At 71.3% G+C, this 55,055-nt stretch carries 55 protein-coding genes (2 of these 55 only partly in view); 26 read left to right on the forward strand and 29 right to left on the reverse strand.

Annotated features, from left to right (window positions below; genetic code table 11):
* The 3 genes in view from DEJ25_RS01630 to DEJ25_RS01640 are tightly spaced (each overlapping or abutting the next) and all read right to left on the reverse strand, a layout consistent with a single transcriptional unit that may run on beyond the window.
* Positions 1–231, reverse strand: partial view of a PP2C family protein-serine/threonine phosphatase gene (locus DEJ25_RS01630; RefSeq protein WP_111043560.1) — the 5' portion only. 930 nt of this gene lie to the left of the window's left edge; only the first 231 of its 1,161 coding nucleotides appear in the window; its start codon is at positions 229–231; its stop codon lies beyond the left edge, outside the window.
* The gene (locus tag DEJ25_RS01635) at positions 228–980 is read right to left on the reverse strand and encodes a ThuA domain-containing protein (RefSeq protein WP_111043561.1); all 753 of its coding nucleotides are present in this window, start codon (positions 978–980) and stop codon (positions 228–230) included. The genes DEJ25_RS01630 and DEJ25_RS01635 overlap by 4 nt, the downstream gene beginning before the upstream one ends.
* Positions 977–2,095 (reverse strand): Gfo/Idh/MocA family protein, encoded by a 1,119-nt coding sequence (locus DEJ25_RS01640; protein WP_111043713.1) that lies wholly within the window; start codon positions 2,093–2,095, stop codon positions 977–979. Before DEJ25_RS01640 ends, DEJ25_RS01635 begins: the two co-directional genes overlap by 4 nt.
* 153 nt (positions 2,096–2,248) lie before the next feature.
* On the opposite strand from DEJ25_RS01640, the gene DEJ25_RS01645 reads away from it, so the two are divergent.
* Positions 2,249–3,688, forward strand: coding sequence for a DUF4832 domain-containing protein (locus DEJ25_RS01645; RefSeq protein ID WP_111043562.1), 1,440 nt, complete (start codon positions 2,249–2,251; stop codon positions 3,686–3,688).
* Positions 3,689–3,828: 140 nt separating this feature from the next.
* Positions 3,829–4,287, forward strand: a complete 459-nt coding sequence (locus tag DEJ25_RS01650) for a DUF3817 domain-containing protein (protein WP_111043714.1) — start codon at positions 3,829–3,831, stop codon at positions 4,285–4,287.
* A gap of 191 nt (positions 4,288–4,478) precedes the next feature.
* Here the strand turns inward: DEJ25_RS01650 and DEJ25_RS01655 are convergent, their stop codons facing one another.
* Together DEJ25_RS01655 and DEJ25_RS01660 are read right to left on the reverse strand one after the other, a co-directional pair.
* Positions 4,479–6,689 (reverse strand): NADP-dependent isocitrate dehydrogenase, encoded by a 2,211-nt coding sequence (locus DEJ25_RS01655; protein ID WP_110902782.1) that lies wholly within the window; start codon positions 6,687–6,689, stop codon positions 4,479–4,481.
* A gap of 151 nt (positions 6,690–6,840) precedes the next feature.
* Positions 6,841–7,329, reverse strand: coding sequence for a hypothetical protein (locus DEJ25_RS01660; protein ID WP_110902783.1), 489 nt, complete (start codon positions 7,327–7,329; stop codon positions 6,841–6,843).
* Between the two features lie 147 nt (positions 7,330–7,476).
* On the opposite strand from DEJ25_RS01660, the gene DEJ25_RS01665 reads away from it, so the two are divergent.
* From DEJ25_RS01665 to DEJ25_RS01680, 4 genes are all read left to right on the forward strand, one after another.
* Positions 7,477–8,499, forward strand: coding sequence for a M23 family metallopeptidase (locus DEJ25_RS01665; RefSeq protein WP_111043563.1), 1,023 nt, complete (start codon positions 7,477–7,479; stop codon positions 8,497–8,499).
* Positions 8,500–8,569: 70 nt separating this feature from the next.
* A complete protein-coding gene (locus tag DEJ25_RS01670; protein ID WP_181421486.1) occupies positions 8,570–9,478 on the forward strand; it encodes a helix-turn-helix transcriptional regulator in 909 nt (302 codons plus the stop codon).
* Between the two features lie 59 nt (positions 9,479–9,537).
* Positions 9,538–10,284, forward strand: a complete 747-nt coding sequence (locus DEJ25_RS01675) for a class I SAM-dependent methyltransferase (RefSeq protein ID WP_111043564.1) — start codon at positions 9,538–9,540, stop codon at positions 10,282–10,284.
* 165 nt (positions 10,285–10,449) lie between these two features.
* On the forward strand, positions 10,450–10,929 hold the full coding sequence (locus tag DEJ25_RS01680) for an FBP domain-containing protein (RefSeq protein ID WP_111043565.1): 480 nt from the start codon (positions 10,450–10,452) through the stop codon (positions 10,927–10,929).
* Between the two features lie 69 nt (positions 10,930–10,998).
* Here DEJ25_RS01680 and DEJ25_RS01685 read toward each other — a convergent pair whose 3' ends face one another.
* Together DEJ25_RS01685 and DEJ25_RS01690 are read right to left on the reverse strand one after the other, a co-directional pair.
* Positions 10,999–11,418: a nuclear transport factor 2 family protein gene (locus tag DEJ25_RS01685; protein ID WP_110902787.1), complete on the reverse strand. Its 420-nt coding sequence runs from the start codon at positions 11,416–11,418 to the stop codon at positions 10,999–11,001.
* On the reverse strand, positions 11,415–12,425 hold the full coding sequence (locus DEJ25_RS01690; protein WP_181421487.1) for an NADP-dependent oxidoreductase: 1,011 nt from the start codon (positions 12,423–12,425) through the stop codon (positions 11,415–11,417). Before DEJ25_RS01690 ends, DEJ25_RS01685 begins: the two co-directional genes overlap by 4 nt.
* Before the next feature lie 93 nt (positions 12,426–12,518).
* Here DEJ25_RS01690 and DEJ25_RS01695 point away from each other — a divergent pair, with 93 nt between their 5' ends.
* Positions 12,519–13,061, forward strand: coding sequence for a TetR/AcrR family transcriptional regulator (locus DEJ25_RS01695; protein ID WP_110902788.1), 543 nt, complete (start codon positions 12,519–12,521; stop codon positions 13,059–13,061).
* A gap of 113 nt (positions 13,062–13,174) precedes the next feature.
* Here DEJ25_RS01695 and DEJ25_RS01700 read toward each other — a convergent pair whose 3' ends face one another.
* Positions 13,175–14,161: an aldo/keto reductase gene (locus DEJ25_RS01700; RefSeq protein WP_110902789.1), complete on the reverse strand. Its 987-nt coding sequence runs from the start codon at positions 14,159–14,161 to the stop codon at positions 13,175–13,177.
* 184 nt (positions 14,162–14,345) lie between these two features.
* Complete coding sequence (locus tag DEJ25_RS01705; RefSeq protein ID WP_111043566.1) at positions 14,346–14,732, reverse strand: hypothetical protein; 387 nt, start codon at positions 14,730–14,732, stop codon at positions 14,346–14,348.
* Between the two features lie 94 nt (positions 14,733–14,826).
* On the opposite strand from DEJ25_RS01705, the gene DEJ25_RS01710 reads away from it, so the two are divergent.
* From DEJ25_RS01710 to DEJ25_RS01735, 6 genes are all read left to right on the forward strand, one after another.
* The gene (locus tag DEJ25_RS01710; RefSeq protein WP_110902791.1) at positions 14,827–15,363 is read left to right on the forward strand and encodes a thioesterase family protein; all 537 of its coding nucleotides are present in this window, start codon (positions 14,827–14,829) and stop codon (positions 15,361–15,363) included.
* A gap of 16 nt (positions 15,364–15,379) precedes the next feature.
* Positions 15,380–15,994 carry a YdeI family protein gene (locus DEJ25_RS01715; protein ID WP_110902792.1) on the forward strand — a complete coding sequence of 205 codons (615 nt, stop codon included), beginning with the start codon at positions 15,380–15,382 and terminating at the stop codon, positions 15,992–15,994.
* Positions 15,995–16,003: 9 nt separating this feature from the next.
* Complete coding sequence (locus tag DEJ25_RS01720; RefSeq protein ID WP_110902793.1) at positions 16,004–16,885, forward strand: aldo/keto reductase; 882 nt, start codon at positions 16,004–16,006, stop codon at positions 16,883–16,885.
* 159 nt (positions 16,886–17,044) lie between these two features.
* Entirely contained in the window at positions 17,045–17,647 is a 603-nt protein-coding gene (locus DEJ25_RS01725; protein ID WP_110902794.1) for a PadR family transcriptional regulator, read from the forward strand.
* Positions 17,644–18,375: an ABC transporter ATP-binding protein gene (locus DEJ25_RS01730; protein ID WP_111043567.1), complete on the forward strand. Its 732-nt coding sequence runs from the start codon at positions 17,644–17,646 to the stop codon at positions 18,373–18,375. Before DEJ25_RS01725 ends, DEJ25_RS01730 begins: the two co-directional genes overlap by 4 nt.
* Positions 18,372–21,185, forward strand: a complete 2,814-nt coding sequence (locus DEJ25_RS01735; RefSeq protein ID WP_111043568.1) for an FtsX-like permease family protein — start codon at positions 18,372–18,374, stop codon at positions 21,183–21,185. The genes DEJ25_RS01730 and DEJ25_RS01735 overlap by 4 nt, the downstream gene beginning before the upstream one ends.
* A gap of 80 nt (positions 21,186–21,265) precedes the next feature.
* Here the strand turns inward: DEJ25_RS01735 and DEJ25_RS01740 are convergent, their stop codons facing one another.
* The 3 genes from DEJ25_RS01740 to DEJ25_RS01750 form a co-directional block, all read right to left on the reverse strand.
* Complete coding sequence (locus DEJ25_RS01740; RefSeq protein WP_110902797.1) at positions 21,266–21,550, reverse strand: hypothetical protein; 285 nt, start codon at positions 21,548–21,550, stop codon at positions 21,266–21,268.
* A 257-nt stretch (positions 21,551–21,807) separates the two neighbouring features.
* Positions 21,808–22,473: an SDR family oxidoreductase gene (locus DEJ25_RS01745; RefSeq protein WP_110902798.1), complete on the reverse strand. Its 666-nt coding sequence runs from the start codon at positions 22,471–22,473 to the stop codon at positions 21,808–21,810.
* A 105-nt stretch (positions 22,474–22,578) separates the two neighbouring features.
* Positions 22,579–22,959 (reverse strand): hypothetical protein, encoded by a 381-nt coding sequence (locus DEJ25_RS01750; protein WP_110902799.1) that lies wholly within the window; start codon positions 22,957–22,959, stop codon positions 22,579–22,581.
* Between the two features lie 80 nt (positions 22,960–23,039).
* Here DEJ25_RS01750 and DEJ25_RS01755 point away from each other — a divergent pair, with 80 nt between their 5' ends.
* Together DEJ25_RS01755 and DEJ25_RS01760 are read left to right on the forward strand one after the other, a co-directional pair.
* The gene (locus DEJ25_RS01755; RefSeq protein WP_181427317.1) at positions 23,040–24,398 is read left to right on the forward strand and encodes a DUF2254 domain-containing protein; all 1,359 of its coding nucleotides are present in this window, start codon (positions 23,040–23,042) and stop codon (positions 24,396–24,398) included.
* A gap of 86 nt (positions 24,399–24,484) precedes the next feature.
* Positions 24,485–25,603 carry a sorbosone dehydrogenase family protein gene (locus tag DEJ25_RS01760; protein ID WP_111043570.1) on the forward strand — a complete coding sequence of 373 codons (1,119 nt, stop codon included), beginning with the start codon at positions 24,485–24,487 and terminating at the stop codon, positions 25,601–25,603.
* Positions 25,604–25,627: 24 nt separating this feature from the next.
* Here DEJ25_RS01760 and DEJ25_RS01765 read toward each other — a convergent pair whose 3' ends face one another.
* From DEJ25_RS01765 to DEJ25_RS01785, 5 genes are all read right to left on the reverse strand, one after another.
* Positions 25,628–26,695: an SDR family oxidoreductase gene (locus DEJ25_RS01765; RefSeq protein ID WP_111043571.1), complete on the reverse strand. Its 1,068-nt coding sequence runs from the start codon at positions 26,693–26,695 to the stop codon at positions 25,628–25,630.
* A gap of 146 nt (positions 26,696–26,841) precedes the next feature.
* Entirely contained in the window at positions 26,842–27,480 is a 639-nt protein-coding gene (locus tag DEJ25_RS01770) for an ABC transporter ATP-binding protein (protein WP_111043572.1), read from the reverse strand.
* Entirely contained in the window at positions 27,480–29,507 is a 2,028-nt protein-coding gene (locus DEJ25_RS01775) for a hypothetical protein (RefSeq protein WP_111043573.1), read from the reverse strand. The genes DEJ25_RS01770 and DEJ25_RS01775 overlap by 1 nt, the downstream gene beginning before the upstream one ends.
* A gap of 74 nt (positions 29,508–29,581) precedes the next feature.
* Positions 29,582–29,977 (reverse strand): lactococcin 972 family bacteriocin, encoded by a 396-nt coding sequence (locus DEJ25_RS01780; protein ID WP_111043574.1) that lies wholly within the window; start codon positions 29,975–29,977, stop codon positions 29,582–29,584.
* Between the two features lie 97 nt (positions 29,978–30,074).
* Positions 30,075–31,055 carry an NAD(P)-dependent oxidoreductase gene (locus tag DEJ25_RS01785; protein WP_111043715.1) on the reverse strand — a complete coding sequence of 327 codons (981 nt, stop codon included), beginning with the start codon at positions 31,053–31,055 and terminating at the stop codon, positions 30,075–30,077.
* 88 nt (positions 31,056–31,143) lie between these two features.
* On the opposite strand from DEJ25_RS01785, the gene DEJ25_RS01790 reads away from it, so the two are divergent.
* A complete protein-coding gene (locus tag DEJ25_RS01790) occupies positions 31,144–32,124 on the forward strand; it encodes an aldo/keto reductase (protein WP_111043575.1) in 981 nt (326 codons plus the stop codon).
* Between the two features lie 71 nt (positions 32,125–32,195).
* On the opposite strand, the gene DEJ25_RS01795 is transcribed toward DEJ25_RS01790, so the two are convergent.
* From DEJ25_RS01795 to DEJ25_RS01815, 5 genes are all read right to left on the reverse strand, one after another.
* Entirely contained in the window at positions 32,196–32,690 is a 495-nt protein-coding gene (locus DEJ25_RS01795) for a DUF4126 family protein (protein WP_111043576.1), read from the reverse strand.
* A 57-nt stretch (positions 32,691–32,747) separates the two neighbouring features.
* Entirely contained in the window at positions 32,748–33,674 is a 927-nt protein-coding gene (locus tag DEJ25_RS01800; protein ID WP_220033148.1) for a carbohydrate ABC transporter permease, read from the reverse strand.
* Positions 33,671–34,654 carry a carbohydrate ABC transporter permease gene (locus DEJ25_RS01805; protein WP_111043577.1) on the reverse strand — a complete coding sequence of 328 codons (984 nt, stop codon included), beginning with the start codon at positions 34,652–34,654 and terminating at the stop codon, positions 33,671–33,673. Before DEJ25_RS01805 ends, DEJ25_RS01800 begins: the two co-directional genes overlap by 4 nt.
* 90 nt (positions 34,655–34,744) lie before the next feature.
* A complete protein-coding gene (locus tag DEJ25_RS01810) occupies positions 34,745–36,073 on the reverse strand; it encodes a sugar ABC transporter substrate-binding protein (RefSeq protein ID WP_110902807.1) in 1,329 nt (442 codons plus the stop codon).
* Between the two features lie 40 nt (positions 36,074–36,113).
* A complete protein-coding gene (locus DEJ25_RS01815; protein ID WP_111043578.1) occupies positions 36,114–37,259 on the reverse strand; it encodes an ROK family transcriptional regulator in 1,146 nt (381 codons plus the stop codon).
* A 216-nt stretch (positions 37,260–37,475) separates the two neighbouring features.
* Between DEJ25_RS01815 and DEJ25_RS01820 the strand changes: the two genes are divergently transcribed.
* Positions 37,476–38,381, forward strand: a complete 906-nt coding sequence (locus DEJ25_RS01820) for an ROK family protein (RefSeq protein ID WP_111043579.1) — start codon at positions 37,476–37,478, stop codon at positions 38,379–38,381.
* 152 nt (positions 38,382–38,533) lie between these two features.
* On the opposite strand, the gene DEJ25_RS01825 is transcribed toward DEJ25_RS01820, so the two are convergent.
* Positions 38,534–39,058, reverse strand: a complete 525-nt coding sequence (locus tag DEJ25_RS01825; protein WP_111043580.1) for a MarR family winged helix-turn-helix transcriptional regulator — start codon at positions 39,056–39,058, stop codon at positions 38,534–38,536.
* A gap of 319 nt (positions 39,059–39,377) precedes the next feature.
* Between DEJ25_RS01825 and DEJ25_RS16930 the strand changes: the two genes are divergently transcribed.
* Complete coding sequence (locus DEJ25_RS16930) at positions 39,378–39,503, forward strand: hypothetical protein (protein ID WP_258366233.1); 126 nt, start codon at positions 39,378–39,380, stop codon at positions 39,501–39,503.
* A gap of 144 nt (positions 39,504–39,647) precedes the next feature.
* Positions 39,648–40,175, forward strand: a complete 528-nt coding sequence (locus tag DEJ25_RS01830) for a hypothetical protein (RefSeq protein ID WP_111043581.1) — start codon at positions 39,648–39,650, stop codon at positions 40,173–40,175.
* A 13-nt stretch (positions 40,176–40,188) separates the two neighbouring features.
* Here the strand turns inward: DEJ25_RS01830 and DEJ25_RS01835 are convergent, their stop codons facing one another.
* Positions 40,189–40,767, reverse strand: a complete 579-nt coding sequence (locus DEJ25_RS01835; protein WP_110902812.1) for a TetR/AcrR family transcriptional regulator — start codon at positions 40,765–40,767, stop codon at positions 40,189–40,191.
* A gap of 88 nt (positions 40,768–40,855) precedes the next feature.
* Here DEJ25_RS01835 and DEJ25_RS01840 point away from each other — a divergent pair, with 88 nt between their 5' ends.
* Both DEJ25_RS01840 and DEJ25_RS01845 read left to right on the forward strand, forming a co-directional pair.
* On the forward strand, positions 40,856–41,737 hold the full coding sequence (locus tag DEJ25_RS01840; RefSeq protein ID WP_111043582.1) for an SDR family oxidoreductase: 882 nt from the start codon (positions 40,856–40,858) through the stop codon (positions 41,735–41,737).
* Positions 41,738–41,932: 195 nt separating this feature from the next.
* Positions 41,933–43,390, forward strand: a complete 1,458-nt coding sequence (locus DEJ25_RS01845; RefSeq protein ID WP_111043583.1) for a sugar porter family MFS transporter — start codon at positions 41,933–41,935, stop codon at positions 43,388–43,390.
* A gap of 85 nt (positions 43,391–43,475) precedes the next feature.
* Here the strand turns inward: DEJ25_RS01845 and DEJ25_RS01850 are convergent, their stop codons facing one another.
* Together DEJ25_RS01850 and DEJ25_RS01855 are read right to left on the reverse strand one after the other, a co-directional pair.
* Positions 43,476–45,242, reverse strand: coding sequence for a hypothetical protein (locus DEJ25_RS01850; protein ID WP_111043584.1), 1,767 nt, complete (start codon positions 45,240–45,242; stop codon positions 43,476–43,478).
* A 303-nt stretch (positions 45,243–45,545) separates the two neighbouring features.
* Positions 45,546–46,598, reverse strand: a complete 1,053-nt coding sequence (locus DEJ25_RS01855; protein WP_111043585.1) for a BLUF domain-containing protein — start codon at positions 46,596–46,598, stop codon at positions 45,546–45,548.
* Positions 46,599–46,817: 219 nt separating this feature from the next.
* Between DEJ25_RS01855 and DEJ25_RS01860 the strand changes: the two genes are divergently transcribed.
* The 5 genes from DEJ25_RS01860 to DEJ25_RS01880 all read left to right on the forward strand — a co-directional run bounded on the left by DEJ25_RS01860 (position 46,818) and on the right by DEJ25_RS01880 (position 50,461).
* Positions 46,818–48,776 carry an alpha/beta hydrolase gene (locus DEJ25_RS01860; RefSeq protein ID WP_111043586.1) on the forward strand — a complete coding sequence of 653 codons (1,959 nt, stop codon included), beginning with the start codon at positions 46,818–46,820 and terminating at the stop codon, positions 48,774–48,776.
* Positions 48,777–48,778: 2 nt separating this feature from the next.
* Positions 48,779–49,285, forward strand: coding sequence for a hypothetical protein (locus DEJ25_RS01865; protein WP_110902819.1), 507 nt, complete (start codon positions 48,779–48,781; stop codon positions 49,283–49,285).
* A complete protein-coding gene (locus DEJ25_RS01870) occupies positions 49,282–49,482 on the forward strand; it encodes a hypothetical protein (RefSeq protein ID WP_110902820.1) in 201 nt (66 codons plus the stop codon). Before DEJ25_RS01865 ends, DEJ25_RS01870 begins: the two co-directional genes overlap by 4 nt.
* Before the next feature lie 116 nt (positions 49,483–49,598).
* Positions 49,599–49,958 carry a hypothetical protein gene (locus tag DEJ25_RS01875; protein ID WP_146236673.1) on the forward strand — a complete coding sequence of 120 codons (360 nt, stop codon included), beginning with the start codon at positions 49,599–49,601 and terminating at the stop codon, positions 49,956–49,958.
* Positions 49,959–50,062: 104 nt separating this feature from the next.
* The gene (locus DEJ25_RS01880; RefSeq protein WP_110902822.1) at positions 50,063–50,461 is read left to right on the forward strand and encodes a hypothetical protein; all 399 of its coding nucleotides are present in this window, start codon (positions 50,063–50,065) and stop codon (positions 50,459–50,461) included.
* Positions 50,462–50,560: 99 nt separating this feature from the next.
* On the opposite strand, the gene DEJ25_RS16535 is transcribed toward DEJ25_RS01880, so the two are convergent.
* The 3 genes from DEJ25_RS16535 to DEJ25_RS01895 all read right to left on the reverse strand — a co-directional run.
* Positions 50,561–54,109 carry an Ig-like domain repeat protein gene (locus tag DEJ25_RS16535; protein WP_181427318.1) on the reverse strand — a complete coding sequence of 1,183 codons (3,549 nt, stop codon included), beginning with the start codon at positions 54,107–54,109 and terminating at the stop codon, positions 50,561–50,563.
* 163 nt (positions 54,110–54,272) lie between these two features.
* On the reverse strand, positions 54,273–54,557 hold the full coding sequence (locus DEJ25_RS01890) for a hypothetical protein (protein WP_111043587.1): 285 nt from the start codon (positions 54,555–54,557) through the stop codon (positions 54,273–54,275).
* An 80-nt stretch (positions 54,558–54,637) separates the two neighbouring features.
* Positions 54,638–55,055, reverse strand: the end of a protein-coding gene (locus DEJ25_RS01895; RefSeq protein ID WP_111043588.1) for a PfkB family carbohydrate kinase. It continues 503 nt past the right edge of the window; 418 of the gene's 921 nt are visible here — the last part of the coding sequence; its start codon lies off the right edge, out of view; it ends in the stop codon at positions 54,638–54,640.

Raw genomic sequence — 55,055 nt, forward strand, 5'->3', positions numbered from 1 at the left:
CGTGGCGCAGAACTGCTCGTTCGCGGGCACGCTCGTGCCCTGGTTCCACCCGAAGGTCGACTGCGTGGTCACGAGGTCGTGGTGCACGAGGTTGAGGAACGTCAGCGGCACCCCGAACGCCTCGTGGGTCATCCGGGTGATCCGGTCGAAGCGTTCCTCCGGTCCCGCACCGAGGACGTCGAGCGCCTCGATCAGGGCCGTGCGGCGGTCGACCTCCTGCGGTGTGTTCACCCCTCCTGTCTACGCGACGAGTCGGCCAGGAACCAGTCCCTCGGGTGGGGGTCGGCGGTGAGCTGCCGGCGTGGACCGGTCGGCGCGGCCCACTCGGCGGCGTTCGCCAGGACCCGCTGGATGTCGGGGTGGTGGTACACCGGGTACTCCTGGTCGCCGGGCGAGAAGTAGAACACCCTGCCCAGCCCGCGACGGTAGGCGACGCCCGAGCGGAACACCTCACCGCCGGCGAACGTCGACAGGAAGACCTCTTCGTCCGGGCGCGGGATGTCGAAGTACTCGCCGTACATCTCCTGGCGGTCGATGACGATCGGGTGGGGGACCCCGGCGGCGATCGGGTGCTCGGGTGCGATCGTCCAGACCAGCTCGCGCTCCCCGTCGTTGCGCCACTTCAGCGAGCAGGTCGTGCCCATCAGCCGGGTGAACGGCTTCGAGTAGTGGCCGGAGTGCAGCACCACCAGGCCCATGCCGGCGTGCACGTGCCCTACGACGCGGTCCGCGACCTCGTCGGCGACCTCGTCGTGGGCGATGTGGCCCCACCAGAAGAGGACGTCGGTGGCGGCCAGGCGCTCCTCGGTCAGGCCGTGCTCCGGTTCCTGCAGCGTGGCGGTCGTGACGATGTGGGCGGAGGGGAGTCGCGCCTCCAGGCCGGCGGCGACGACGGTGTGGATGCCGTCGGGGTAGTGCTCGCGGACCGTTTCGTCACCTCGGGTCTCGTGGACGTTCTCGTTCCAGACGACGATGTTCATGCGACGACCTCCACTTCGTGGCCGGCCTGCGCCGACGCGTAGACGGCGTCGACGACCCGCGTGCGGTGCAACGCGAACTCACCGTGGTGGCCCTCGTGCGTGCCGGACCGGATGGTGGCGAGGAACTCCTCGATGACGCGCTGGTGGTGGCCGGCCGGGACGTGCACGACGGGACGGGTGACCGCGGGGACGCCGTCGATGTCGGAGTACAGCTCGACCGTGCCCTCGGTGGCGTAGTTCCGGACGAACAGCCGGGCACCGCCGGTCGAGCCGAGGAGCTCGACCTCGATGTCCTCGTCGTCCTTCGAGTAGGACGCCCACGAGGCCTGCAGCTGCAGGCTCGAGCCGTCCTCGAAGCGGAGCAGGGCGTTCGCGAAGTCCTCGACGTCGAACGGGCGGCCGGTCGCACCGGAGACGGGTCCGCCGCCGGTGCTGCCACCGCGTCCGGCGGTACCGAGCTCGTTGTACGCGACGGCGCTGACGGCCACGACGCGCGGCTCGCCCATCAGGTGCATCGCGATGTCGAGGACGTGCGAACCGAGGTCGATGAGCGGACCGCCACCGGCTGCGTCCTTGTTCGTGAACCACGACGTGATGCCGGGGATGCCGGCGCGTCGTCGCCAGCTCGCCCGGGCGTGGTAGACGTGCCCGAGCGGGCTGTCCTGCCCGTCGACGGGGCGGACGTGGTCGGCCAGGAACTGCACGTCGGCGCGGCGGCGGTGGTTGTAGGCGACCTCGAGCACGCGGTCGTTCGCCACGGCGGCGTCGACCATCGCCTGCGCCTCGGCGCCCGTGGTCGCGAGGGGCTTCTCGCAGAAGACGTGCTTGCCGCTCTCGAGCGCGGCGATGGCGATCGGGGCGTGCAGGGAGTTCGGCACGCCGATCGACACGATGTCCAGGTCGTCGCGGGCGACCAGGTCCTGCCAGTCCGGGTACGTGTCCGGCACCTGGCGGGTCTCGGCGAGCTCGTGGAGCCGGCCGGTCTCCTTGCCCGCGAGCGCCACCACCTCGGTGCCGGGGAGTGCGGTGTAGGCGTCGAGATGCGTCGTCCCGGCGAACCCGAGCCCGACCACCCCCACGCGCAGCGTCTTCGATGCGTCCGTCGTCTGCGACATGTCGACCACGCTACCCAAGATCAGATCGAATCGATACGAGGAACTGGTGCTGGTGTTTTCTGATCGGTTGACCTACCTTCAGATCACATTCGCGCAGGTGCCGGCACCAGGGGGTGTCGATCCGCACCCGCGCCGAGGACAGGGGCTCGTCCGATGCAGCACCGCACCATCACCACCGCCGCACTCGCGGCCGTGATCGCACTCGCCGTGCCGACCAACGCGTGGGCGTCGTCGTCACACAGCGACCGTCACCCGACACCGACCAGCTCCACCGTGACCTACACGGCGAGCGATGCCGTCATCCCGAACCCCCAGCGCGGGTTCGACCACACCACCGAGACGCACTACCGCGCCGACGGCACGGGCTACACCCCGCTCGACGCCGCCACGCTCGAGGGCTACCGGGCCGACGGTGTCACCCAGATCGTCCGCGTGTTCTACATGGAGGCGTTCGTCGACCAGCGGCGCCTCAGCCCGGCCTGGCTCAAGCTGGTGCAGCACGACTACGACACCGCCCGTGCGGCCGGCGTCAGCGTGATCACCCGCTTCGCGTACGTCCAGGGCGGCAACTGGCCGTACTCGGCGCCGTACGGTGACGCCGACCTGCCGACCGTGCTCGCACACATCAAGCAGCTCACGCCGACGCTCCGCCGGAACGCCGACGTCATCCCGACCCTGCAGGAGGGCTTCATCGGCCTCTGGGGCGAGGGCTACTACACGGACCACTTCGCCAGCGACCCGGCCAACCCGGGCGTGCTGACCGACGCGGACAAGGACGCCCGACGCCAGGTCGTCAAGGCCGAGCTCGCTGCGCTGCCGTCCAGCCGCTCGATCCAGGTGCGCACCATGCAGATGAAGCAGGACGCACTCCGCACCACGTCGGGCACCGCCGGCGCACTCACGCCGCAGCAGGCGCACAACGGCTCGGCCGCCTCCCGGATCGGCCACCACAACGACTGCTTCCTCGCCTCGCCCGACGACTTCGGCACCTTCCTGACCGACCCGCTGTCGCTCGACCAGGACTACCTGGCCGCCGACTCCCGGTACGTCCCGGTCGGTGGTGAGACCTGCGCCGTGAACGCACCGCGGTCCGAGTACCCGTCCGCCTCGGCCGAGATGGCGAAGTACCACTACAGCTACCTGAACCTGGACTACAACAAGGACGTCCTGTCGACCTGGGGCCAGGCCGGCATGACGGACGCCGCGAAGAAGCTCGGCTACCGGTTCACGATGACCTCGAGCACCGTGACCTCCGGCAAGCACGCCGCGGTCTCGGTGTCCGTGCGCAACGACGGCTGGGCAGCGCCGTACAACCACCGTCCGGTGCAGCTCGTGCTGACCAACGGTCACCGGCACGTCACCGTGCCCGTCCGTGCCGACGCGTCGTCGTGGCAGCCCGGCACCACCGCGACCGTCACCGCGTCGCTCGCCGAGGTGCCGTCCGGCAAGTGGCAGGTCGCGCTCGCGATGCCCGCCGCCGAGCGCTCGGTCGCACGTGACCCGGCCTTCGCGATCCAGACTGCGAACGTCGGCACCTGGGACGCCGCCGCCGGTGTGAACCAGCTCGGGCAGGTGGTGACCGTCCGACGCTGACGCGGACTGCCGAACGACACAGACAGGACGCCCCGGGCTCTGCGGTCCGGGGCGTCCTGCTGTGGTTGGTCCGGGGCGTCCTGCTGTCGTTCCGCGCTCGTCCACGCGACTTCCACCCGGCGTCCGTCACGATGGAGGCCATGACCCCTCGATCCCTGTTCCGCGGCCTCGCGATCGCCGAACTCGTGACCTGGACGATGCTCCTGGTGGGCATGCTGTTGAAGTACGGCCTGGGTGCCGGTGACTGGCCGGTCCGGGTCGGAGGCGGGGTGCACGGCTTCGTGTTCCTGGCGTACCTGGTCGTCACGACGGTCGTCGCGGTGAACCAGCGGTGGTCGTTCGGCGCCACGGTGCTCGGGTGGGTGAGCGCGATCGTGCCGTACACGACGCTGCCGTTCGAGGTCGGAGTCGCCCGCCGCGGCATGCTCGACGGCGGCTGGCGTCGGCGCCTGGCAGCCGGGGAACGCCCCGGTCCGCTCGACCGGCTGCTCTTCGTGGTCGTGCGGCGCCCGGTGCTCTCGGCGCTGGTCGGTGTCGTGCTCGTCGCCGCCGTGTTCGGCGTGCTGCTGGCCCTCGGCCCGCCGGTCCCGTCCCGCTGAGTCGCCGCGCCGCAGCCGGGTCTGGGACGCGAAAGCGACAGATGTGGGCGGGAGAACCGGCGCGAACTGTCGCTTTCGCGTCTGGGACCGGCCACGCGGTACGCCGCCGTGCGCGCAGGCAGGGCGCGCACGACGGACGGGAGGCCCGGTGCCAGCTGGCACCGGGCCTCCCGTCCGTCGTGTGGTCGCGCCTACAGGCTCGCGAGCGCCGCGTTCAGCGTCGCCGACGGACGCATGACCGCACTGGTCTTGGCGTCGTCGGGCCGGTAGTACCCGCCGATGTCCGCCGGCTGGCCCTGCACCGCGACGAGCTCGTCGACGATCGTCTCTTCCTGGTCGGCGAGGGTCGTCGCGAGCCCCTGGAACGCCGCGGCGAGCTCGGTGTCCTCCGTCTGCGCGGCGAGCTCCTCGGCCCAGTACTTCGCCAGGTAGAAGTGGCTGCCACGGTTGTCGATCGAGCCGAGCTTGCGGCCGGGCGACTTGTCCTCGTCGAGGAAGGTCCCGGTGGCGCGGTCGAGCGTGTCCGCCAACACCTTCGCGCGGGCGTTGCCGGTCACACCGGCCAGGTGCTCGAGGCTGACCGCGAGGGCCAGGAACTCGCCCAGGCTGTCCCAGCGCAGGTAGTTCTGCTGCACGAGCTGCTGCACGTGCTTCGGCGCGGAACCGCCGGCACCGGTCTCGAACAGACCACCGCCGCCGAGGAGCGGGACGACGGAGAGCATCTTCGCCGAGGTGCCGAGCTCCATGATCGGGAACAGGTCGGTCAGGTAGTCGCGCAGGACGTTGCCGGTGACCGAGATGGTGTCCTCACCACGCCGGATGCGGTCGAGCGAGAAGCGCATGGCTTCTTCCGGCGACAGGATCTCGATCTGCAGCCCGTCGGTGTCGTGCTCCTGCAGGTAGGTGCGGACCAGGCCGATCAGGACGGCGTCGTGCGACCGGGTCTCGTCCAGCCAGAAGACCGCGGGCGTCGCGCTGGCACGGGCGCGGGTGACGGCGAGCTTCACCCAGTCGCGGATCGCGATGTCCTTCGTCTGGCAGGCGCGCCAGATGTCGCCCTGCTCGACGTCGTGCTCGAGGACCGTGTCCCCGGCGGCGTTCGTGACGCGGACGACGCCGTCGCCCGGCAGCTCGAAGGTCTTGTCGTGGGAGCCGTACTCCTCGGCCTTCAGCGCCATGAGCCCGACGTTCGGCACCGAACCCATGGTCGCCGGGTCGAAGGCGCCGTGGGCGCGGCAGTCCTCGATGACGGCCTGGTAGATGCCGGCGTAGCTGGAGTCCGGGATGACCGCGACGGTGTCGTGTTCGTCACCGTCCGGGCCCCACATGTGCCCGGAGGTGCGGATCATCGCGGGCATCGAGGCGTCCACGATGACATCGCTCGGGACGTGCAGGTTCGTGATGCCCTTGTCCGAGTCGACCATGGCCAGGTCCGGGCCGGCGTCGATGCCGTCCTGGAACGCCTGCTTGATCTCGGCACCGTTCGGCAGCGCGTCGAGCCCGGCGAGGACCGAGCCGAGGCCGTCGTTCGGCGTGAGCCCGGCGGCGGCGAGGTCGGCTCCGTAGCGCGCGAACACGTCGGGGAAGAACGCCCGGATGACGTGCCCGAAGATGATCGGGTCGGAGACCTTCATCATCGTGGCCTTGAGGTGGACGGAGAACAGGATGCCCTCGTCCGCCGCGCGCTGAATCTGCTTGCGGAGGAACTGCTCGAGCGCGGCGACGTGCAGCACGGTGCCGTCCACGACCTCACCGGCGACGACGGGGATCGACTGCTTGAGCACCTGCTCGCTGCCGTCCTGCCCGACGAAGGTGATCGTCAGGATGTCGTCGGCCGGGGCGACCCAGGTCTTCTCGTTGGAGCGGAAGTCGTCGACGCCCATGGTCACGACGTTCGTCTTGGAGTCCGAGCTCCACTTGCCCATGCGGTGCGGGTGCTTGCGGGCGTAGTTCTTCACGGACAGCGGCGCGCGGCGGTCCGAGTTGCCTTCGCGCAGGACCGGGTTGACGGCGCTGCCCTTGACGCGGTCGTAGCGGGCCCGGACGTCGCGCTCGTCGTCCGTGCTCGGCTCGTCGGGGTAGTCCGGCAGGTCGTAGCCCTGCGACTGCAGCTCGGCGATGGCGACCTTGAGCTGTGGGATCGAGGCCGAGATGTTCGGCAGCTTGATGATGTTCGCCTCGGGCGTCCCGGCGAGCTCGCCGAGCTCCGCCAGGGCGTCGTCCAGGCGCTGCTCAGCACTGAGCCGCTCCGGGAACAGGGCGATGATCCGGCCCGAGAGCGAGATGTCTCGGGTCTCCACGTCGACGCCCGCGGTCTTCGCGAAGGACGCGATGACGGGCAGGAAGGAGTGGGTGGCGAGGAACGGGGCCTCGTCGGTGAGCGTGTAGATGATCTTGGCCATGCTGGCGGGTACTCCCTTGTTCGCGCGGTCCGTGCCCCCCACGCTACTCGCGGCGTGAGATGTCTCGACATCAAGATACCCGTCCTGTGGACGGGCACCACTGCCGGCCGCACCTGTGGAGGAAGGGCACAGCACCGCAGGGCTCCGGGGCTCAGACCGTCAGGCGGAACACCCGGAGGCCGGCGGCCCGCAGCCCTGCCGTCCCGAGCCGTGTGCGCAGGTTCCGGAAGGGTCGGCGGAACCCCGACTCCGCCGTGGCCACACCGAGCTGGTGCAGGACCTCTGCCGTCAGGGCGTGTTCGAGCTTCGGCGCGAGCCTGGTGACCCGCGAGACGGTGATGACGATGCGGACCGCGCCCGGGCGGAGCAGGGGCTCGAGCATCTCGGCGGCTTCCTGCGCACGGTGGAACGCGGGGTCCTCGCCGGGCCGGCGGATCGCGATGACGGCGAGTTCGGCACTTCCGCTCCCGTCCACCTCGGGCACGTCGTCGACACCGACGACGTGCATCCGTGTCGCGTCGACCCCGGCACGGACGGCAGCCGCCCGCAGGACGGGGAGCAGGTCCTGGGTACCGGCGAGCACGACCTCCGCCGACCGCAGGTCGATGGGTTCGTGCCGCTCCCGCGGCGATCGGGCCATGAGGGGTCCTCTCCGTCGCTTGCCTCGACCCTACTGATCCACAGCCGGGAGGCCCGGATCCGGTCGCTCTCCGCACTCCCCACCGCAGATGGCCGCGGAACGAGGGGCTGTACAACCGGACAGCTTCGTGCAGAATGGGCTCCGGCCATGACTCCCCCAGATGCAGACCACCCCAGCAGCACGCCCGTCGTGCACCTGACGCGTCGCGCTGCCCTGGCGGCGGAGCGGGCCGAGCAGGCCGCCGCGACGAAGCCGCGCCTGCGAGCTGCGCGACCGGCAGCCGTCCCGGACGTCGCGACCCGGGACGTCACCACCCCGGTCGTCGCGACCCCGGACGTCACCGCCCCGGTCGTCGCGGCCCCGGTCGTCACGCAAGCCGACACCCGCATCCGCCGGGTCCCGCGGCGGGCTGTCGCGATCGCCAGCACGACGACGGTCGGCACCGGCACCGCGAGCACCACGACTCCCGTCAGCCGCCGACGCGGAGCCCGGGCCAGCCAGCTCACCCTGACGAGCGCCGCCGCCGCCCTCGCCATGTTCGGTGCCGCCGCGATGCCCGCTCACGCCGGCACCGGGGGGTCCTCGGCGATCGCGACCCTCGCCCCCGCGGTGAGCACCCAGGACTTCGCCGTCACCCAGGTGGCGCTCCCGAGCACCTCGCGCGACGGCTTCACGGTCGGCGGCGGTGTCGCGTCGACGGACGCCGGCGCCGTGGTGGCCGGTGAGACGGTGACCTACGGCGACGCGATCCGCTCCCCGTTCCCGGGCGCGGTCCGGATGAGTTCGGGCTTCGGGTACCGCTCCGCTCCTTGCGGCGCGTGCTCGTCCCTGCACCAGGGGCTCGACTTCAACCCGGGCATGGGCGCTCCGATCGGCGCCGTCGCCGCGGGCACCGTCCGGGTGTCGGGGATCTACTTCTCGTACGGCGAGACCGTCATCATCGACCACCAGGTGGACGGCCGGAAGGTCTCGACCCTGTACGGCCACATGATCCCCGGGTCGTCGCCCCTGCAGGTCGGCGACCGCGTGGAGCCCGGACAGTTCATCGGCAGCGTCGGGTCCTCCGGTGTCTCGACCGGAGCCCACCTGCACCTCGAGGTCCTGATGGACGGCACCCTGCCGGTCGACCCGGCCGCCTGGCTCGCCGCCCACACCGGCCGCGCACTCTAACGAGCAGGTCTCCGAACCGGTACCGGGCCTCCCGTCCGGTGCCGGAGGGACGCACACGTAGCCTTGGCGCATGGGTATCGACGTCCGCAACGAGATCCGCGACTTCCTGTCCAGCCGTCGAGCCCGGCTCACCCCGGACCAGGCCGGCATGCCGGCCTTCGGCGGAGGCACCCGGCGCGTCCCGGGACTCCGACGACACGAGGTCGCGATGCTCGCCGGCGTCAGCGTCGACTACTACACACGGCTCGAACGAGGCACCCTGAAAGGCGTCTCCGAGGGCGTGCTCGACGGCCTCGCCACGGCGCTCCAGCTGGACGAGGCAGAGCGGGCGCACCTGGCGGACCTCGCGCACCTGGCGAACGCCGGTGTGAAGACCACCCACCGTCCGGTGCCGACGTCGGTGCGCCCGGCGGTGCAGCGACTACTCGACGCGATCACCGGCGCCCCGGCGTGGGTGCGCAACGAGCGGCTCGACATCGTCGCCGCGAACACCCTCGGCCACGCGCTCTACGCCCCCGTCTTCGCCGGCGCCGGACGTCCGGTGAACACGGCGCGCTTCGCGTTCCTCGACCCCGCGGCCCGCGACTTCTTCCCCCGCTGGGAGCAGACCGCCCGCGACGCCGTGGCCGTCCTCCGCACCACGGCGGCATCGAACCCGTGCGAGCCCGGGCTGATGACACTGGTCAGCGAGCTCTCGGCGAAGAGCGAGGAGTTCCGCACCTGGTGGGCCGAGCACGACGTCCACGTGCACCGCTCGGGCCGGAAGCACCTACACCACCCGATCGTCGGTGACCTCGAGCTGACGTTCGAGGCGCTCGACCTGGTGGCCGACCCCGGGCTGACGGTGTTCACGTACGGCGCCGACGCCGGGTCGGAGTCCGAACGGTCCCTGTCGCTCCTCGGCACCTGGGCCGCCACCGAGCTGGCCGAGCAGCGTGCGGCGGCCCGGACCTCGGAGCCGGTCGACCAGGTCGACTGAGACCGGCTTCGACAGACCGGGACCGGGTGCCGACGACGTCACCGCCGTAGGCTGACGGCGTGACGAGGACTGCGGACGGACCCGCCGGCGAGGCCGAGCACGGCAGGGCCGACAGCACCGCCGACAGCGCGTCCCGTCACCGCCGGCCGGAGCCGGTCTTCGAACGGGCGATCCGGGTGGCGCTCGGGCAGGCCCGCACGGTCCTCCACGTCCGAGCCGGTGCGGATGCGGGCGCTGGTGCCGGCGCGTACGAGCCGCGCGACCGGGACCTGACCGCCGTCGAGCCTCCCGACGAGGCCCTGCCCTTCGCCGACGACTCGTTCGACGCCGCCTCGTCGGCCTTCGCACTGCCCGTGTGGCCCGACCTGGAACGGGGTCTCGCCGAGGTCCGTCGGGTCACCCGTGGGCCGGTCGTCCTGCTCACCCGCGACCCGGCCCGCATCGAGGACCACTGGCTCGCCGACTACGCCCCGGACGTCCTGGCGAACGAGGCCCGGCGCTGGCCGACACTCGACCGGATCGGCGACGCCCTCGGCGGGGTGGTCACGACGACGCCCGTGCCGATCCCCTTCACGTGCGTCGACGGGTTCTCCGAGGCGTACTACGCCCGGCCGGAACGACTGCTCGACGCCAGCGCGCGCCGGGCCGACCCGGCGTGGGTCTCGGTCGACGAGATGACCGCCGCCCGCTCGGTCGCCGCCCTCCGCACCGCGATCGAGGACGGCTCGTGGGACGCCCGGTACGGCCGGCTCCGCGTGCAGCCGTCGTACGAGGGCTCGCTGGTGCTCGTCGTCGCCCAGCCGTAAGGTGAGGCCGTGAGCAACCGTTCCGAGGAGGTCGTCGGCGCCTGCGCCGACATCAGGGCCTGACGCCCCTGCCGTGTCATCGACACGGCTTCGTCGTCGACCCCTCCAGAACGAACGCACCTGAGACGCACACTGCTGCGCCGGTGCCAGAACGACAGGTTCACCATGCTCCCGATCACCATCGAGGCCCTCCGCGCCTCCTTCGTCAACGCCTCCCGCCGCGAGGTCACCGACATGACCGTCCCCGACCTCGACGCCGTCGACTGGGAGGACCTGACCTTCCTCGGGTGGCGTGACCCGAAGACCTCGCGTCGGGCCTACGCGGTCATCCCGACCCTCGACGGCGCCCTGATCGGCATCGTGTTCCGGCAGGCCGAAGCGTCGCCACGCTCCCGTGCCCAGTGCTCGTGGTGTCAGGACGTGAAGCTGCCGAACGACGTGGTCTTCTACTCGGCCAAGCGCTCCGGTCCGGCGGGTCGGAAGGGCGACACCGTCGGCACCCTGGTCTGCCAGGACTTCCAGTGCTCGCGGAACGTCCGGAAGACCCCGCCACCGGCGTACGAGGGCTACGACGTCGAGGCCGCACGGCTCCGGCGCATCGAGGACCTGCAGCTCCGCGTCGCGGGCTTCGCCGCCGAGGTCTGACCCGGGACCTGGACCGCTCAGGGACGGACGGGAGGCGCGGTGCCGGCCCGCACCGCGCCTCCCGTCCGGTCAGTGCGGCAGCGGTGGGTTGTCGAACGCGATGCGGAGCGTTGCGATCCGCCACACCTCGTCGGCCACGCTGAGCGTGAAGGTGGCCGTGCCCGTCGCGACGATGACCGGCGTGGTGCCGTCGACGGCGATCAGCGTCAGGAGGGCGGTCGCCCGGCTGGTCCCGTCCGCGGCACCCGTGATGACGGTGTTCGTGAGCAGGTGCCGCTGCTGGACGGGCGGCCCGTCCGGTGGTGCGGAAGCGAAACCGATGATGGCGTCCCGCCCGCGGATCGGGCCCATGACGACCTGGTCCCTGACGGCGAAGGACCATTCGGCGTCGTCCCGGTGCACGGCGGCGAGGGCGTCGAGGTCGTGCGTATCGAGCGCCGAGCCGTACTGCGCGATGACCTGCTGGATCTCGTGGGTGGCGGCGCTCATGCGACGGTGAGCACGATCTTGCCTTCGAGGTGGCCTGCGGCGGCCCGCTCGTGCGCGAGCTGCGCGTCGGCCAGGGTGAAGGTGCTGTCGATCGCGACGCGCACGACCCCCGTCTCGAGGAGTTCGGCGAGCTGGGCGAGCTGGGCACCGCTCGCGCGCACCTGGGTGCTCGAGACCGACACCTCCGCGGCCGCGGCCTGCTCGGGGTCGACGGGACCGGAGAAGACCGGGAAGAGCGCACCACCGCGCGTGACGTTCGCGAGGAACCGACCGGTGGCCGGCCCGCCGACACTGTCGAGGACGAGGTCGAACTCCGCACCGGATTCCTCGGGGGGCGTCACCGTGTAGTCGAGGAACTCGTCCGCTCCGAGTTCCTCGAGGAACTGTCGGTGCGCTCCCGAAGCGACCGCGACGACGTACGCGCCCTTCCACTTCGCGAGCTGGACGGCGATGTGGCCCACACCGCCGGCGGCTCCGTTGACCAGGACCCGGGTTCCCTCGTGCAGCGGCACCGGGCGGTGCAGCTCCGCTTGGAACGGCGGCACGGTGTCGTGCCCGAGCTCGATGAGGAACTGCCAGGCCGTCAGCCCCGCCATCGGCGCCGCGGCCGCGTGGACGTGGTCGATGCTCGCCGGCTTGTGCGCCAGGTCGGTCGCCGGTGCCGCGACGTACTCCGCGTACGCGTTCGCCGGGGCGTCCGGGAAGCGGATCAGGCCGAAGACCTCGTCGCCGGGCACGAAGTCCGTGACGTCGGGGGCGACCGCTTCGACCACGCCGGAGATGTCCGAGCCGAGGATCAGGGGGTAGGCGAGGACGGGTCGCCACTCCGGCGGCAGGATCGTCATGCCGTCCCGCATGTACCAGTCCGGTGGGTTGAGCCCGATGGCGTGGACCCGGACGAGCACCTCGCCCGCCTGCGGCTCCGGCCGGGTCACCTGCTCGTACCGCAGGACCTCCGGTCCGCCCGGGGTGTGGACCTGGACTGCGTGCATCATCAACTCGGTCATCGTGTCTGCCTGTCGGTCATCTAGACTGGACCGAAGTGGACCAGTGATCCGAATATATGGACCACTGATCCAGATAGCAAACGAGGTGCCCGGATGCGAGCAGACGCACGCAAGAACCACGATGCCCTGGTGGACGCGGCTGCCGCCGTCTTCGCTGAGGACGGGGCCGACGCGTCCCTCCGCGTCATCGCCCGTCGTGCCGACGTCGGCCTGGCGACGCTCCTCCGGAACTTCCCGACCCGGGACGCCCTGCTCGAGGTGCTGCTCCGCACCGGCTTCACGGAACTGGCTGAGCACGGACGAGCCCTGATGACGGCGGACGACCCCCGCGCTGCGCTGCTCACCTGGGTCCGGGAGTTCGTCAGGAGCGCCGACGTCTACCGTGGTGTCATCGACGTCATGGCCTCGGCGATCCACGACCCGGACTCCGCCCTGCATGCCGCGTGCGTCGAGATGCGGACGTCGGGCGCGGAGCTGCTCGCACGCGCGCAGCAGGCCGGGGTCGCTCGGTCCGACCTGGACGGCGACGACCTGTTCATCCTCGCCGCCGGCTTCGCGTGGACGCGCAGCCAGGCTTCCGCACCCGCTCGCCGCGAGCACGTCCTCGACGTGCAGCTCGCGTCGCTCGGGACCTGATCGCGGCCCCCCGGGCCGATGACGAGTGGCCGTCCGCGCGACGCCCCACGCGGAGACGGACGGGAGGCCCGGTGCCAGCTGGCACCGGGCCTCCCGTCCGACCGGTGGTCGCGTCAGCGACCGATGCTGGACATGTCCGGGTAGCGGTCGCCGGTCGGCAGCGGCAGCGACGTCAGGCGCTCGACCTGCTCGGCAGTGAGGGTGAGGTCGGCGCCGCCGACGTTCTCCTCGAGGCGCGTGACGCGCTTCGTGCCGGGGATCGGGACGATGTCGTCGCCCTGGGCGAGCAGCCAGGCGAGCGCGACCTGCGCCGGGGTGCCGCCGACCTCGTCCGCGATGCCCTTCACGACGTCGACGATCTTCATGTTCGCCGCGAATGCCTCCTGCTGGAAGCGCGGGTTCGCGGAGCGGAAGTCGTCGTCACCCAGGTCGGACGGCTTCGTGATGGCTCCGGTGAGGAACCCACGGCCGAGCGGCGAGTACGGCACCAGACCGATGCCGAGCTCACGGAGGGTGTCGAGCACGTCACCCTCGGGGTCCCGCGTCCAGAGCGAGTACTCGCTCTGGAGGGCCGTGATCGGGTGGACGGCGTGGGCCTTCCGGATCGTGGCGGCACTGGCCTCGGAGAGACCGATGTGGCGGATCTTGCCCTCCTGCACGAAGCCGGCGAGCTGTCCGATGACGTCCTCGATCGGCACGGCCGGGTCGACGCGGTGCTGGTAGTAGAGGTCGATGTGGTCGGTGCCGAGCCGGCGGAGCGAGCCCTCGAGGGCGACGCGGACGGACTCCGGCGCACTGGAGATCGCGCGGGTCTGGGTCGGCGTCTGCTCGTCGGCCTCGTGGTGGTACAGGCCGAACTTGGTGGCGATGACGACCTCGTCGCGGCGGCCGTGCAGGGCCTCGGCGAGGAGCTCCTCGTTCGTGTACGGGCCGTACGCCTCGGCGGTGTCGAAGAGCGTGACGCCGAGGTCGATGGCGCGGTGGATGGTGCGGATGGACTCGGCGTCGTCCGAGCCGGCACCCGAGTAGAAGGCACTCATGCCCATGGTGCCGAGGCCGATCGCACCGACCTGGAGGTCGGCGAGTGTGCGTGTCTGCATGCGTGGTCCTTTCGTTCGCAGTCCCCGGTGTACTCGCCTCCGCCGGAGCCGAGGGAGGCACTGACCGTGCCCGCCTGACGGGAATGCACGGCAGCGGCGTCTGCGCACGAGACCACGAACGCCGACGGACCCGGTCCGCGCGATGTGCGCGGTACCGGGTCCGTCGGGTGGTGCGAGCTGGTCGTCAGTGCTTGCGGAAGTACGCGTTCGACGCCGGCAGGAACATCAGTACGGTGGCGACGATGACCAGGATCAACGTGATCGTCCCGAAGACCGAGAAGGCGGCGAAGATGCCGAGCAGCTGCAGGATCGCCAGGACGAGCAGCACGATGCGGGCCCAGTTCCGGCCGTCACGCATCTTGAAGACGATGAAGAGCTCGACGAGTGCGATGACGATCGCGATGACCGCGCCGACCGTCAGCCCCGCGCGCATGGTCGTGTCGTCCGTCTGCGATCCGACACCGATGACGTTGATGATGCCGCCGATGATGCCGACGACGACGACGATCAGCCAGAGGATGAACGAGACGGTGACCGTGGTCGGACGACCGGTCGCGGAGGTGGTGCTCATGCTGAGGATCCCTTCGTGGCTCGGCGAGCCTGTTGAAGCTGAACGTAGTCTTCAAAACAGCTGATGTCCGTTCTCCGCGTGGTCGGATCGGGGCGTGAACCTGACCTTCCGGCTCCTGTTGCTGACGCTGCGCGTGCGCCTCTCCCCGCGTCGCCGGCTGTCGCTGTGGGACGAGTCGCGGACCCCGTTCCGCGTGACGCTCACGGACCTGGACCCGCTCCGGCACGTGAACAACGGCAAGTACCTGTCGCTGCTCGACCTCGGCCGCTTCGAGCTGATGCTCCGGTCGGGTGCCTGGCGCACCTTCGGTGAGCACGGGTGGTACCCGGTCGTCGCCGCGCAGACGATCACCTACAAGCGGTCGCTGACGCTCGGGCAGCGCTTCGAGTTGCGGTCGCGGGTGCTCGGTGTGGACGAGCGCGCCGTGTACATGGAGCAGACCTTCGTCCGCCACGAGGACGTCATAGCCCGGGCCGTCGTGCAGGCCCGGTTCCTCCGTCGGACGGGAGGCACGGTGCAGCCCGACGAGCTGCTCCCGGCCGTCGGTGGGTCACCCCGCGACCTGACCCTGCCGGGCTGGGTGACGGCCTGGGCCGACGCCGTGCGGGTCAGCGGCGCCGGGAGGGCCTGAGTCCTACCATCGGGCCATGGAGATCGAGCCGTTCGTCGTCGCCGACGCCGCTGCCTGGCGCGCCTGGTTGGACGGCCACGAGGACCTGTCCGACGGGGTGTGGCTGGTGCTCGCGAAGAAGGGCACCACGAGTCCGACGAGCCTGACGTACGCGCAGGCCCTCGACGAGGCGCTCTGCTCGGGGTGGATCGACGGGTCCAAGCGCGGGCTCGACGCGGCCACGTTCCTCCAGCGGTTCACCCCGCGGCGGAAGGCGTCGCTGTGGTCGCAGCGGAACGTCGGGTTGGTCGCGGGGCTGATCGCGGCCGGACGGATGCGGTCCCGTGGGCAGGCGGAGATCGACCGGGCGCAGGCCGACGGCCGGTGGGACCGGGCGTACGCGGGTGCGGCGACCGCCGAGGTGCCCACCGACCTCCGTGTGGCGCTCGACGTGGTGCCGACGGCGGCTGCGCTGTTCGCGGACCTCGACGCGACGAACCGGTACGCCGTCGTGCACCGGGTGGTGACTGCTCCGAGTCCGACGGCGCGAGCGAACCGGGTGGCGAAGCTGGTCGGGATGCTCGAGCGCGGTGAGACGCCGTACCCCCGTGCCCGGGCGGACCCTCAGGAACGTGGTGCCGGGCAGGCGTAGACCGGGTGGATGACCACTGGCACTGACACCACGAACCGTCCGGCCGCATCTTCCGGCACCTTCCGCATCGGCGGGGACCTCGAGGTCAACCGCCTCGGCTACGGCACCATGCAGCTCACGGGCCCCGGCGTGTGGGGACCGCCGAAGGACCACGACGAGGCGATCCGCGTCCTCAAGCGCGCCGTCGAACTCGGGGTGAACTTCTTCGACACCGCGGACTCCTACGGCCCCTACGTCGCCGAGGAGCTCCTCAAGGAGGCCCTCCACCCCTACGGCGACGACGTCGTCATCGCGACCAAGGCCGGCCTGACCCGCACCGGCCCGAACGAGTGGCCGCCGGTCGGCCGCCCGGAGTACCTGCGCCAGGAGGCCGAGATGAGCCTCCGCCGCCTGGGTCTCGAGCGCATCGACCTGTTCCAGCTGCACCGCATCGACCCGAAGGTCCCGCTCGAGGACCAGATCGGTGAACTCAAGAAGCTGCAGGACGAAGGCAAGATCCGCCACATCGGGCTGTCCGAGGTCTCCGTCGACGACGTGAAGGCCGCGCAGGAGATCGCCACGATCGTCTCCGTGCAGAACCTCTACAACCTCACCGACCGGTCGGCCGAGGAGCTCCTCGACTGGTCCGAGCAGCAGGGCATCGGGTTCATCCCGTGGTTCCCGCTCGCGACCGGTGGGCTGACCGGCGATGACTCGCCGCTGACCGAGCTGGCGAAGCAGAAGGACGCCACCCCGGCGCAGGTCGCACTGGCCTGGCTGCTCAAGCGTTCGCCCGTCATGCTGCCGATCCCGGGCACGTCGAGCGTCGACCACCTCGAGGACAACCTGCAGGGCGCGACGATCGAGCTCTCCGACGACGAGTTCCAGGAGCTGTCGAAGCTGCACAGCTGACGCACCGAACCGCATGACAGGAGGCTCCCCACCGGTCCGGTGGGGAGCCTCCTGTCCGTCGTCCGGATGATCTCCGTCCCGACCGCTTGCCGAACCATACCGGGTATGTGCATACTCGGTATGCCCGAGGGGAAGTGCTCCGACGGTCGAGGGGGAACGATGAGCGTTCGCATGGGCGTACTCGCACTGCTGGTGGCCGAGCCGGGCTACGGCTACCAGCTCCGGGGGGAGTTCGAGCACCGCACGGGGGGCAGCTGGCCGCTGAACATCGGCCAGGTCTACACGACGCTCGACCGGTTGGAACGCGACGGTCTCGTGGCCCGCGGCGACGCCGACGACGACGGACACGTCGTCTACACGGCGACCGACGCCGGGCGTGAGGCCGTCGACCGCTGGTTCAACGAGCCGGTCCCCACCAAGCGCGGTCGCGACGAGCTGGCGATCAAGTTCGCGATCGCGGTCACCGTGCCCGACGTGGACGTCCGACACCTGGTGCAGGTGCAGCGGACTGCGGCGCTCCGGGCGCTGCAGGACCTGACCCGACTGAAGCGCACGACGGACCCGGCGACGGAACTGGCGTGGTCACTCGTGCTCGAGTCGATGGTGTTCCAGGCGGAGTCCGAGGTCCGGTGGCTCGACCACGTCGAGTCGAGCGTCGCGCGGTACCAGCCGGCGCCCCGAGCCACGATCGACACCCCCGACGACGAGGACGCCTACGGCAGCGAGCCAACCGGCCGCCGTGGCACGGGAGCCGTCCGATGAGCACCGCACCGCTGCTGGAACTCGACGCCGTCGCCGTGCAGTACGGCAGCGGCGCGCAGGCTGTGACCGCCCTGGCCGGTGTCGACCTGACGATCCGACCGGGCGAGATGGTCGCCGTGATGGGCACCTCAGGCTCGGGCAAGTCGACACTGCTGTCCGTCGCCGGCACCCTGATGCCCCCGACGAGCGGCGAGGTCCGCATCGACGGCGAATGGGTGTCCGACCGGCCCGCCCGTGAACTCGCAGCGCTGCGGCGACGGGTGCTCGGGTTCGTGTTCCAGGACTTCAACCTCATCCCCTCCCTGACCGCGATCGAGAACGTGGCGCTGCCGCTGGAGCTCGACGGCTGGCGGACCGGGCGTGCACGGAAGGCCGCTGAGCTCGCGCTCGAGAGCGTCGAACTCGGACACCGTCTGGACGCCTGGCCGGACGACCTCTCCGGTGGTCAGCGACAGCGCGTCGCCATCGCCCGCGGGGTCGTCGGGGACCGCAAGCTCGTCCTCGCCGACGAGCCGACCGGTGCCCTCGACTCGCAGACCGGCGAGGTCGTCCTCCGCATGCTCCGTCGGCACGTCGACTCCGGTGCCGGCGCACTGCTCGTCACGCACGACGCCCGGCACGCCGCGTGGGCGGACCGCATCGTGTTCCTCCGCGACGGCCGGATCGTCGACGAGTCGTCGTACGCCGGCGTCGAGCTGGCCCTGACCGACGTGCAGGAGCGACCGTGAGCGAGCGGCCCCGGCGGGACACACACCGTCCGACGATCCGCAGCCGCTCCCCGTTCGCCGTCCGCCCGGCACTGCTGCTGGCCCGACGTCTGGCGTTCGCCCGGCCCGGGCGTGCGGTGCTCGTCGCGGCGCTCATCGGCTTGCCGATCGCCGGCCTGGCCGCGGGCGGGGTGCTCATCGCGTCGAGCACGCAGAGCACCGAGGACCGGTTGACCGTCGAGCTCGGGCAGTCCGCGGCGATGCTCGAGGCGAACGGCCCGGACCTCGCCGGCATGCGGCAGGACCCGGTGGACCGGTACACGTCGACCATCGCGAAGAAGAGCCCGCTGCAGCGGTACTACGACCGTCCGGACACCTCCGACGCCGACGCCAGCGCCTTCCCGACGCCCGACCTGCTGGGCTCGGTACCCGACGGCGCGGCGTCGATCCCGGTCCGGCAGGGCACCGCGGTCGTCAGCGGCCCCCGCGTCCCGGTCACGGTCAACGCCGTCGAGGGCCAGACCTGGGCCGGCGCACTCCAGGGGCACTGGGAGCGCATCGACGGCGGTGTCCCGCGGTCCGGGGACGAGGTCCTCGTCACCCCGGCGACCCTCGATCGTCTGGACATCGCCGTCGGCCAGACGCTCCAGCTCAACGACCCCGTCCAACGGCAGGTCACCGTCGTCGGGACGCTCCGCGACCTGGGTGTGCCGAGTTCGACCCTCGCGGTCTTCGGCGAGTGGGGGTCGCTCGGGCTCGAGGACGACGGCACCGCACAGGTGTTCCTGCCCGACCGCAGCGTCACCTGGCCCGAGATCCAGCGGTACAACGACCACGGCATCGTCGTCGAGTCGCGTGCCGTCGTGCTCCACCCGCCGTTCCCGAGCACGAGCACGCGCGGCGCGGGGTCCCTCATCAGCTACGGGTACGTCGGCCTGGCCGGGGTGTTCGCCCTCTTCGAGGTCGGGCTGCTCGCGGCGGCCGCGTTCCTGGTCAGCTCGCGAGCCGACACCCGGACCCACGCGGTGCTCGCCAGCGTCGGCGGGGACCGGCGCTTCCTGTTCACCGTGGTGTCCTCGTCCGGGCTCGTGCTCGGTGCCGTGGGGGCCGTCGTCGGCAGCGCGCTCGGCATCGTCGGCGGTGTCGTCGCGTTCCACCTGCTCGACTCCGGCGACCGCGCGCAGTACCCCGGCGTCCACCTGCCCTGGCTGGTGCTGCTCGTCGTCCTGGTCCTCGGGCTCCTGGCCGGCTGGGCGGCGTCGCTCGTCGCCGCCCGGAGCGCCAGCCGGGTCGACGTGGACAGCGCCCTCCGTGGTGCGACCCGCCCCGCCCCGGTGTCGCGTCGACGACGGGCCGCGGCGGCCGGACCGGTGCTCGCCGTCGTCGGCATCGTGATGACCCTGGCCTGCGGCATCGGGGTCCTCGCCCTGAACGCCCGCCCCGTCCAGGAGGACCACCTGGCCCTCGTCGTCGGCGCCGGGGTCGCGCTCGGGCCGTGCCTGGCGCAGCTCGGCATCGTCATGGCCGCCCGTCGACTGCTCGGCGCGGTCGCCCGCGTCGGCGAACGGTTCGGCCTGCCCGCCCGGATCGCCGTGCGGGACGCCGTCCGCAACCCGGTCCGGACCGTCCCGGTGCTCGCGAGCGTGATGAGCGTCGTGTTCGTCGCGACCGTCGTCCTGACCTTCACCGCGTCGCAGTCGACCCAGAGCAACGAGCAGTACGAGTTCAGGACCGCGACGGGCGTCGGGACGACCGCGGTCACCGACGTCGACGGGGTGCCGGACGCCGACCTCACCGCGCGGGCGGTCCGCGTCGTGCGACAGGTCGTCCCGGAAGCCCACCTCCGCGTGCTCGGCGCGGGCGTCGAGAACCGCTCGGACGACGCCCCGGTGACGTTGCCGGTCGACGTGCACCGCCCCGACTGCACGAGCGCCGGCAGCGGACCCTGCGCCGGGTGGTTGGTGGGGCCGGACAGCACCAGCCCGCACGTCCTGACGGGCAGCGCCGACGACCTCGGCGTGCTGATCGGACACCGGCCCTCCCGGGCCGCCCGGGCAGCGCTCGAGCGCGGTGACGCCGTCGCCGTCCGCCCCGAGTTCGTCCAGGACGGTGTCGTCCGGTTCGACACCCGCAAGGCATCGCAGTTCGCGATGTACGGGGAACGACCGACCGGTCGGCCCCTGCACACCATGACCGTCCCGGCCGTGGTCGAGCACACCGACGAGCCGCTGCAGATCGCCGTCTTCCTCACCCCGCAGGGTGCCGCACGCCACGGCCTGGAGACCGAGCCGAACTACCTGGTCGGGAGCTTCCCCGACGGCATGTCGACGGAGCGCTCCGACGCCCTCGCCGCCACCTGGCAGGCCTCCGCCGGACAGCAGGCGGAGTCCTGGTACCCGTCGTTCACCGTCGAGGCCGGACCGCAGGACCCGTTCCGTCCGATCGCCCTGGTCGTCGTCCTGCTCGCCGGCATCGTCACCCTCGGGGCCACGACCGTCGCGATCGGACTGGCCCGCGCCGACGGCCGCCGCGACGACGAGGTCCTCGACGCGATCGGCGCCTCACCCGGGGTCCGTCGCCGCGTCTCCACCTGGCAGGCCGCGGTGCTGACCCTGGTCGGTTCGCTGGTCGGCGTCGCGCTGGGGGTCCTGCCGCTCCGGGCACTCACGCTGCGGTTCACCCCCACCCCGCTCGGCGTCTCGCACCTGCCGTTCGCGCCGGACCCGACCTCGCTCGTCGTGCTCGCGCTCGGCCTGCCGCTGCTGGTCACCGCCGGGGTGGGGGCCGTCGCGGGGCGTCGGCGGAAGGTGGCGGTGCGCCGGACGGCCTGACGGCGGACGGCCTGCACGCCGGACGGGAGGCGCGGTGCCAGCTGAAACCGGGCCTCCCGTCCGGTGTGCGGTCGCCGCCGCTACTCGGTGAGCTTGATGAGCAGGGGCAGGAAGAGCCCGGCGAGCCAGGAGAGCACGAGCACGGAGGCGCCGATGGCAAGGAGCCGACGGCGACGACGCTGCCTGGGGCTCTCGGCGACGCCCCAGACGCCGGCACGGACCAGCAGGCGGTTCGCCTCGCCGACCAGGCGGCGGACCTCCGGGTCCTCCATGTCGAGGTGCCCGTTCTCGGCGTGCTCCGCGATCGCGGTGGCCTCGTCGACCGTCAGCGCGGTGTCACCCGTCGCGCGGTCCCTGCGTCGCATGCGCCCACGGTAGCCCGCGGGTGCCCGGAGGGCCACCGGTGGCGCCGGGCGGCACCCGCGGCGTGCTCCCGCGGCGCGCTCCCGCGGCGCGCTCCCGCGGCGCGGTCAGGCTGCGCACAACAGGAACCGGCTCGAACCGCGGACTCCCGTGGCTCGAGCCGGTTCCTGTTGTGCGGCGGCAGTGCGCCGCGGCGCCGAGGTGGGCAGCGACGGACGGGAGGCGCGGCGCGGTCCGGCACCGCGCCTCCCGTCGGCGGTCACTCGGGCAGCGGCTCGGCGTAGGTGCGGAACTCGCCGCGCTCCGTGTGGATCGCCCACAGTCGCTCGGCGATCGACTCACCCGAGTGGTCGTCCTGGCCGTCGTCGATGCCGAACGGGATGATGAGCTGGCCGACGTGCACGTCCTCGTCGCGGACGGCGTCGTGGAGCAGCTGCGCGTAGGCGCTCTCGCCGGCGAACGCGACCGAGGTACCGGTCACGCGCGCTCCCGGGCGGACGGCACTGCCGCCGTTGACGAACAGGATCGTGCCGTGCCCGAGCGACCGCATGCCCGGCAGGACCTGGCGGACGGCGTTCACCGAGCCGTAGACGGAGAACTCGATCGGGCCGACGAGGTCTTCCGCGGTCGTCTCGAGGACCGGCCGCATGTACTCCTTCGCCGGCAGCGGGCTGTACTGCAGGACCTCGATCGGGCCGAGCTGCTCGGTGGCCTGCTCGAGCGCGTGCCGGAGCGAGTCGCCGTCCCGGACGTTCGCGGCGAACCCGGCGGCCTGGTGGCCCTGCTCACGGAGCGACGCGGCGAGTTCGTCGAGCCGCGCCTGGTTGCGGGAGATCAGGGCGACGGCGAAGCCCTCGCGGGCGAAGCGTTCCGCGACGGCGAGCCCGAGGCCCTTGCCGGCGCCGACGATGGCGATGGTGGTCATGTGTCCTCCAAGGACAGTGAGGTGGTCCTCCCACTGAACCAGGCCACCTGGTCCGGTCACTCGGGCAGGTCGAGGCCCGCGGGCGCGCCGGTGGCAGCCGGATGGTCACGGCAGCGGCCGGGAGATCGGATCGAGTCGGCATCCCTCCCCCTCGACCGCGAGGCGGCACCTCGGCGGCAGCGCCGAGATGAACTCGATCTCGAAGACCCCGGCACCCTCGATGGTCGCGGTCTCGATGTCCAGGAGGAACTCGACCTCGGCCCAGCCCGGGTTCCCCGGACCCGCCGGTGCTGGCAGCACACGCGCCGAGAAACCCGCGACCCAGGCCCGGTGCAGGACGCCCGGGAGGCTCCGCGATCGGACACGACGCGGCAGGACGACACGCATCCACATCCGGAGCACCTCCACCTGCACGGTCCGCCGCGAGCCACGACGTCCCTGGATCGAACCTCGGTCGTCCTCCGGGCGTCGATCAGCGTCGCGCATCCCGGATGGGGACCGTGAACTCCACCGGCGAGCGCGGCTCCTGCGTGCACGCCGAGGTCTCCACCCGCAGCGTGGCAGGCATGTCCCGTCCCACCTCTCCCCACCGGATCACCCGGGAGAGCGCTCGTGCGGCGCTCTGGTTCTGGCCGTCCGTCTGGGCAGGCGTCGCCGTGGTCGTGACCCTGCTGCTGCTCGTGGTGCGTCCGGGCCCGTCCGGGTGGCGCTGGCCGGGCGGGCAGGAATCCGCCGGTGTCCTGCTCCAGGTGGTCGCATCGAGCGTGATGGCCGCGACGACGGTCACGTTCTCGCTGACGGTCGTCGCGCTGCAGTTGTCGTCACAGCAGTTCTCCCCGCGGCTGCTCCGCGAGTTCGCTCGTGACCGGGTCACGCAGGCCGTGCTCGGGATCCTGCTCGCCACCTTCGTGTCCGCCCTCACCTGCGTGCTCGGGATCGGCGGCACCCGGCTCCCGGTGTTCGCCCTCGCGCTGGTCTTCGTCCTGGGGATCGCGTCCGCCGGAGCGCTCATCGCGTTCGTCGGGCACATCGTGCGGTCGCTCCGGATCGACTCACTCATGCGGGCGGTCCACGGTGAGACGGCGGCGATGATCTCGGCGACGTACCCGCCGAGGACCGACGGGAGGCCCGGGGCCAGCTCCGACGGACTCCCGGACGACCGGCGGGACCCGCGCCGATCCCTGCCGGACCGCGCGCCGGAACTCAACCTGCGGGCGCGTCGCACCGGGTTCGTCCGACGGATCGACACGGCAGCGCTGACACACGCTGCCCGGCGGGACGACGTCGTGGTGCAACTCCGGGTCAGGCCCGGGGACCACGTCACCCTCGGCGCACCGATCGCACGGATGTGGTTCCGGAGCCGCCCAGCCGACCCGTGGGACGTCGTCGAGCGCGCCCTCGAGATCGGGTACGAGCGGACGATGGAGCAGGACATCGCGTACGGGTTCCGCCAGCTCACGGACATCGGTGTGAAGGCGGTGTCCCCGGCGATCAACGACCCGGTCACCGCCGTGCACGCGATCGGCTACTGCGCCGACCTGCTCGTGCGGCTGGAAGGTGTCGTCATCCGCGACCGCCGGGTGCAGGACGGAACCGGTGTGCTGCGGCTCGTCGTCCCGGACCGGGACCGGCGGTACTGGCTCGACCTGGTCTGCGGTCCGCTCCGCCGCTACGGTTCTGCCGAGCCGATCGTCCTGGGTGCACTGCTGCGGATGCTCCGGGACTGTGCGGCCTCCACCCAGGACCCGCTCGACGGCGAGGAGTTGCTCCGGCAGGCCGACCTGGTGCTCGAACAGGCGTCGACCACGCTCGCGGCGGTCGACCTCGAGGAGCTCGCCGATCGGCACCGGCGGGTCGGTGCTGCGGTCCGGGGCGACCTCGACGCAGCGTACGACGACCGGGCCGGCGAGACGAGGTCGGTCTGATCCCGTGGCTGCTCGGAGCCGCCAGCACCCAGCGGTTCCGCACCTCCGCGGGGTGCAATCGAGGGACATCGCCCGGGAGGCTCACCATGGGAAGAACCCGTCGCACCGTCTCGGTTGCGAGCGTCGCGCTCGTCGCCCTGGCGCTGACCGCCTGCGCGAGCGAGGACGGGACCGACCCCTCGGACGCACCCCGGGCCTCCGCCCCGGCCGACCTGGCAGCTGGGCAGGTCGCACCCGACGGTGCCACGACCGACGTGGTGGCCGGACTGGAGGCCCCTTGGTCCGTCGTGCGCACCGGTGACGGTGCCGACGCCCTCGTCAGCCTGCGGGACTCGGCGGAGGTCCTCGAACTATCGGAGGACGGCGAGCGACGCACCGTCGGCACCGTCCCCGGCGTGCGACACGGTGGCGAGGGCGGGCTGCTCGGACTCGCACTGCAGGACGACGGGCTGTTCGTGTACTCGACCGGGAAGGACGGCAACCGCATCGAGCGCTACGACCTGCAGGGGTCGACGGGTTCGTACGAGCTCGGTGACGCCACGACGGTCATCGACGGGTTGCCCGCGAACTCCTTCCACGACGGAGGCCGGATCGCGTTCGGCCCGGACGGCATGCTCTACGCCAGCGTCGGCGACGCGGGGGCGAGCGAGGACGCCCAGGACCGGGACTCCCTCGCCGGCAAGATCCTCCGGCTCACCCCGGACGGCGACGTGCCCGCGGACAACCCGTTCCCGGACTCCCCCGTGTGGAGCCTCGGACACCGGAACGTGCAGGGCCTGGGGTGGAGCGCGGACGGGACGATGTTCGCCTCCGAGTTCGGGCAGGACGCCCACGACGAGCTCAACGTCATCGAACCCGGCAGCGACTACGGCTGGCCCGAGGTCGAGGGCACCGGCGGCGAGGACCAGGGGTTCGTCGACCCCGTGCAGCAATGGGCCACCGACGACGCGAGCCCGAGCGGCCTGACCGTCGTCGGTGACACCGTCTTCATCGCCAACCTGCAGGGCCGGATGCTCCGCGGGATCCCGGTCGACGACCCGAGCAGTGCGCAGGAGTACTTCGCCGGTGAGTACGGCCGCATCCGGACGGTCCTGGCAGGGCCCGACGACACGCTGTGGTTCGTCACGAACAACACCGACGGACGCGGCGACCCCCGTGAAGACGACGACCGGATCGTGCAGGTCCCGCTGACCACGGGCACGTGAGGCACCCGGCCGGGGTGCGCTCCGTCAGGGGACGAGCCGCTCCGCGCGGTAGCGGTCGAACAGCCGGGTGAACGAGTCGAGCGTCCGGTGGTGCTCGGTGAAGCCGGCGAGTCGGCTCTTCGACATGTCGGTCATCACCTCGATGTCCCGCCCGAGGTCAGCGTCGGTGTGCCACCAGGACGCCAGCCGCTCCAGGTCCGGCTCGACCAGGCCGTGCTCGGCGACGATCTCGGCCCAGACGGGGGCGGCGTCGACCATCTGCTCCTCGAAGGGGCGGGGTGCGGTGTGGAAGCCCTCGGCCTCGACGCCCAGGTGCGCAGCGAGCCGCGGCCACATCCAGCGCCAGCGGAAGACGTCGCCGTTCGCGGTGTTGAACGCCTCGTCCGACCCGGCCGGGTCCGTCGCCGCCCACACCATCTGCGCGGCGAGCAGGTCGGCGTCGGTGACGTCGGTCAGGCCGTTCCACTGCGTCTCGCTGCCGGGGAAGACCATCGGTCGGCCGGTGTGGCGGCTGATCGCAGCGGCGACGGCGATGGTGAGCCCCATGTTCATCGCGTTCCCGACCGCGTACCCGAGCACGGTGTGCGAGCGGTGCACCGACCAGGTGAAGCCCTGGCGCGCGGCGGCGGCGAAGAGCTCGTCCTCCTGCGCGTAGTAGAAGTTGTCGACCTCCAGGCGTGGCTCGTCCTCGTGGAACGGGGTGTCCGGCATCGCGCCCTGCCCGTACGCCTCGAACGGACCGAGGTAGTGCTTCAGGCCGGTCATCAGCGCCACGTGCTGCACGGGTGCGTCGGCGAGCGCCGCGAGCAGGTCGCGGACCATGCCCCCGTTGACGGCGATGTTCTCGACTTCGGTCGCCTGCCGTGACCACGCCGTGAAGAACACGTGGGTGGCCGGGACGTCCGCCAGGGTCGAGTTCAGCGACTCCGCGGAACGCAGGTCGGCGGAGCGCCAGGTGACGCCCGGCCGTTCGGCTCCCGGGCGGCGGGACAGTGCCGTGACGGTCCAGCCGTCGGCGACGAGGTGGCCGACGATCGCCGATCCGGCGATGCCGGTGGCACCGACGACGAGGGCGTGCGGGGTCGCGGTCATGCGGGTCCTTCCGGTGGAGGGCGGTGAACCGGAGACAACACCTGTCGGCTGTGTGCATTCCGTCCCGCGGGTGGTCCTCGGACGGGAGGCGCGGCGGACAGGGGTACGGACGTCACCTCCCTCGTGTGGTCGCCTCCGCGCTCGGGTCACCGTGGGTCGATCGGCCCGAACCGCAGGACGGTCGCCGCCCAGTCCTCGACTGCCGGCGCATGGGTCGCCACGATCACCGCGGCCCCGGCTGATGCGAAGTCGGCGAGCGCCTCCAGCACCATCCGCGCGTTGTCGTCGTCGAGTGCGCTCGTCGGTTCGTCGGCCAGGATGACGTCGGGCTGCTTCACGAGGAGTCGAGCGAGGGCGACGCGCTGCTGCTCGCCGCCGCTGAGGTCGTGTGCCCGGTCGCTCCCACGCCCCGCGAGTCCCACCCGCTCCAGCGCCTCGGCTACGGACGTCCGGAGTACGGTCCGTGCACGACCCGGACGGCCGATCCGGATGTTGGCGTCGACCGTCATGTCGGGGACGAGGCCGAAGTCCTGGAAGAGGTAGCCGAGGTGGTCGCGCCGGAGTCGTCTGGCTCGACCGGGGCTCCTGCCCGCGTTGGTCCCGTCGATGCGGACCGTTCCGGAGTCCAGCGAGTCGATGAGCCCGATGCAGTCGAGGAGGGTCGACTTGCCGGAGCCGCTCGGCCCGGTGAGCGCGAGCACCTCCCCGCACGCCACACCGAACGACAGGTCCCGCCAGAGCAGCCGTCCGCCACGGTGCTTCGCGGCGCGGTGGACCTCGAGCATCACGAACCACTCCCCCGGGACCGGACGACCGCCCTCGTCGAGACGGCGACCACGGCGACGGCGACCGCCGTGAGCACGACGAGCGCTGCGACTGCGGAGACTCCGCTCACGCCAGCGGCACGCGCAGCGGGATCGAGCGCCGAGACGGCTCCTGACCCGTCAGGTCGCGTCTGCCACCAGCGATGCACGACGGCGATCCCGCCGGCTGACAGCAGGAGACCCTCGACCAGCAGGAGGTCGCCGTTCACGCGAGCCGGTGGTCGACCGGCGGCGATGCCGGCGAAGAGCCGACGGCCGTGACGTCGGTGATGTGCCGCGGTACTGATCACGGCGAGGACGACGGCGACGGTGAGACCGCTGATCACCGCGAGGACCCCGATGCCGACGGCGGTGGCGGCCTGCCGTTGGCGTTCAGCCACCGCCTGCCCCACGGAGACGACCGCGCTGAACTCGTCGCCGAGACCAGCGGCCTCGATCGCATGGTCGGCGACGGCCTCGGAGGTGAAGACGACGTCGCCGGTGGACAACCAGGCACCGAGTTGGTCCGGCGTGAAGACACCGGAGGCATCGGGGACGACGACCACCACGGCGTCGGTCGACCAGGAGGCCGCCGAGGAGTCACCTGCGTACGTGTACGCCCCGGTCGATCGGAGGGCCCCGCCGCCGATGTGCCGTCGTTGCTCGTCGGGCGCCCCGCGGAGTTCCCAACCCACCAGCGCACGGATCACCGCCCTTCGGTCGAGGTCCGACCCCGGCGGGGTCCAGACGGTGATGCGGTCGTCCGTCACGGTGATGCGGTCACCGTTCTCGGCGCGGAGGTCCTGATGACGCAGGTACTCGGCGTCGACGAACAGTCCCGGCACCGAACCCGGACCGGTTCCCGTGACCACCTCGACCGCAGCGGTGAGCAGGGCATCGTGCCGGTCCAGGGCGCCGCCGACGAAGTCGCCGATCCGGTCCCAGTAGCCCTGCGTCTCGGATCCGGGCCGCGGGTCCGGGGTCACCCAGAGCTGGACGGCGTCCCCGGCTGCCTGCAGCTCGCGGTCGCCGGAGTCCGACCTGGCCGCGGCGACGGCAGCCGTCACGTCGAACACCGCGGCGACCAGCAGCAAGACCGCTGGCAGTCGAGCGGCATGTGCCACCAGGACGAGCGCGCCCGGAAGCCGAGCTCCCCGCAGGGTGGCCGCGATGGGCCGGCGAACGGCGATGAGCGTGCCGACGACGTGGGCTGCCACGACCGGGACGAGCAGCGCTGTGGTGAACACCGCGGCCGACATCGCGAACGTCTCCCACGACGTGAGCCCGTTGTGGAACCAGAGGAGGAGTCCCACGACTGGTACGCCGACCAGCACGACGGTCAGGGTCGCTCGGACCTCGGACAGCTCGGCGCACACGATCGCGCCTGCGCTGCGGCCGTGCAGTCGGCGCACCGCGGTCCGTCGCGGTGCGCCGATCGTGCCGACGAAGCAGAGCGCCACGCAGCCGAGCACGAGGGTGCCGGTGAGCTGGGACGTGCCCTGGACGCCGCCGGTCACGCCGATGCGATCCAGGACCGGCACCGTCTCGGAGCTGGTCGTGAAACCAGCACCCCGGAGTGCTGCGGCGGTCACACGCTCGGCTCCGTGGTCGCCGATGACCTCGTACGAGCCGGTGGGGTCGTAGCGGTCGAGTGCTGCCATCGGTCGCACCGCCGTGCGCACCGTCCGGGAGAAGTCGGGGTAGCCGTCACGCAACCAACCGGCCCCGTCGGTCCCCGGAGCAGCGGTCACCAGAGCAGTGCGCCGGGTGGTCGGTGCCGACCGGTCGGCGACGGTCCGGACGATCGTGGCGTGGTGTCGTCGAGCGACGTCCTCGAGGGAGACGGCGATGCGGCCGTTCGACGTCGTCCCTGTCCCGGCCGCCGCCGTCACGACCGACGAGACACCGACCACTCCGGAGTCGCTCAGTCGCAGCATGCCGAGGAAGGCGAGGACGACGGCGAGCAGGGGTGGGATGACGTAGGCGAGTCGCACTGACCGCATCCGCATGGAGTCTCCTTCCGGTCCGCGGCAGGACCGCGGCCGCGAGCGGGGCGTTCCGACGGGAACGCCCCGCTGTCCGGTCAGCAGTTGTGGTAGTACGCCTTGTTGCCGCTCCGGGCCTTGGGTGCCGTGGCGAGCGCGTACCTGTCACCTGCCACTCCGGTGACGCGCTTCGACTTCACACCGACAGCTGTGGCTCCGTGACACCGACGCTCGCGGAAGAAGTTCGACCAGGCGTCGTCCTTCCCGACACCCCACTGCCAGAAGCTCCCACCGCCACCGTCGTCCTTGCGTGCCGTGCTGACGCGGGTCTCACCGCTCGAGCCAGGACCGTCGTCCGTCATCAGGACGCCGCCCGCTTCAGATTCGTGCCCGAGTACCTCGGTCGGTGAGGCCGATGCGACGGCGGCGGGTCCGACGACGAGTGCGGACGCCAGCGCGAGTCCGACCACCAGTGCTGGTTTCTTCTTCTCCATGTCTGTTCCTCTTCCTGCCCCCCGATGGGCAGGAAGAGGCTGTCAGCACGAGAGCGACGACGTCGAGTACTTCGTATTCCAGAGGATGCGAAGCGGCTCACACGACGAGCGGCCCCGCCACCTCGACCTCGTCGTGCTCCACGAGCCACCGCACCGCGTCGAGCACGGTCTCCTCCGCCGTGTACCGCGGGGCGTACCCGAGCAGCCGTCGTGCCTTGTCGATGCTGAACACGTGGCTGCGTGAGAGGTGCTCCCAGCTGGCGTCCGCGTGCTCGGCAGCGGTGACCGCGCGGAACCGGTCCCACGTGACGGACTCGAGCCGGGCCTCCTGGCCGAACCAGGACGCGGCGAGCGCGGCGTACCCGCGGGCGGTGAGCGCGGTGGGGGCGACGACGGAGAAGTCCTCGCCTGACGCCGCATCACGGTGTTCGACGGCGAGCGCGAAGGCCTGGGCGACGTCGTCGGCGTGCACGTGGTGCATGGTCTCGGCGCCGAGGCCGGGCACGAGCAGGGGTTCCCCGGCGGAGAGCGTGCGCCAGACCGACGGGTCGAGGTTGCCGACCGGGCCGATCGGCGCCCAGCCGGGGCCGCTGATGTGGCCGGGGTGCAGCGACGTCGTCGCGAGACCCCCACGGGCGGTTTCCTCCTTGAGCATCCGGGCGATCGCGTCCTTCTCGATGCCGTACTCGCCCTGCGGCGGGGTCGCGTTCTCCTCGGTGACGGGCAGCACTGCGCTGGGTCCGGCGCGCCAGATCGAGCCGCAGTGGATCAGGTGCGCGTCGGTTCCGCGGAGCGCCGTGACGAGTGCGGTGGCGGACTCGAGGGTGAAGCAGACGAGGTCGATGACGACGTCGGGTCGCAGCGCGACGATGCGGTCGCCGAGGACGCCGTCGCGGTCCTCCTGCTCGCGGTCGGCGGTGACCTGCTCGACCTGCTGCCACTCCGGGGCGTCGACGTAGGCCGAGCGGGTGCCGCGGCTGATGGTGACGACGTCGTGGCCGGCACGCACCAGACGCGGGACGAGGAAGGTGCCGATGTGGCCGGTGGCCCCGATCACGACGACGCGCTGTCTGCTCATGCCGTCACCGTACGCGCGGCCGACCCGCAGCCACGCGCAGCGGACGATGCCGTCGTCCGCCCGGTGGTGAGGGGCTACCGTCGATCCCATGCAGCGACGCACACTGGGCCGTACCGGCCGTGAGACCTCCGTGATCGGACTGGGCACCTGGCAGTTCGGCGGTGACTGGGGTCCGGTCGCCGCGGAGGACGCCTTCGCCGTGATGGACGCCTCCGCCGAGGCCGGCATCACCCTGTTCGACACCGCCGACGTGTACGGCGACGGACGGAGCGAGCAGCTCATCGGCCGCTGGACCGCCGCGCACCCCGATGCCGGGGTCACGGTCGCCACGAAGATGGGTCGCCGCGTCGACCAGGTCCCGTCGAACTACGTCGCCGCGAACTTCCGGCAGTGGGTCGACCGGTCGCGCGAGAACCTCGGCCAGGACACGCTCGACCTCGTCCAGCTGCACTGCCCGCCGACTCCGGTGTTCGAGGACGACGCCGTGTACGACGCCCTGGACGCGCTGGTGTCCGACGGCTCGATCGCCGCGTACGGCGTCTCCGTCGAGACCGCCGACCAGGCCCTCACCGCGATCGCCCGTCCCGGGGTCGCGAGCGTCCAGGTCATCCTCAACGCGTTCCGGCTGAAGCCGCTCGACCGCGTGCTGCCCGCCGCCCGGGAGGCCGGGGTCGCGATCCTGGCACGGGTCCCGCTGGCCTCGGGGCTGCTGACCGGCAAGTACACGACCGAGACGACGTTCGCACCGGAGGACCACCGCACGTACAACCGTGACGGTCAGGCCTTCGACCAGGGCGAGACCTTCAGCGGTGTCCCGTTCGAGGACGGCGTCCGTGCCGCGCAGGAGTTCGCCGCGGCTCTGCCCGAGGGCGTCTCGGTCCCGCAGGCCGCACTGGCCTGGGTCGTCGCGCAGGAGGGGGTCACCGCCGCGATCCCGGGTGCGCGCAACGCCGAGCAGGCACGGTCGAACGCCGCGGCCGGGTCCCTCGACCTGCCCGGGGACCTCGACGCGACCGTCCACGACCTGTACGACCGGTGGTTCCGTGCCACGGTCCACGAGCGCTGGTGATCGCGACCACGGACGGACGGGAGGCCCGGCTCACCAGGTGAGTCGGGCCTCCCGTCCGTCGGGTGGTCGGCTCAGCCGGCCTTGACCACGGCGCGTGATCCGGCGATGACGGCGACGTCCTCGGCGACGGCGACCACCTTGTCGGGCAGCACGGTGCCGACGGCCTTGCGGGCGCCCCAGGCGACGTAGGAGCCGACGAGGGCCCCGATCGCGCCGAGGATCGCGCCCTCGATGCGCAGGTCCGACTTGCCGGACTTCGTCGTGGTGCCGAGCGCGAGCCCGGCGAACGCGCCCGCACCGATGCGGCCGAGGAGCGCCGGGAAGGCGATCCGGTTCGGGGTCTTCGGCAACTTGTCACCGATGATCTCGCCCGCCGCACCGGCGACGAGACCGGCGCGACCGATCGACGAGTCGAAGGTCTTCCAGTCCTGCCAGTCACCGCGCAGGTTCTTGTCGCCCTGGTGCAGGCCGAGGACGGCGAGCGGTGTGGCGGAACGGCCTCCGCTGAGGATCCCGAGCAGCAGTGCACGCGTCAGGGTGCTGGTGGTCCGGCTCTTCTTCGACATGTGTTTCGTCTCCTTCGTGTCGCCGTCGACGCTACTCAGCCCGGCTGTCCCCGAGGCTCAGCCCTTGACCGCACCCGCGGACATGCCGGAGACCAGGTTGCGCTGGATGATCATGAAGAACACCACGACCGGCAGCGAGAACAGCACGGAGGCAGCCATCTGTCCGGCGAAGTCGGTGCCGGCGGTCTGCGTCGTGAAGGACGCCAACCAGACCGGCAGCGTGTAGTGCGCCTGGTCCTGCATGAACGTGTACGCGACGATGTAGTCGTTCCACGCGGCGATGAACGCGAAGACGCTCGTCGCGATCATGCCGGGCATCACGAGCGGGAACAGCACCTTCGTCAGCACCTGCCAGGTGCTCGCGCCGTCGATGCGGGCAGCTTCCTCGATCTCCATCGGGATGGCCAGGAAGAACCCGCGCATCACCCAGATCGAGAACGGCAGCACCGCGGCGACGTAGGCCAGGATCAGCCCGGCGTAGCTGCCGGTGAGTCCGGTCTGGTTGAAGATGAGGAACTGCGGGATGAGCAGCGCGGTGCCGGGCAGCATCTGGACGAGCAGGATCACCACGAGGATGGTCCGACGTCCGCGGAACCGGAACCGGGACAGTGCCGCCGACGCCAGGATCCCGAGCACCAGCGACAGGACGACCGCCCCGACCACGACGATGCTCGAGTTCTTCAGGTAGACGAGGAAGTCGGCGCGGGTGAACGCGGTGACGAAGTTCTCCACCGTCGGGTGTGCGGGGGCGAACAGCGGGGTGCTCGTCAGTGCTTCCGACCGCGGCTTGAAGGCGGTGTTCACCATCCAGTAGACGGGGAAGATCCACACCACGCAGAAGACCACGGCGATGGTGCTGCTGATCCACCTGACCGGTCGACGACGACGGCGGATGCGCTCGGTGGCCGCGATGCCCTTCGGGGTCGGGACGGCTGCGGGGACGTCGGCCTCGACGGGGATGCCCGTCGGCAGTGCGGTGGTCACAGCTCTTCTCCCGATCGGACGAGGTTCCGGATGTAGAGGGCGCTGAGGACCATGAGGATCAGCGCGGAGATCACGGCGACCGCGGAGCCGGTGCCGATGTCGTGCCCGACGAAGGCGGTGATGTAGGTGAAGACGCCGAGGGTCGAGGTGGCACCGTCCGGGCCGCCCTGCGAGACGAGCCAGATCTGGTTGAAGACGTTGAAGTCCCAGATGATCGACAGCATCGTCACCAGCAGCAGCGTCGGCCGCAGGTACTCGATGGTGACGACGCGGTAGACCGTCCACTCGGAGCCGCCGTCGAGTCGGACGGCTTCCTTCACCTCGAGCGGGATCTGCGTCTCGGCCGCGTACAGGGTCAGTGCGATGAAGGGCACCGCCTGCCACACGACGAGCATCCAGATCGACGTGTACGCCAGACCGGCGCTGTTGCCCCAGTCGGTGTTCGTCATGTCGCCGAAGACGTGCAGCTGCGTGAGCATCCAGTTGACGACGCCGTAGCCCGGCTGGAACAACCAGTTCCACACGAGCGAGGACGCCACGTTCGGCATGCCCCACGCGCAGATGAGGACGATCGTCACGGCGTAGCGGAGGACCACCCCGAGCCGGGTCATCAGGTGGGAGACACCGGCGCCGATGAGGATGCTGCCGAGCACCATCGCCGCGGTGAACAGGATCGTGCGCACCAGGGAAGCCCAGAACGCCGGGTCGGTGAGGATCTGCACGTACTGCGCCAGGCCGACTGCGTCGTAGGCACCGGTGTAGAGCGAGCGCTGGTCGTAGTCGGTGAACGACGTGAAGACCAGGAAGACGATGGGGGCGATCGTCACGAAGACGAGCACCAGGCCCGCCGGCGTGAGGAGCCACAGCGGGGCGAACGAGCGGGTGGCGCGACGGCGGGGTGACCCACCAGGCCGGTCGTCGCGCGAGCGGGTCGGACGGTCGGTGCGCTCCTGGCTCGGGCGGGTGGCGGAGACGGTCACGTCTGGCCTTTCCGTGAGGGGCGGACGGTGCGGGTGCCGCGGCGTGTGCCGGGGTGCCCGCACCGTCCTGCGTCGGTCGAGGAGTGCGGCCTACTCCTTGTTGAGCGTGGAGTCGGCTGCCTTGTCGAAGGTCGCGGCGGCTTCCTCCGGGGTCTTCGAGCCGGAGACGATGCTCGAGAACAGGTTGTTGATGCTCTGGTCACCCTCGAGGTCGGCCCACCGGGAGTTCGCCGGGGTGGCCTTCGAGTTCAGCGCTGCCGTGAAGAAGCCCTTGTTGATGTCGCTGAGCGTCGAGTCGGCGGCCTTGATGCCGTCGGTGCTGTTCGGGATCCAGCCGTTGTCGCCGTACACGTACTTGCTCTGCATCTCCGGGCCGGACGCGATCTTCACCCACTGCAGGGCCAGGTCGGTGTTCTTCGACTTGGCGGCGACACCCCAGTCGGAGCCGCCGAGCATCACCGGCTGGGTCTTGCCGGACTTGCCCGGGAACGGGAAGGTGCCGAGCTTGTCCGCCGTCATCTCGGGGTTCGCCTGCTCGACGAGCCCGAGCGTGCCGCTGGTGCTGAGGATCGCCGAGGCCTTCTCGTCGGCGAAGACCTGGTTCATGTCGGGGCTGTCGGTGTTGAGCGTCGCGGAGGCCTTCGAGGAGTAGTCGTTCGCGAACTCCTTGAAGTCCGCCAGACCCTGCTGCGCCTTCGCGTCGCCGAAGCCGGCCTTCCAGGTGCCGTCCTGCTCGGTCGCGATCTCGCCGCCCGCGTCCCAGACGAACTGCATGCCGGCGTACCAGTACTGACCAGGCATGTAGAACGCGGAGAAGTCGCTGGCGGTGTTCTTCGCCTTGACCTTGTCGAGGTCAGCGGTGAGCTCCTCGTACGTGGTCGGGGCCGTGGTGATGCCTGCGTCGGCCCACATCTGCTTGTTGTAGATGACCGATCGGGCACCGGCGAACCCGGGGACGCCGTACAGCGAGCCGTCGACGGTCGCCGGGTCCGAGAGCCCACCGAGCCAGGTCTGCCCCTGAGCGAGGTCCTTCTTGTACGGCGTCAGGTCCAGGAGCGCCCCGTTGGCGGCGTAGCTCGCGACCTGGGTGTTGCCGAGGTCCAGGACGTCCGGCGGGGTGTTCGTCGCCAGGGCTGTGGAGATCTTCGTCGTGATGCCGTCCCACTGCTGGATCTGGACCTTGACCTTCGCGCCGGTCTTCGCCTCGAACTCCTTGTTGATCGCGGCGATCGTCTTGTCCGAGTAGTCGCCGGTCATGGCCCACACGGTCAGCGTCTTGCCGTCGCCCTTGACGTCGGCGACGTCCTTGGTCCCGCCGCCGCCCCCGCTGCCGGCGTTGCCGGCGCTGGAGCAGGCCGTCAGGCCCATGGCGAGGGTCAGGGCCACGGCAGTTGCTGCCGCGAACTTCTTCGTACGCATTGCTTCTCCTTGGTGGTCGTTCTGCTGTGTCGGTGTCGGGTCAGCTCACGCCGAGCTCCGCGGCGAGCAGGAAGGCTGCTCCGCCCCGGAGGATCAGGTCGCTGTTGGTGGAGGTTGCGGTCACGGAGAGGTCGTTGCCGACGCTCGCGAGGGTCCGTGCCGTGGCCGTCACGCGGACGGCCTGGATGAAGGGGCCCTGGACGAGGTCGGCGGGGCCGGTGACGACGATCTCGGTGATGTTCACCGCGCTGATGATGGGCGCGAGGACACCGCCGAGGGTGCTGCCGGCGGAGCGCAGGACCTCGTCGCGGTCGTCGGGCGACGCAGCGATCCGGCGGGTCAGGTGTTCGGCGCCGATGAGGACCTCGAGGCAACCGCGACGACCGCACAGGCAGGGTTCGCCGTCCTCGTCGATCGTCAGGTGTCCGATCTCACCGGCGGCGAACCGCTCGCCGAGGACCAGACGGCCACCGAGCACCATGCCCGTGCCGACACCGTGCTCGAGTGCGACGACGAGCAGGTCGTTGCCGGGCTCGACCTCGAAGGCGTGCACGCCGAGGGCCGCGGTGTTGGCGTCGTTGAGCACGTGCACGGGCAGCCGGAAGTGCTCAATGAGCTGTTCCTGCAGCGGCAGGCCGGCGCCGAGGGCCACGGAGTGCAGCACGGTGCCCGCGGCGTCGATGACCCCGGGGCAGCCGACCGCGATGCCGAGCAACCGGCGGGTGGTCATCGTGGTGAGGCGTTCCACCAGCCGGATGATGCGGACGACGGCCTGTTCCCCGGTGGCGCCGTCGACCTCGATCTTCGCGCTGTTCACGACGTCGCCGCGGAGGTTCGTGACGGCGCCGACGAAGTGGTCGGGGAGCGACAGGTCGACGACGACGATGTGGAAGGCGTCGACGTTGAGGTTGATGAGGGTCGCGGGTTTGCCGACCCGCAGGTCCTCCCGCGGGCCGAGCTCGGTGACGAGCGCGTCGGCCTCGAGCTCCGCCACGAGTCCGCTGACCGTCGGGCGGGTGAGGCCCGACTGCCGGGACAGGTCGGCGCGGCTCATGGCCCCGTCGGTGAAGAGCGTCTGCAGGATCAGCGAGCGGTTGTGGGCCCGGCTGTGCTGGGGGAGCGCCTTGCTGCGCGGGCGGCGGAGCTGCGCGCCGAAGGCGGTCTGTGCGTCCGTCTCGTTCGGCATCAGATCTCCTCCCTCCGAGCGGTTGCCTTAGTAAAGGACCGTTCCTAATCGCCTGTCAAGACCCGATCTGCAGCCGTAACAAGCGCGTGATCTGGCGGAAACAGGCGGAAGTCGCTGCTTGCCACGGATGCGTAAGGCGTGTTTACTAACCCGCATGCGCAGCCCAGACGCCGCGTCCTCGACGCCGAGGCCGGACACCCCGACGACCGGTTCCCGATGAGGATCGGCCTGGACATCGGCGGGACGAAGATCGACGCCGTCGCGGTCGCTCCGACCGGGGAGACCGTCGACCGGGTGCGCGTGCCGACCGGCTTCGGTGCCGAGACGGTGGTCGCGAACACGCTGCAGGTGATCGACTCGCTGCGGGCACGGACCGGCACGACACCGACCGCGGTCGGCATCGGGATCCCCGGGCTCATCGACCACGAGACCGGCTGGGTCCGCCACGCGGTGAACCTCGGGCTGTCCGAGGTCGCGCTCGGCCCGCGCGTCGCCGAGCACGTCGGGCTGCCCGTGCAGGTGGAGAACGACGTCAACGTCGCGGCACTCGGCGCGGCGCAGGCGATGCACCTCGACGGCCCCCACGCCTACCTCAACATCGGCACGGGGTTGGCCGCCGGCATCGTCGTGGACCGCCGGCTCTGGCGCGGAGCCCGCGGGAACGCCGGCGAGGTCGGCCACATCCCGGTGCTCGCCGACGGCCCCGTGTGTGTGTGCGGGCAGCGCGGCTGCCTGGAGACCGTCGCGTCCGGCTCGGCACTCGCCACCGCCTGGCCCGGGCACCCGGGCAGCACCGCCACGAGCGTGTTCGACAGTGCGGATGACGGCGACCCGGCGGCGACCGCCGTACGGGACCGCTTCGTCGGCGGCGTCGCCTCGGCCGTCCGGATCCTCGTGGTCACCGCCGACGTCGAGTCCGTCGTCATCGGCGGTGGGCTCGCCGCCCTCGGCCAGCGCCTCCTCCTGCCCCTGCGTGCGGACTTCGACGAGGCCGCACGCTCCTCCCCCTTCGTCGCGTCGCTCGGCCTGTCGTCACGCGTGCTCCTCGCGCCCCTCGACCAGCCGCTCGCCGCACTCGGCGCCGCTTTCCTGGCTCCCGAGTCAGCCGTGACGGCCGCCTGACGCGAGGGGCGGGACCCGGCCGAGCCGGGCCTCCCGTCGCGTCGAGTCGGGGACAGTGGCGGGCGGGGCGCGTGTACTTGCCCGCGAAAGCGACAGATCAGCGCGGACCGCACGCGCACATCTGTCGCTTTCGCGGGGTGGATCGAGCAGCGTCAGCCGGCGTCGTCGGGCACGACGTCGCCGGTCGCTGCGTCCTCCATGGCAGCGGTCATCTCCTCGAAGAACGCGCCCATCTCCGTGAGGGTCGTGGCTGACAGCCGGTCCGCCGCTGCGATCATCCGGGCGTGGACCCCGGTCAGGTGCGACCGGACGATGTCGTCGCCGCTGTCGGTGGCGACGAGCACGAACCCGCGACCGTCGCTCGGGTCGGCGCGGCGTTCGACGTGGCCAGCGGCGACGAGTCGCTTCACCAGGGCCGTGGTCGACGCGGTCGTGATCCCGAGGTGCTCCGCCAGGCCGGTCGGCTTCACCACGGTGCCGCGCTGCCGGGCCTGGAGCAGGTGGCGGACGGCGGCCATGTCGGTCGGGCCGAGCTGCATGGTGTCGCGGGTGCGCTGCCGCATGGCGACCTCGGCGGACCGGTAGCGGCGCATCGCGTTGAGGAGTCCCACGCCGGTCTTCGTCGAGCGGTCGGGGTACCAGTACCCGGAGTCGTCGTAGGTCCTCGCGTCGGCCATGGGGTCCCACCTCGTCCTCGGCCACTGGGCGCAGCCGATCCCCCAGGACTACCAGCACGGCGGGTTGGCGGGTCCAGCGCCTCCGCGGACTTGTCCCCCGGTCGCCCGGCCGGTCCTGCCACGGCGAGACGCCCCCGTCTGTGCGGAACGCCCCGGGACCGCCGAGACGCCGCAGGGATCGGCGGCGTCCCGGCACGATCGCGGCGTCTCGCCGGGACACGGGCGTCTCCGCTGGACGTACCCCGTGAACCACACCGGAGCGGGAATGCGCGCAGGGCTGCGCGTGTACAGATCATCACCTCGACGAAAGGAGTCCGCCGTGATCGACGACGACCGCACCCCAGGCCAGCGCACCGACGTGGCCCAGCACCCGCAGTTCCGACTGCAGGACGACGAACCGACGGGCTTCGGCCGCTGGCTCGGACTCATCAACGCCGGAGACTGACCTCTCCGGGCGCGACCACGACACAGACGCGCGACCACGACACAGACGGGAGGCCCGTCACCGGTCCACGAGACCGGTGACGGGCCTCCTGTGTGTTGTCCCGGCGACCGGCGGCACGTCCGCTGACGCGCGTACGGTCGGAGCGTGCACGGCATCGGTGAGGTCGACGAAGCCGGGCGGCTCCGGCTGCTCGGCAGCGCGGCGGCTGGTGCGGGCTTCGCGCTCGTGTTCACCATGCTCGTCCTGTCGTCGTTCCAGACCGCGACCCCGCAGGTGCTCGTGACCGTCGGACTGCCCGCAGCCCTGGTCGGTGCCGCGGTCGCCGGCTGGTTGCAGCTGCGGTCGTGGCGGGTCGACGGCGGCTACGAGAACGTCGTGATGGTCCAGCGCTGGGTGACCGAACGGCACGTGCCGAGCGGGGTGCCCGCCGAGATCTGGGTCCCGCGACTGCAGGCCCAGGCCGACCAGCAGACCGCAGGATGGGGCAAGATCGTGCTCGCTGTGTTCTGGAGTGCGATGACCTGGTCGATGCGCGACCAGCACGGCACCGTGATCACACTGCTGCTGCTCGGGCTGTGGGCCGGCCTCGCGCTGTGGAGTGCGCTGTGGGTGATCCCGCGCTCTCGGGTGGCACGCGACATGCTGCGGCAGGGCGTCGTCGCCCGCGACTGAGTCGTGGCTGCGATCAGCCGAGGGCCGCCGTCGCGGCCCGGAGCTCCTGCAGGACCTCGAGCGCGTGGCGTGCCAGCCCGTCGTCGTCGCTCCGCTCGCCCTCTGACCAGCGGGCGTAGCCCTGCTTGAACGCCAGTACCCCCATCTCACTGGCCAGGTGGGCCGTCGTCTCGGGCACCCCGCGTTCGAGCAGCGCCGTGGTCATCGCGGCCGCCATGCCGACGCTCTTCAACGCGTCGCGCTCCTGCAGTTCGGTGCTCGCCGCGACGGCGGCCTTCAGTCGTGGCCCGAGTTCGCGGTTCCGGGGACCCATCTCGCCGGAGGCCCGCTCGAGTCCGGCGGCGACGGCCTCCAGGGGGCTCGCGTCGGCCGGGGCCCCGGTGATCCCTTCGGCGAGCAGGCGGCTCAGGGTCTCCTGCCCGGCGACGAGCAGCTCGCGCTTGTCGGGGAAGTGCCGGAAGAAGGTGCTCTTCGTGACACCGGCACGCTCGGCGATCTCCGTCACGGTCGTCGCGTCGTAGCCCTGCTCAGTGAACAGGTCGACGGCGGCGATGACGAGTCGATCCCGTGCCCCTGGTTCCCATCGCGCCATGGTCCGATCCTAGCCGATGAGACAATTGTCCCATCGCGGGTCTACAGTGACGGTACACATGTCCCATCACTCGACTCGAGGAGTCCCCATGCACGTCTTCGTCACCGGTGGCACCGGCACGATCGGCACCGCCGTCGTCGCCGAGCTGCTCGCCCACGGCCACACCGTCCTCGGGCTCGCCCGCTCGGATGCCTCCGCCACCGCCCTCGAGACCGCCGGTGCCGAGGCCCTGCGCGGCTCCCTCACCGATCTCGACGTCTTGCGTGACGGCGCCACCCGCACCGACGGGGTCATCAGCCTCGCGTTCAGCCGCGACTACGGCAGCGCCGACGCACTCGAGCAGGGACTGACCGAGGAACGTGAGGCGATGGCGACCCTCGGTGCCGCACTGATCGGGACGGACAAGCCGCTCGTCACCGTCTCGGGCACCCCGCAGGTGAACGGGCGTGCCTCGACCGAGGCCGACCCGCTGCCGATCGAGGGGCCGGTCGCGAGCCGCGCGGTCGCCGTCAACGACCTGCTCGCACTGTCGTCGCAGGGCGTCCGCACCTCCGCCGTCCGGATGCCCCGCACGGTCCACGAGGACGGGCAGGGCGGGTTCGCCGGGCTGCTCACCCAGGCCGCGCGGAAGACCGGGGTCGCCGGGTACCCGGGTGACGGCCAGCAGCGCTGGCCCGCCGTGCACGCCCGCGACGCCGCTGCGCTCTTCCGGCTCGCGCTCGAGTCCGCACCCGGCGGCACCGCATGGCACGCCGTCGCCGACGAGGGTGACCGGGTCGTCGACATCGCGACCGTGGTCGGTCGTCGCCTCGGTCTGCCGGTCGAGTCCGTGCCGGACGACACGTTCGGGCCGTTCGGGCCGATCTTCGCCATGGACCAGCCGTCGTCCAGCGTGCACACCCGGCAGGCGCTCGGGTGGGAGCCGACGCACCCGTCCCTACTCGAGGACCTCGAGGCGCTGCAGCCCTGACGGACCGCGCACGACGACGGACGGGAGGCGCTCCATCAGCTGGTGGGGAGCCTCCCGTCCGTCCACCCGCCACTGCGCTGCCCGGACGTGCACGGCACGGCGCGATCCGTACAAGCTCCTCGTCCACTCGCCCCACCCCGTCTACCGTGACCGCCGGTCCGGCGCGTGCCGGACGCGGCGAGGTGGAGGGCGCAGATGACGAACACGACGAGCACCGAGGACCAGGTCGCCGGTGTCCCTCCGACGGTCCCGGACGACGACGGCGGTGCGGAGCAGGCCCGCACCACGCGGCACCACGTCACGCGCGTCGCGTTCATCGCCGCACTCGGCGGGTTGCTCTACGGGTACGACACCGGCGTGATCTCGGGCACCCTCATCGAGATCGGCAAGGAGTTCTCGATCGGCTCGGCCGTCAAGGAGTTCATCACCGCGTCCATCCTCGTCGGCGCGATCCTGGGCGCCTTCCTGACCGGTCCGGTCTCAGCGCGGATCGGCCGACGCCGCACGATCCTGCTCATCGCCGCGGTCTTCATCCTCGGCGTCCTGTTCGCCGCGGTGTCGCCCAGCCCGGTGTTCCTCGTGCTCAGCCGGCTCTTCCTCGGCCTGGCGGTGGGCGGGTCGACGCAGACGATCCCGACGTACATCGCCGAGATCGCGCCGGGGTCGCGGCGCGGGAGCCTGGTGACGGTGTTCAACTGCGCGATCGGCGTCGGGATCCTGGCCGCGGCGCTCGTCGGGGTGACGCTCAACGGTGTCGTGTCATGGCGGTTCATGATCGGCGTCGCCGCGGCCCCCGCGATCGTGCTGCTGCTCGGGATGCTGCGGTTGCCGGAGAGCCCGCGGTGGTTCGTCTCCCAGGACCGCGTCGGGCCGGCACGCCAGGTGCTGCGATGGCTGCGGCCGACCCACCGCGCAGCCGAGGACGAACTCGACGAGATCCGGCGACTCGACGACGCCGAACCGGACTCGCGCTCGGGGCAGTGGGCGCAGCTCCGGAAGCCCTGGGTCCGTCCCGCGCTCGTGGCGGGCCTGATCGTGGCCGCGTTCACACAGCTGACCGGCCTCGAGATGATGATCTACTACACGCCGACGATCCTGACGGACGCGGGCTTCCCGCACGTCTACTCGCTCTGGGCCAACGTCGGCGTCGGGGTCGTCTACCTGCTGATGACCTTCGTCGGGTCGCGGATCGTCGACCGGGTCGGCCGCCGACGGCTGACGCTCGTCATGCTGCCGGGAGCCGCACTGAGCATCGGTGCCTTCGGCGTGCTGTTCTTCGTGCAGGGCGGCAAGCCCTCCCCCGTGCTGACGATCGTGCTGATCCTGCTGTTCATGTTCTTCCAAGCCGGCGGCATCCAGGTCGTCGGATGGCTGATCGGCTCCGAGATGTACCCGCTGCGGGTGCGTGCCGCGGCGACGAGCCTGCACGCGATGGTGCTGTGGGGTGCCGACCTGCTCGTGACCTCGACGGCACTGACGCTGACCGGGTGGATCGGGCTCGGCGGCACGATGCTCGTCTACGCAGCCCTCAACGTGCTCGGGTGGGTACTCGTGTTCCTGCGGGTGCCGGAGACGAAGGGGCGCTCGCTCGAGCAGATCGAACAGTCGCTGCGTGACGGGACGTTCCTGCCGCGGTCGTCGAAGCGGTCCTGACCGACGCACCACGAGACGGACGGGAGGCCCGGTGTCAGCTGCACCGGGCCTCCCGTCCGTCAGGTGGTCGCGTCGCGACCGCGGGTCAGTTGTAGCTGGCCACCCGGTTCGGCGCGGTGTTGCCCGCCGGGGTCGGGACGGCACCGCCGACGCCGTTGATGACGCTCGAGATGGTGCCGACGTCACCGAGGGACACCGTGACCAGGCCGTGCGCCTTCACGCCGGCCGTCTGCGGGACCTCGAAGGCGCGGTCGGCGTGCACCGACTTGTTGGTGTTGAAGAAGCAGTACACGCCACCGCCCCAGATCTCGTGGTTGGTGACGGTCGACGCCACCTTGTAGGCCGCGTACCCGGCTCCGGTCGGGCTCTGCCACGAGGCGTTGTCCGGCACGTCGTACGGCATCTCGTTCTGGAAGAAGATCGTCCGGCCGTTGTTGCCGTTCCACTGCACTTCGTACTTCTGGTAGTGCTCGACGAAGAGGCCGGTGGCCAGGACGTCGTTGCCGTTCACCTCGACACCGGTCGCGCCGGTGTTGACCGTCCAGCCCGTGGCGGCTCCGCCGTGGTCGGCGCGCCAGGCCCAGATGTGGTCGACGAGGGTGTCGTCGGCGTTCACCTGCAGCGTTGTCGTCGCCCGGCCCTGGATGCTCGAGCCGACGCGGAAGAACACGTCCTGGATGCTCTGCGGGTCGGCCGCGTGGTCGACGTGCGACCCGCTGGTGCCGAGACGGAGCAGCTGCGCGCTGTTCTGCGATCCGGCGTCGACGACGAGGTTCGAGACGTTCACGCCGGCGACGTCGGACGAGGTCAGCACGGCGTTGCCCCGCGTCGGGACGAGCGTCGGGAAGCCGATGCCGGTGACGACCGTGTCGGCCCGCGTGACGTTCAGCGCGGAGTCGAGCTGGTAGGTGCCGGGCGTGAAGAACAGGTTGAGCCCCTGCGCCAGCGCACTGTTGATGGTCGCCGCCGAGTCGCCCGGGTGCGCGACGTAGAAGTTCCGCATCGGGATGTCGGTGCCGCCGGTGTTCGGCCAGGTGACACCGCTCGAGTTCTGCTTGAGCGACGGCACGAAGACGTGGTACTTGTTCGACGAGTCGATGTACAGGTACGGCTTCTCGCGGGTCGTCGGCGTGGTGGCGAGCGTGGTGTAGCTCTTCGAGAAGTCGTTCGCCGGCGCACCCTGCACACCCGAGAACGTCATGTTCCAGTTGCCGCCCTGCCACGAGCCGAGCGTGGAGTTGCGGGTGTACCACTGCTGCTGCGACCCCGAGGTGACGGTGCCGTCGACCTTGCTGTCCGCCATGTAGCCGCCGGACGAGTAGCCCTGGCCGCCGTCCTGGTTCGAGGGGCCCATCGTGAGGTTGCCCTTGATGTGCACCCGGCGCATCGGGGCCGCCTGCGACACCGCCCAGCGGTCGGTGCCGCCCTCGGGCACGATCGCCAGGTTCTCGACCGAACGCCAGAAGTTCTGCGTGGCGTTCGACTCGTCGCCGGCGTTCCACCCCGAGTCCACGTTGACCGCGCCGTTGATCGTGACGTCGTCGGGGTTCTTCCCGAGGCCCGCGACCGAGGTGTAGAACCCCAGGTTCGCCCACACCCGGCCGTAGTTGCCGGGCTTGAACATGAAGGCGTACCGCTGCGATCCGAACTGTGCGGTGGTGCTGCGCAGCTGCGAGTTGAACGCGGCGTCGACGTCCGCCTGGATCGTCGAGGTCGGCGTCGAAGGGCTGTAGACCTTGACGCTGCTGCCGAAGTCCGGGGTGTCGCTCGTCGTGACCGCCTGGGCCGAGATCGCCGGGACCAGCGCCCCCACGACGCCGGCACTCACGGCGAGGGCGACGAGACTTCTCATCCGTCGTTGCATGATGCTCGATTCATGACCGGTGCGGCCCCGTTGCCGCACGGTCGCGACGCTAGACCCGATCCGACATGCTCCGCAGTCGGACGAACGGCGGACAAGTGCCGGTCCCCGGACGGACGCGTTCGGCCGCCTGATCACCACCCGAAGGCGACCAGACGGCCGGCTCACCACCCTGGGTGAGAGAGCAGAGCGCAGATACCCGGTCCGCGCCCTGGAGTCATCATGGCGGAACCGGGAGCGCTCCACCGCCCCCACTCCACGGCTAGACCGTTCCGTCGGCCTGCTGGTCGGCGCTCAGCGGGTGGGGGCGACCGGGATGTCCCAGTACGTCGGCTGCTCGTACTGCTCGGACCATCCGCGGCGCATCCGGGCGGCCGCACGGTCGAACGCGTCGACCGGGTCCGTGTCCGGCGTCAGCAGTGCCTGCAGCCGGAGCCCGTCGTAGAGCGCCAGGAGCTGCTGCGCACCCCGCTCCGGGTCCATCGTGGCGGGCTCGCGGCCGTCGCGGACGTCCGCGGCGAGCGCCGTCCGGATCGTGTGCCGGAACTGCAGGTACGCCGACCGGTAGTAGTCGGCACCGTCGACGGTCGGGTCCGTGGCAGCGCCGAGGATCGAGGCGAGCAGACGCATCAGGCCCGGCTCTTCGACGTGCGCGGCGAGCAGCGCGTGCATGTACGCGACCGTGCCGCGCTCGGTGATCATCGGCAGGAGCGGCGCCGAGACCGCCAGGCTCCAGCGCTCGACGGTCGCGGCGAGCAGGGCGTGCCGGTTCGGGAAGAGCCCTCCGACCTCGGCGACGCGCATGCCGCACCGCTCGGCGACCGCCTCGGTGGAGAAGGCGACCGTGCCGGCGTCGTGCAGCACCGCGATCGCGCCGTTCAGGACCCGCGTGCGCGGGGCTTCGGCGTCCGCCGGGTCCTGGCTCGTCAGCGGAGCGAGGGGGTGCTTGCGGAACCACTCCAGCAGCGCGCGGGCTCGGGACGCGCCGAACTCCGCGTCCGTCGGCCGCTGCGTGTCGAACAGGTCGCTGAAGCCCGGGACCTCGCGCATCAGCGGGTCGAGGGGCTGGAACGCCATCGACCAGTCCGGGAACGAGCGCTGCTGCACCGGGTCGTCGCAGAGCACCCGGACGTTGGTGTGGCGCGGGTCGAGGCGGATCTGCTCGAGGCGCTCGTGGACGACGTCGTCCTCGCCCTCGATGATGCCGATGCAGTTGGCGTCGCGGTGCGCGAGCATGCCGGTGATGCCGAGCCGGGTGTTCTTCTCGCGTCCCACTGCCAGGATCTGCGCGAGTTCGGAGTCCGAGATCGGTCGGGTCTGCGTGCTGGTGTAGACGAGTGTGCGCACGGTCGGCCTCCCTGGTCGTGGCAGGGCGGGGTGCCCTGGAACGAGTCAAGTGCGCGACCAGTGGCGGCACCAGTCCCGTGTTCGGGTCGCGTGGGCGCGGTGGCGGCGGGACCGCCGGACGGGAGGCGCGGGCCGGCGCCGGTCCGCGCCTCCCGTCCGGAACGATGGGTACAGTCGGAAGAACGAGCCCGGGGCGGGCGCGCAGAGGGGGAAGACTTCGTGGGGGACATCCAGTACGACGAAGCGTCAGCCGATGCGCTCGTGCGTGCGGCGAGCGCTGCCGCTGAGCAGCTCCGCGGTCAGGGGGCGGGTCGACGGGCAGCCGTCGAGCTCGGCACCGACGACTTCGACGGCGCGTACGCCAAGCGCTTCGAGGAATCCGCGCGGATCGAGGCAGCCGACCGCCCGAAGTTGGCATCGGTACTCGACGACCTGGGCGACCAGGTGAACGACGCGACGGCGGCAGCGAAACGCGAACGAGAGCGGCGAGAGGACCTCGCGGCCTGGCAGGTACGGCAGGACGAACGCGACCGGAAGGCTGCCGAAGCACCGGTGAGCCTCTTCCCGACGCCACAGCCGCCGAGCTTCGACTTCAAGCCGTCTGAGACGCCGATCGCGCCGCCGAGCATCTCGGCCGCGTTCTCGGCACGGGCTCGGACGCGGACCGGAGGTGGCACGCCCAGCGGGAAGAGCTCCGCCGATCCCGACAACCTGCGGTCCTTCGCCAGGGACTACCGCGCTCTCGACCGGAGCACCGCGGAGAAGCAGACGACCTTGCTCAACGCTTGGCACGGCTTCACCGGCTCCTGTGGATGGGTCCGCATCTCGTCCGCGACCTTCTTCATCGGGTTCAACCGGTTGCTCGAGGAGAACGGTGAGGACTCCGCGTGGGCCGACCGGATCGCCGACGCGTTCGAACGGGCGGGAGGCCACGGGTCGCTCTCGAACGCGACGCTCGACGTGTCCGCCGCTGCCGACCTGCCCCCCGCGATGCAGCAGATGTTCGCCCCCGGCCTGACTCCGGCCGAGGTCGCCGCACTCTGGGCGAAGCTCGGCTACACGTCGGCGGACGCAGCGGACCTGAAGTCCCTCCCGCTCCCGGTACTGGGCAAGCTCGGCAACCTGGAGGGTGTCGACTACTGGGCCCGCTCGACGGCGAACCGGGTCGTGCTGAAGGCTCGGATCACCGAGGCAGCGGACGAGGTCGAAGCGCTGAAGTCGACGATCGCCTACGACAACGGCGCTGCGTGGAGTCGGGCGTCGACGAACCTCGACGCGCTGCGCAACATCGACGACTCCCTGGACAAGCACAAGCACAACGGCGACCGGTACCTGATCACCCTGACCGAGGACGTCCCACCACTCGCTGCGGTGTCCATCGGCAACCTCGACACGGCGAAGGACGTCACCTGGGCGGTTCCCGGCATGGGCTCCTCGACGACGGGCATGGATTCGTGGACGAACTCCGCGCAGAACATCTACGACCAGCAACGCAAGGGGGGCCCGGCCGACCGAGCGGTGATCGCCTGGATGGGGTACGAGGCTCCTCCCGTTCCAGTGATGTCGGGCAGCGCAGACCCAGGCGTGCTCTTCAACGGCTACGCGAAGCCGGGCGGCGACAACCTCGCTGCGTCGGTGCGCGGCCTCGATGCGGTCCGGTCCGGAGACATGCCCGTCACCAACGTCGTTGCGCACTCCTACGGGTCAACCACGTCTGCGTTCGGTCTCACGCAACCCGGCGTCCAGGTCGACACGTTCACCACGATCGGATCCGCTGGGATCCCGAACTCGATCCCGACGGCGGACGACATCCACGCCGACCACGTGTACGCGGGCCAGGCGCGCAACGTCTGGGCGATCCCCGGGGACGAGAAGGGCGACCAGTGGGCCGCGTCGGGTCGGCTGAGCCCGGTGCACAACATCGACCCCACCTCGAGCGACTTCGGTGCGACGGCGTTCGGCGCGGACGGGATCGAGGGCGATGACACGATGCGCGGGGTGAAGGACCACGGTGTCAGCACACCCGACGGCGAAGGCTACCTCGACCTCAACACCGAGTCGCTCGCGAACGTCGGGTACGCCACCACCGGACAGCCTGAACGCATGACCGCGTACGAGCCGAAGGGGTTGACCGACTTCGAGAAGTCACTCCTCGAAGAGATGATGAGAGCGCCCTGACGATGAACCGAAGCACCCACCGGGCGGGGCGACTGGGCTTCATCGCCGTCGTCGCCGTGACCGCCGCACTCACCCTGACCAGCTGCGGAAGCAGCACGCCCGGAGGCATCACCGTGAAGCCGTCAACCGTCAAGAAGTCGATCGTCGACCTCGTCGAACGCTCCACCGCTGCGATCGGCGGCAAGTGGGAGGTGTACAGCGGTCCGTCGGTGGAAGCCTGCGGGGAGGGCGCTGAGGACAAGGCTCGCTACGTCTACATCATGGACAGGGTCGACCAACCGACCGGTGACCCGACCGCGGACCTCGGCAAGATCAAGGCACTCTGGAAGAGCGATGGGATCGAGGTCACCGACTACAAGAGCGGCGGCGCGGACCCACTGCTCGGAGTCCGCGGTTCCGGCGGCCCGACGACGTCCATCGGCTTCGACGCCTTCCCGAAGGGCTACAGCGTCACCGGGGTGTCCCAGTGCGCCGACGGGAACGTGAGCGAACTGCGCAAGTCGGAGTGACCGTCACAGCAGCCGGTGCACTTCCTGCGCCCGCTCGCTTCGTCTACATCCTCGAGCGGGCCGGGGCGGACGGTTCGGCTCCTGAGACCGACATCGCCACCGTCGAAGAGCTCTGGAAGAGCAAGGGGATCACGACCGAGCGTTTCGTCAGCGGCGGAGCCTCCGGGAACGTGAAGGACCTCCGGCAGCCAGAGTGATGCACACACGAACGTGTGCCGGCCTTGCGCTCCTCGTGACGACGGCACTGACCGTGAGCGGCTGCAGCGGCAACACCACCGATCCGTCGGATGCGAAGGAGACGATCGTCGACCTCGTGGAGGAGTCGACCCGTGCGGTGGGCGGTGCGTGGACGCTGTACCGAGGTCCCGCTGCTGAGGTCTGCGAGCAGCCCGGCGGCGGAGAGGGCGCACACTTCGTGTACATCCTCGAGCGGGAAGGCGCCGATGGTCCTGCGCCGGCTGCGGACATCCGCACCGTGGAGAGGCTCTGGAGGAGCAAGGGGATCACGACCGAGCGCTTCCAGAGCGGGAGCGCGGACCCCTTGACCGGCGTGAACGGAAGGGGCGGTCCCGTCACCACGGTGGGCTTCGACGCGTACCCACAGGGCTACACCATGACCGGCATTTCGAAGTGCTCGGACGGCGACGTCAAGGAACTGCGTCGCGAAGAGTGACCCGGCCTCGATCGCAGAGCAGGAGGACCACCACCGTCGCTCTGGTCCTCGTGGGTGCGTCACTCGCACTCACCGCTTGTGGGAACGACCCGCCCGGACGCGTCGTGCCTCCCGATCAAGCGAGGAGCACCGTCGTCGACGTCGTCGAGGAGACGACCGAGGCAGTCGGTGGCGACTGGGCGCTCTACCGCGGCCCTGATGCCGAGGTGTGCGAGCAGCCGGACGGGAGGGACGGCGCTCGCTTCGTCTACATACTCGAGCGGAAGGGCGCCGACGGCTCCACGCCGGCAACGGACATCCGCATGGTCGAGGAGCTTTGGGAGGGCAAGGGGATCACGACGGAGCGCTTCGCCAGCGGCGGTGCCGACCCACTCACGGGTGTCCGAGGCGCCGACGGCCCCGTGACCTCGGTGGGCTTCAACGCCTACCCGCAGCGCTACAGCGTCACCGGCGTCTCGACGTGCTCCGACGGCGACGTGGCCGAACTGCGACAGACGGAGTGACGCCCCGGTCCGGCACGCCGCACGGCACTCCACGCTGACCGCAGCGAGCAGGGCCGCACCCCCCCGGGTACGGCCCTGCTCCGGATCAGCTCACCGACCTCATTCGGTCCGTCGACGACGTGCCACGGTGATCCCGACTCCGGCCGTCAGCAGCAGGAACGCCGCGAGGGCCGCCGACCCGATCTCGGCCCCGGTCCAGGCGAGGGAGCCCGGCCGCTCGGTGACCGCACCGCCCGCGGGCCCGGAGCCGGAGCCCGGGTCGCCGACGGTGCCGGTCGGCGTCCCTGCGGTGCCGCCCGGTGCAGGCGTGCTCGGCGTCCCACCACCTGGTGTTCCCGCTCCCGGCGTTCCGGCTCCCGGCGAGGGAGCCGGGGTCGGCGTCGGGGTCGGTGTCGGCGTCGGGGTCGGCACCACCGGTGCTGCCGCCACGGTGACGACCACCGGGTCGGACGCGGACGCGTCCGCCGTGGCGGTCGCGCCGAACGCCGCCACCAGCGTGTGGTCACCGGCGCTCAACCCGTCGGTCAGGGTCAGCGTCGCGACCCCGTCCGTCACCTCCGCCGTTCCGAGTGTCGCCGCGGCGGCACGGGCACGAGCGGAGGGCTCGCCGTCGCGGAACGTGACGGTGCCGTCGGTGTCGCGGCCGGTGACCGTGGCGGTCAGGACGACCTCGTCGCCTGCGACCGGCTCGGCCGGGGTGACGGACAGGACCGTCTCGGTGGGTGCGAGGACCGCGAGGGTGGCCTGGGCCTCCCGGCCGGAACCGGCGCCCTCGGCGGACACGGCGAGTGCACCGAGGTCGGCGTCCTCCGCGATCCGCAGGGTCGAGCTGGCCGTGCCGGCGCTGTCGGCGACCACCGTGTCGGTGACCGTCGTGCCGGAGCGGAAGGTCACGGTCTCACCGCCGCGGAAGCCGGTACCGGTGAGCTCGACCGATCCGCCGGGTGCGACGGTGTCGGCGGACGTACCGAGGGTCACCGGGGTGACCGCGGCGGCGCGTTCGGCGCAGACGTCACCCTGCGCGCCGACGGGCGGCAGCTCGGTCGCCGGTGCCGTGACACCGTCGTCCTCGCGGACCGTCAGGTTCGTGAACGCCGTGGCGCCCATGACCGCGTTCCGGGTGTTCGTGACGCTCACCTTGAACGCCGAGCTCGGCGTCGCGGAGACCGCGGTGTTGCCCGCGGTCGGGACGGTGACGGCCTGGCAGGTCTCGCCGGGCGCGAAGGTCACGCGCTCCATGCCGACACCGACCGACCCGGTGGCGGAGCCGAGCACGCTGACGTAGCCGGTGACCGGCCGGTCGGAGGCGCGGGACAGGTAGACGGCGACGTCGGCGGTGCCCGGGCCGTCACCCTCCTCGACCGTGGTCGGGGCGACGTTCACGGTGGTGCGGGTCGCCGCGACGGCGGTGCCGATGCTCGGGGTGTCGAAGGCGAGGTCGGACAGGTACACGCCACCGGTCCCGGTGCCGTCCGCGCCGACGCCCGCGGTGAAGCGGACCTCGCGGACGTCCGTCAGGTCGACGCCCGTCATCGAAGCCGTGGGGATCGTGAGCTGCTGCAGCACGATCTTGTTGAGCGTGGTGTTCGTGCCGCCCGGCATCCGGTTGACGGCGAGCGGGTTGATCGCCGATGCGGCGGTCGACCAGCTGCCTCCGGAGCCGTCCAGGACCGTGATCCGGAAGTCGGTGCCGGTGGGCACGGCCTCGTCGGGTGCGGTCTTCAGCGTCATCTGTGTGCTGCCGGTGACGTTGCGCGCGGAGGCGGGGACGGACACACGGAGTTCACCGGTGCTCGGCACCGCGGGGTCCGTCGTCGAGGCACCCGTCCAGAGGAAGCGGGTGGTGGGGAACGTCGGGACGTTCGGCGCGAACGAGCCCGGCGTCCAGTGCGGGACCTGTGCGGAGGCCTTCGTCGTGGCGCAGAACGGGTTCGACTGCGGCAGCGTGCGACCGGTCAGGTTGGTGCAGACCGCGGCCGTGGCGCCGCCGACCGTGCGGACGAGCGAGCTGGACGTCGTGAAGTCGGTGACGAGCTGGGTCTTCCCGGTGGGCTGCGTCGCCATGGTCCGGACGTCCGCGAACGGCGTCCCGGTGGTGGCGGGCTTGACCGATCCGTCGAACATCGACTGGAACTGCGTCTCGCCGCCCATGGTCAGGCGGAAGAAGCCGGTCATGTAGCTGACGCCCACCTGGTACTGCTGCGCGGCGGTGAGGCGGGTCGGGTTGGTCGTCGAGCAGGTGGACGTGGTGTCGGTCGTCCGCCAGTCGTCGCCCGTGGCCGCCGGGTAGAGGCCCGGGGTCCACACGGTGTTGAAGAAGTTGTGGTTCGCGCCCATCACCCACACGGCGGACCGGAGGACCTGGTCGCCGAAGGCGTGGCGGGAGTCGTCGATGAAGTGCTGCCCCTGCTGGTTCGACACGTCGCCGTCGCAGTAGGGCAGGAAGACGGCGGTCGGGACGTCGGGCAGCGTCATGCGGCCGAAGTCGACGGGCGCGAGCGGCAGGACCGCCTCGATCCCGTACGGCTTCGGGAGCGCCTGGTTGAGGGTGGCGGCCGAGACCACGCCCTCACCGCCGCGGGAGTGGCCCATGATGCCGACGTGGCTCAGGTCGAACCGGCCCTTCAGGGACGCTGCGGTGAGACCGGAAGCGGCGGCCGGCTGGTCGGCGCGGGTGGTCGCGCGGACGAGGGCGTCGTCGAGGGTGCGGGTGGTCGTGGTGCTCTGGGTGGCGTCGGTCGCCGTCGTGACGTCGTCGTAGGAGACAGCCGTTCCGGCATCGGCCTTGCCGAGCATCCCCAGCGTGTCGAGGATGAGCTGGCCGCGGGCCTCGGCACCGTAGTCGAGCGCGAGCTGGTTGTCGTTCGAGTTCACGGCGTTCGCCGCGATGGAGACGACGTTGTAGCCGCGGGTCGCGAGCGCCCGGGCCGTGCCCTCGTACCCGAGGTACGAGCGGACGTTCGACTGCGTCGGGCCACAGGGCCAGCGCAGCGGGTTCGCACCGGTGCCGGCGCACGAGGTGTGGCGGCCGTGCAGCAGCACGACGGTCGGGCGCGCACCGGCGGCGCTCGACAGGTACATCTTCCCGGTGAGCTCACCCCGGATGCCGCCGATCGCCGCGAGCGGGATCGCCTGGTCGCCGAAGTCGTACTCCGCCTCCGTCACGGAGTAGGCGCCCGCGGTCGACGGGTCCTCGACGGCAGCGGCCGTCGCGAGCGACTTCATCTGCCGCTTGAGTGTCCGGTTCTCGGGGACGGGCGGCGTGACCGGGGCCGTCGTCGTCTCCGCAGCCTTGTCCTCGTCACCGCTCGACCAGGCCTTGCTGACGTCGGTCGCGTCGGCGACGGACCGGTCGGCCGTGAGGACCTGGAGGGTGCGGCCGTCGGCGGACTCGGTCGCGAGACCCACCGGCTCACCGTCGACGACGAGCGTCGGGGCGTCGTCGACCATCGGCAGGGGCTCGTCGAGGTCGAGGGACACCAGGTACCCGCCGGGGGTGGTGGTGACGTCCCAGTCGCTGCCGGATGCGACGACGGGATCAGGGGTCGGTGCCGCGAACGCAGGGACTGCGGTCAGGGCGAGGGCGGGAGTCAGCGTGGCGGTGATCGCCAGTGCAGCGAGCCGACTCCGGGAACGGGTTCTGGGCAAGGGGCTCCTCGTGTGAAGGGTTTCTCATGAGGAAGCTTCGAGGGGACTCAGCGTCTGCCGAGCATCGGAAACGGGGTCGTAACCAACACTTGACGGGCAGGAAACACCCGCGGCATGCCTGGTCCGCAGAGCGCAGCGAGCGGTCCGGACGGGTGGTCCGCGATCAGCGCGCGAACAGCACCTGGACGGTCGCGATGACGACGACGATCCCGATCGGCACGCCGGCGATCAGCAATGCGGCCGGGATCCGCGTGCGTCGGATCGTCCGGGGTCCGCCGGCGCCGCGGGCGAACTCCGTGGCCGCGACGAGTTCCGGCGCCGCAGCGGGCAGGATCGGCGGAGGAGCGGGTCGGTCGTCCTCGAACGCCGGGACCTCGACCACGAAGGCGGCCGGGTCCACGGTCGGGGGCAGCTGGGTGTACCGGCTGCGCTCGGTCCGCTCGTCCATGGTGCCCTCCCTGCGTGCACAACATGCCGCCCGCCGGGAGTCCGGAAGTGCAACCAGTGGCTCGCACCACCGCGCACCGTTCACCCCGCAGCGAGCAGCGCGTCCGTCTCCTCCGCCGTCGGCGCGGTCGCCGGTCCGGTGCGGGTCACCGCGAGTGCCGCCGCCGCGTTGGCCCGTCGGACGGCGTCCTGGAGGCCCGCCCCACGTCCCAGCGCCGCCGCCAGCACGCCGTCGTGTGCGTCTCCCGCCCCGTTGGTGTCGACCGCGACGACGGGGAACCCGGGGACCAGGACCGGTTCGCCGCCGGACTCGACGACCCAGCAACCGTCGGCGCCGTCCCGGACGAGGGCGGTGCCCCGCGCTGCCGCGGCGATGGCCGCGGTCGCCTCGGCGAGGGTGGCCGACGTCGGGGACAGCAGGCGTGCCTCCCGGCTGTTGGCGCTGACCACGTCGGAGCGTGCGGACACGGCGGCCAGGACGGCTGCCGGCAGGGTGTCG

This window comes from Curtobacterium sp. MCPF17_011 (assembly GCF_003234145.1).
GTDB lineage: Bacteria > Actinomycetota > Actinomycetes > Actinomycetales > Microbacteriaceae > Curtobacterium.

Excerpts from the sequence above, each read along its gene's own strand:
- DEJ25_RS01765 (WP_111043571.1), bottom strand. The coding sequence starts at position 26,695 with ATGACCGCGACCCCGCACGCCCTCGTCGTCGGTGCCACCGGCATCGCC.
- DEJ25_RS01865 (WP_110902819.1), top strand. The coding sequence starts at position 48,779 with ATGAACCGAAGCACCCACCGGGCGGGGCGACTGGGCTTCATCGCCGTC.
- DEJ25_RS01700 (WP_110902789.1), bottom strand. The coding sequence starts at position 14,161 with ATGCAGACACGCACACTCGCCGACCTCCAGGTCGGTGCGATCGGCCTC.
- DEJ25_RS01755 (WP_181427317.1), top strand. The coding sequence starts at position 23,040 with ATGTCCCGTCCCACCTCTCCCCACCGGATCACCCGGGAGAGCGCTCGT.
- DEJ25_RS01645 (WP_111043562.1), top strand. The coding sequence starts at position 2,249 with ATGCAGCACCGCACCATCACCACCGCCGCACTCGCGGCCGTGATCGCA.
- DEJ25_RS01820 (WP_111043579.1), top strand. The coding sequence starts at position 37,476 with ATGAGGATCGGCCTGGACATCGGCGGGACGAAGATCGACGCCGTCGCG.
- DEJ25_RS01815 (WP_111043578.1), bottom strand. The coding sequence starts at position 37,259 with ATGCCGAACGAGACGGACGCACAGACCGCCTTCGGCGCGCAGCTCCGC.
- DEJ25_RS01760 (WP_111043570.1), top strand. The coding sequence starts at position 24,485 with ATGGGAAGAACCCGTCGCACCGTCTCGGTTGCGAGCGTCGCGCTCGTC.
- DEJ25_RS01745 (WP_110902798.1), bottom strand. The coding sequence starts at position 22,473 with ATGACCACCATCGCCATCGTCGGCGCCGGCAAGGGCCTCGGGCTCGCC.
- DEJ25_RS01790 (WP_111043575.1), top strand. The coding sequence starts at position 31,144 with ATGCAGCGACGCACACTGGGCCGTACCGGCCGTGAGACCTCCGTGATC.
- DEJ25_RS01850 (WP_111043584.1), bottom strand. The coding sequence starts at position 45,242 with ATGAGAAGTCTCGTCGCCCTCGCCGTGAGTGCCGGCGTCGTGGGGGCG.
- DEJ25_RS01685 (WP_110902787.1), bottom strand. The coding sequence starts at position 11,418 with ATGAGCGCCGCCACCCACGAGATCCAGCAGGTCATCGCGCAGTACGGC.
- DEJ25_RS01730 (WP_111043567.1), top strand. The coding sequence starts at position 17,644 with ATGAGCACCGCACCGCTGCTGGAACTCGACGCCGTCGCCGTGCAGTAC.
- DEJ25_RS01780 (WP_111043574.1), bottom strand. The coding sequence starts at position 29,977 with ATGGAGAAGAAGAAACCAGCACTGGTGGTCGGACTCGCGCTGGCGTCC.
- DEJ25_RS01835 (WP_110902812.1), bottom strand. The coding sequence starts at position 40,767 with ATGGCGCGATGGGAACCAGGGGCACGGGATCGACTCGTCATCGCCGCC.
- DEJ25_RS01650 (WP_111043714.1), top strand. The coding sequence starts at position 3,829 with ATGACCCCTCGATCCCTGTTCCGCGGCCTCGCGATCGCCGAACTCGTG.
- DEJ25_RS01750 (WP_110902799.1), bottom strand. The coding sequence starts at position 22,959 with ATGCGCGACGCTGATCGACGCCCGGAGGACGACCGAGGTTCGATCCAG.
- DEJ25_RS01670 (WP_181421486.1), top strand. The coding sequence starts at position 8,570 with ATGGGTATCGACGTCCGCAACGAGATCCGCGACTTCCTGTCCAGCCGT.
- DEJ25_RS01695 (WP_110902788.1), top strand. The coding sequence starts at position 12,519 with ATGCGAGCAGACGCACGCAAGAACCACGATGCCCTGGTGGACGCGGCT.
- DEJ25_RS01825 (WP_111043580.1), bottom strand. The coding sequence starts at position 39,058 with ATGGCCGACGCGAGGACCTACGACGACTCCGGGTACTGGTACCCCGAC.
- DEJ25_RS01660 (WP_110902783.1), bottom strand. The coding sequence starts at position 7,329 with ATGGCCCGATCGCCGCGGGAGCGGCACGAACCCATCGACCTGCGGTCG.
- DEJ25_RS01690 (WP_181421487.1), bottom strand. The coding sequence starts at position 12,425 with ATGACCGAGTTGATGATGCACGCAGTCCAGGTCCACACCCCGGGCGGA.
- DEJ25_RS01845 (WP_111043583.1), top strand. The coding sequence starts at position 41,933 with ATGACGAACACGACGAGCACCGAGGACCAGGTCGCCGGTGTCCCTCCG.
- DEJ25_RS01725 (WP_110902794.1), top strand. The coding sequence starts at position 17,045 with ATGAGCGTTCGCATGGGCGTACTCGCACTGCTGGTGGCCGAGCCGGGC.
- DEJ25_RS01770 (WP_111043572.1), bottom strand. The coding sequence starts at position 27,480 with ATGCTCGAGGTCCACCGCGCCGCGAAGCACCGTGGCGGACGGCTGCTC.
- DEJ25_RS01665 (WP_111043563.1), top strand. The coding sequence starts at position 7,477 with ATGACTCCCCCAGATGCAGACCACCCCAGCAGCACGCCCGTCGTGCAC.
- DEJ25_RS01890 (WP_111043587.1), bottom strand. The coding sequence starts at position 54,557 with ATGGACGAGCGGACCGAGCGCAGCCGGTACACCCAGCTGCCCCCGACC.
- DEJ25_RS01810 (WP_110902807.1), bottom strand. The coding sequence starts at position 36,073 with ATGCGTACGAAGAAGTTCGCGGCAGCAACTGCCGTGGCCCTGACCCTC.
- DEJ25_RS01655 (WP_110902782.1), bottom strand. The coding sequence starts at position 6,689 with ATGGCCAAGATCATCTACACGCTCACCGACGAGGCCCCGTTCCTCGCC.
- DEJ25_RS01680 (WP_111043565.1), top strand. The coding sequence starts at position 10,450 with ATGCTCCCGATCACCATCGAGGCCCTCCGCGCCTCCTTCGTCAACGCC.
- DEJ25_RS01720 (WP_110902793.1), top strand. The coding sequence starts at position 16,004 with ATGACCACTGGCACTGACACCACGAACCGTCCGGCCGCATCTTCCGGC.
- DEJ25_RS01840 (WP_111043582.1), top strand. The coding sequence starts at position 40,856 with ATGCACGTCTTCGTCACCGGTGGCACCGGCACGATCGGCACCGCCGTC.
- DEJ25_RS01740 (WP_110902797.1), bottom strand. The coding sequence starts at position 21,550 with ATGCGACGCAGGGACCGCGCGACGGGTGACACCGCGCTGACGGTCGAC.
- DEJ25_RS01705 (WP_111043566.1), bottom strand. The coding sequence starts at position 14,732 with ATGAGCACCACCTCCGCGACCGGTCGTCCGACCACGGTCACCGTCTCG.
- DEJ25_RS01715 (WP_110902792.1), top strand. The coding sequence starts at position 15,380 with ATGGAGATCGAGCCGTTCGTCGTCGCCGACGCCGCTGCCTGGCGCGCC.
- DEJ25_RS01635 (WP_111043561.1), bottom strand. The coding sequence starts at position 980 with ATGAACATCGTCGTCTGGAACGAGAACGTCCACGAGACCCGAGGTGAC.
- DEJ25_RS01795 (WP_111043576.1), bottom strand. The coding sequence starts at position 32,690 with ATGTCGAAGAAGAGCCGGACCACCAGCACCCTGACGCGTGCACTGCTG.
- DEJ25_RS01640 (WP_111043713.1), bottom strand. The coding sequence starts at position 2,095 with ATGTCGCAGACGACGGACGCATCGAAGACGCTGCGCGTGGGGGTGGTC.
- DEJ25_RS01775 (WP_111043573.1), bottom strand. The coding sequence starts at position 29,507 with ATGCGGATGCGGTCAGTGCGACTCGCCTACGTCATCCCACCCCTGCTC.
- DEJ25_RS01785 (WP_111043715.1), bottom strand. The coding sequence starts at position 31,055 with ATGAGCAGACAGCGCGTCGTCGTGATCGGGGCCACCGGCCACATCGGC.